The organism is Streptomyces sp. NPDC059989, assembly GCF_042736975.1.
GTDB lineage: Bacteria > Actinomycetota > Actinomycetes > Streptomycetales > Streptomycetaceae > Streptomyces.
In genome coordinates this window covers 1-57,671 of the sequence record NZ_JBHWUO010000008.1, presented here as the reverse complement: position 1 = coordinate 57,671, position 57,671 = coordinate 1, and the positions used below count along the sequence as shown (strand labels likewise).

General features: G+C 72.7%; 46 protein-coding genes (1 of these 46 running past the window's edge). 11 read left to right on the top strand and 35 right to left on the bottom strand.

What is annotated here, in order from left to right:
* Nucleotides 1-477, top strand: the final stretch of a protein-coding gene (locus tag ACFWBN_RS09675) for an ATP-binding protein (RefSeq protein WP_385173231.1). The gene continues 1,149 nt to the left of window position 1, outside the view; 477 of the gene's 1,626 nt are visible here — the last part of the coding sequence; its start codon lies off the left edge, out of view; the stop codon is at nt 475-477.
* A complete protein-coding gene (locus ACFWBN_RS09670; RefSeq protein ID WP_385173228.1) occupies nt 474-1,172 on the top strand; it encodes a response regulator in 699 nt (232 codons plus the stop codon). The genes ACFWBN_RS09675 and ACFWBN_RS09670 overlap by 4 nt, the downstream gene beginning before the upstream one ends.
* A 4-nt stretch (nt 1,173-1,176) precedes the next feature.
* On the opposite strand, the gene ACFWBN_RS09665 is transcribed toward ACFWBN_RS09670, so the two are convergent.
* The 3 genes from ACFWBN_RS09665 to ACFWBN_RS09655 form a co-directional block, all read right to left on the bottom strand.
* Nucleotides 1,177-2,769 carry a cation acetate symporter gene (locus ACFWBN_RS09665; protein WP_385173225.1) on the bottom strand — a complete coding sequence of 531 codons (1,593 nt, stop codon included), beginning with the start codon at nt 2,767-2,769 and terminating at the stop codon, nt 1,177-1,179.
* Nucleotides 2,766-3,251 (bottom strand): DUF485 domain-containing protein, encoded by a 486-nt coding sequence (locus ACFWBN_RS09660; RefSeq protein WP_385173222.1) that lies wholly within the window; start codon nt 3,249-3,251, stop codon nt 2,766-2,768. Before ACFWBN_RS09660 ends, ACFWBN_RS09665 begins: the two co-directional genes overlap by 4 nt.
* Nucleotides 3,252-3,389: 138 nt before the next feature.
* Nucleotides 3,390-5,510, bottom strand: coding sequence for a type IIA DNA topoisomerase subunit B (locus tag ACFWBN_RS09655; protein ID WP_385173220.1), 2,121 nt, complete (start codon nt 5,508-5,510; stop codon nt 3,390-3,392).
* A 446-nt stretch (nt 5,511-5,956) separates the two neighbouring features.
* Here ACFWBN_RS09655 and ACFWBN_RS09650 point away from each other — a divergent pair, with 446 nt between their 5' ends.
* The gene (locus ACFWBN_RS09650) at nt 5,957-6,193 is read left to right on the top strand and encodes a hypothetical protein (RefSeq protein ID WP_215019552.1); all 237 of its coding nucleotides are present in this window, start codon (nt 5,957-5,959) and stop codon (nt 6,191-6,193) included.
* A gap of 172 nt (nt 6,194-6,365) precedes the next feature.
* On the opposite strand, the gene ACFWBN_RS09645 is transcribed toward ACFWBN_RS09650, so the two are convergent.
* From ACFWBN_RS09645 to ACFWBN_RS09615, 7 genes are all read right to left on the bottom strand, one after another.
* Nucleotides 6,366-7,292 (bottom strand): serine protease, encoded by a 927-nt coding sequence (locus tag ACFWBN_RS09645; RefSeq protein ID WP_385173216.1) that lies wholly within the window; start codon nt 7,290-7,292, stop codon nt 6,366-6,368.
* A gap of 98 nt (nt 7,293-7,390) precedes the next feature.
* Nucleotides 7,391-8,965: an RNA polymerase sigma factor gene (locus tag ACFWBN_RS09640; RefSeq protein ID WP_385173213.1), complete on the bottom strand. Its 1,575-nt coding sequence runs from the start codon at nt 8,963-8,965 to the stop codon at nt 7,391-7,393.
* 365 nt (nt 8,966-9,330) lie between these two features.
* Nucleotides 9,331-10,272 (bottom strand): FadR/GntR family transcriptional regulator, encoded by a 942-nt coding sequence (locus ACFWBN_RS09635; RefSeq protein ID WP_385173210.1) that lies wholly within the window; start codon nt 10,270-10,272, stop codon nt 9,331-9,333.
* 137 nt (nt 10,273-10,409) lie between these two features.
* Nucleotides 10,410-12,194, bottom strand: coding sequence for an ATP-binding cassette domain-containing protein (locus ACFWBN_RS09630; RefSeq protein ID WP_385173207.1), 1,785 nt, complete (start codon nt 12,192-12,194; stop codon nt 10,410-10,412).
* A 155-nt stretch (nt 12,195-12,349) separates the two neighbouring features.
* Nucleotides 12,350-13,096, bottom strand: a complete 747-nt coding sequence (locus tag ACFWBN_RS09625; RefSeq protein ID WP_385173204.1) for an NUDIX domain-containing protein — start codon at nt 13,094-13,096, stop codon at nt 12,350-12,352.
* A gap of 87 nt (nt 13,097-13,183) precedes the next feature.
* On the bottom strand, nt 13,184-15,172 hold the full coding sequence (locus ACFWBN_RS09620; protein WP_385173201.1) for a glycogen debranching N-terminal domain-containing protein: 1,989 nt from the start codon (nt 15,170-15,172) through the stop codon (nt 13,184-13,186).
* Nucleotides 15,173-15,495: 323 nt separating this feature from the next.
* On the bottom strand, nt 15,496-16,758 hold the full coding sequence (locus ACFWBN_RS09615; protein ID WP_385173197.1) for a DUF4192 domain-containing protein: 1,263 nt from the start codon (nt 16,756-16,758) through the stop codon (nt 15,496-15,498).
* A 153-nt stretch (nt 16,759-16,911) separates the two neighbouring features.
* Between ACFWBN_RS09615 and ACFWBN_RS09610 the strand changes: the two genes are divergently transcribed.
* The gene (locus ACFWBN_RS09610; protein WP_385173194.1) at nt 16,912-19,071 is read left to right on the top strand and encodes a RecQ family ATP-dependent DNA helicase; all 2,160 of its coding nucleotides are present in this window, start codon (nt 16,912-16,914) and stop codon (nt 19,069-19,071) included.
* Nucleotides 19,072-19,286: 215 nt separating this feature from the next.
* Nucleotides 19,287-19,916: a hypothetical protein gene (locus tag ACFWBN_RS09605; RefSeq protein WP_385173191.1), complete on the top strand. Its 630-nt coding sequence runs from the start codon at nt 19,287-19,289 to the stop codon at nt 19,914-19,916.
* Between the two features lie 249 nt (nt 19,917-20,165).
* On the opposite strand, the gene ACFWBN_RS09600 is transcribed toward ACFWBN_RS09605, so the two are convergent.
* The 3 genes from ACFWBN_RS09600 to ACFWBN_RS09590 form a co-directional block, all read right to left on the bottom strand.
* Nucleotides 20,166-20,840, bottom strand: a complete 675-nt coding sequence (locus tag ACFWBN_RS09600) for a hypothetical protein (RefSeq protein ID WP_385173485.1) — start codon at nt 20,838-20,840, stop codon at nt 20,166-20,168.
* Nucleotides 20,841-20,916: 76 nt separating this feature from the next.
* The gene (locus ACFWBN_RS09595; RefSeq protein WP_385173188.1) at nt 20,917-21,627 is read right to left on the bottom strand and encodes a ribonuclease HII; all 711 of its coding nucleotides are present in this window, start codon (nt 21,625-21,627) and stop codon (nt 20,917-20,919) included.
* Nucleotides 21,628-21,696: 69 nt separating this feature from the next.
* Entirely contained in the window at nt 21,697-22,299 is a 603-nt protein-coding gene (locus tag ACFWBN_RS09590; RefSeq protein ID WP_385173186.1) for a TetR/AcrR family transcriptional regulator, read from the bottom strand.
* A gap of 142 nt (nt 22,300-22,441) precedes the next feature.
* Between ACFWBN_RS09590 and ACFWBN_RS09585 the strand changes: the two genes are divergently transcribed.
* Nucleotides 22,442-23,995, top strand: a complete 1,554-nt coding sequence (locus ACFWBN_RS09585; RefSeq protein WP_385173183.1) for an MFS transporter — start codon at nt 22,442-22,444, stop codon at nt 23,993-23,995.
* 96 nt (nt 23,996-24,091) lie between these two features.
* Here ACFWBN_RS09585 and ACFWBN_RS09580 read toward each other — a convergent pair whose 3' ends face one another.
* The 8 genes from ACFWBN_RS09580 to nrdR all read right to left on the bottom strand — a co-directional run bounded on the left by ACFWBN_RS09580 (nt 24,092) and on the right by nrdR (nt 33,185).
* On the bottom strand, nt 24,092-25,858 hold the full coding sequence (locus ACFWBN_RS09580) for a DUF4173 domain-containing protein (protein WP_385173180.1): 1,767 nt from the start codon (nt 25,856-25,858) through the stop codon (nt 24,092-24,094).
* A 171-nt stretch (nt 25,859-26,029) separates the two neighbouring features.
* Nucleotides 26,030-26,944, bottom strand: coding sequence for an ADP-ribosylglycohydrolase family protein (locus ACFWBN_RS09575; protein WP_385173177.1), 915 nt, complete (start codon nt 26,942-26,944; stop codon nt 26,030-26,032).
* 11 nt (nt 26,945-26,955) lie between these two features.
* On the bottom strand, nt 26,956-27,615 hold the full coding sequence (locus tag ACFWBN_RS09570; protein WP_385173174.1) for a histidine phosphatase family protein: 660 nt from the start codon (nt 27,613-27,615) through the stop codon (nt 26,956-26,958).
* Between the two features lie 73 nt (nt 27,616-27,688).
* Nucleotides 27,689-28,294, bottom strand: a complete 606-nt coding sequence (locus ACFWBN_RS09565) for a YdbC family protein (RefSeq protein WP_385173171.1) — start codon at nt 28,292-28,294, stop codon at nt 27,689-27,691.
* Between the two features lie 136 nt (nt 28,295-28,430).
* Nucleotides 28,431-29,177: a DUF2071 domain-containing protein gene (locus ACFWBN_RS09560; RefSeq protein ID WP_385173168.1), complete on the bottom strand. Its 747-nt coding sequence runs from the start codon at nt 29,175-29,177 to the stop codon at nt 28,431-28,433.
* Nucleotides 29,174-29,515 carry a metalloregulator ArsR/SmtB family transcription factor gene (locus ACFWBN_RS09555; RefSeq protein WP_385173165.1) on the bottom strand — a complete coding sequence of 114 codons (342 nt, stop codon included), beginning with the start codon at nt 29,513-29,515 and terminating at the stop codon, nt 29,174-29,176. Before ACFWBN_RS09555 ends, ACFWBN_RS09560 begins: the two co-directional genes overlap by 4 nt.
* A gap of 124 nt (nt 29,516-29,639) precedes the next feature.
* The gene (locus ACFWBN_RS09550) at nt 29,640-32,528 is read right to left on the bottom strand and encodes a vitamin B12-dependent ribonucleotide reductase (protein ID WP_385173162.1); all 2,889 of its coding nucleotides are present in this window, start codon (nt 32,526-32,528) and stop codon (nt 29,640-29,642) included.
* Between the two features lie 144 nt (nt 32,529-32,672).
* Nucleotides 32,673-33,185: a transcriptional regulator NrdR gene (gene nrdR, locus ACFWBN_RS09545; RefSeq protein ID WP_385173159.1), complete on the bottom strand. Its 513-nt coding sequence runs from the start codon at nt 33,183-33,185 to the stop codon at nt 32,673-32,675.
* Nucleotides 33,186-33,654: 469 nt separating this feature from the next.
* On the opposite strand from nrdR, the gene lexA reads away from it, so the two are divergent.
* On the top strand, nt 33,655-34,446 hold the full coding sequence (gene lexA / locus ACFWBN_RS09540; protein ID WP_031142326.1) for a transcriptional repressor LexA: 792 nt from the start codon (nt 33,655-33,657) through the stop codon (nt 34,444-34,446).
* Between the two features lie 78 nt (nt 34,447-34,524).
* Here lexA and ACFWBN_RS09535 read toward each other — a convergent pair whose 3' ends face one another.
* The 5 genes from ACFWBN_RS09535 to ACFWBN_RS09515 all read right to left on the bottom strand — a co-directional run bounded on the left by ACFWBN_RS09535 (nt 34,525) and on the right by ACFWBN_RS09515 (nt 43,187).
* Entirely contained in the window at nt 34,525-36,495 is a 1,971-nt protein-coding gene (locus ACFWBN_RS09535) for an ATP-dependent DNA helicase (protein WP_385173156.1), read from the bottom strand.
* Nucleotides 36,496-36,547: 52 nt separating this feature from the next.
* Nucleotides 36,548-38,404 carry an IucA/IucC family protein gene (locus tag ACFWBN_RS09530; RefSeq protein ID WP_385173153.1) on the bottom strand — a complete coding sequence of 619 codons (1,857 nt, stop codon included), beginning with the start codon at nt 38,402-38,404 and terminating at the stop codon, nt 36,548-36,550.
* Between the two features lie 119 nt (nt 38,405-38,523).
* Nucleotides 38,524-39,222 (bottom strand): GNAT family N-acetyltransferase, encoded by a 699-nt coding sequence (locus tag ACFWBN_RS09525; protein ID WP_385173150.1) that lies wholly within the window; start codon nt 39,220-39,222, stop codon nt 38,524-38,526.
* Nucleotides 39,223-39,253: 31 nt separating this feature from the next.
* Nucleotides 39,254-41,305, bottom strand: coding sequence for an IucA/IucC family protein (locus ACFWBN_RS09520; protein WP_385173482.1), 2,052 nt, complete (start codon nt 41,303-41,305; stop codon nt 39,254-39,256).
* Nucleotides 41,306-41,909: 604 nt separating this feature from the next.
* Nucleotides 41,910-43,187: a diaminobutyrate--2-oxoglutarate transaminase family protein gene (locus tag ACFWBN_RS09515; RefSeq protein WP_385173479.1), complete on the bottom strand. Its 1,278-nt coding sequence runs from the start codon at nt 43,185-43,187 to the stop codon at nt 41,910-41,912.
* A gap of 377 nt (nt 43,188-43,564) precedes the next feature.
* Between ACFWBN_RS09515 and ACFWBN_RS09510 the strand changes: the two genes are divergently transcribed.
* On the top strand, nt 43,565-44,734 hold the full coding sequence (locus ACFWBN_RS09510; RefSeq protein WP_385173147.1) for a trypsin-like serine peptidase: 1,170 nt from the start codon (nt 43,565-43,567) through the stop codon (nt 44,732-44,734).
* Nucleotides 44,735-44,824: 90 nt separating this feature from the next.
* On the opposite strand, the gene hflX is transcribed toward ACFWBN_RS09510, so the two are convergent.
* From hflX to miaA, 6 genes are all read right to left on the bottom strand, one after another.
* Nucleotides 44,825-46,336 (bottom strand): GTPase HflX, encoded by a 1,512-nt coding sequence (hflX, locus tag ACFWBN_RS09505; RefSeq protein ID WP_385173145.1) that lies wholly within the window; start codon nt 46,334-46,336, stop codon nt 44,825-44,827.
* Nucleotides 46,337-46,478: 142 nt separating this feature from the next.
* Entirely contained in the window at nt 46,479-47,918 is a 1,440-nt protein-coding gene (locus ACFWBN_RS09500) for a M1 family metallopeptidase (RefSeq protein ID WP_385173142.1), read from the bottom strand.
* 204 nt (nt 47,919-48,122) lie between these two features.
* Nucleotides 48,123-50,213 (bottom strand): RelA/SpoT family protein, encoded by a 2,091-nt coding sequence (locus tag ACFWBN_RS09495; RefSeq protein WP_385173139.1) that lies wholly within the window; start codon nt 50,211-50,213, stop codon nt 48,123-48,125.
* 140 nt (nt 50,214-50,353) lie between these two features.
* Nucleotides 50,354-51,229 (bottom strand): diaminopimelate epimerase, encoded by an 876-nt coding sequence (dapF, locus tag ACFWBN_RS09490; RefSeq protein ID WP_385173136.1) that lies wholly within the window; start codon nt 51,227-51,229, stop codon nt 50,354-50,356.
* A 76-nt stretch (nt 51,230-51,305) separates the two neighbouring features.
* Nucleotides 51,306-51,851 carry a hypothetical protein gene (locus tag ACFWBN_RS09485; protein ID WP_385173133.1) on the bottom strand — a complete coding sequence of 182 codons (546 nt, stop codon included), beginning with the start codon at nt 51,849-51,851 and terminating at the stop codon, nt 51,306-51,308.
* 126 nt (nt 51,852-51,977) lie between these two features.
* Nucleotides 51,978-52,916, bottom strand: coding sequence for a tRNA (adenosine(37)-N6)-dimethylallyltransferase MiaA (miaA, locus tag ACFWBN_RS09480; RefSeq protein ID WP_385173131.1), 939 nt, complete (start codon nt 52,914-52,916; stop codon nt 51,978-51,980).
* 186 nt (nt 52,917-53,102) lie between these two features.
* Between miaA and ACFWBN_RS09475 the strand changes: the two genes are divergently transcribed.
* Both ACFWBN_RS09475 and ACFWBN_RS09470 read left to right on the top strand, forming a co-directional pair.
* The gene (locus ACFWBN_RS09475) at nt 53,103-53,318 is read left to right on the top strand and encodes a gliding motility protein (RefSeq protein WP_385173127.1); all 216 of its coding nucleotides are present in this window, start codon (nt 53,103-53,105) and stop codon (nt 53,316-53,318) included.
* A 25-nt stretch (nt 53,319-53,343) separates the two neighbouring features.
* Nucleotides 53,344-53,589 carry an antitoxin gene (locus ACFWBN_RS09470; RefSeq protein ID WP_385173125.1) on the top strand — a complete coding sequence of 82 codons (246 nt, stop codon included), beginning with the start codon at nt 53,344-53,346 and terminating at the stop codon, nt 53,587-53,589.
* Between the two features lie 86 nt (nt 53,590-53,675).
* On the opposite strand, the gene ACFWBN_RS09465 is transcribed toward ACFWBN_RS09470, so the two are convergent.
* Both ACFWBN_RS09465 and miaB read right to left on the bottom strand, forming a co-directional pair.
* A complete protein-coding gene (locus ACFWBN_RS09465; protein ID WP_385173122.1) occupies nt 53,676-54,395 on the bottom strand; it encodes a hypothetical protein in 720 nt (239 codons plus the stop codon).
* Nucleotides 54,396-54,675: 280 nt separating this feature from the next.
* Entirely contained in the window at nt 54,676-56,211 is a 1,536-nt protein-coding gene (gene miaB, locus ACFWBN_RS09460) for a tRNA (N6-isopentenyl adenosine(37)-C2)-methylthiotransferase MiaB (RefSeq protein ID WP_385173119.1), read from the bottom strand.
* Between the two features lie 127 nt (nt 56,212-56,338).
* Here miaB and ACFWBN_RS09455 point away from each other — a divergent pair, with 127 nt between their 5' ends.
* Entirely contained in the window at nt 56,339-57,334 is a 996-nt protein-coding gene (locus tag ACFWBN_RS09455; RefSeq protein ID WP_385173117.1) for a TAXI family TRAP transporter solute-binding subunit, read from the top strand.
* On the opposite strand, the gene ACFWBN_RS09450 is transcribed toward ACFWBN_RS09455, so the two are convergent.
* A partial coding sequence (locus ACFWBN_RS09450; protein WP_385173115.1) for an ROK family protein occupies nt 57,324-57,671 on the bottom strand: 348 nt, incomplete at its 5' end. The two genes, ACFWBN_RS09455 and ACFWBN_RS09450, sit on opposite strands and share 11 nt — an antisense overlap.

The window sequence follows — 57,671 nt, the reverse complement described above, 5'->3', positions numbered from 1 at the left end:
ACCGCCGAACAGGTCACGGAGAAGGTCCACGACCCGCTGCTGGCCGCCCTCCTGGTGGGCAAGGCGACCGTCGCGGCAGAGCGCGGCGTCCCGCTGCGGCTCGCCGAGGCCACCCTCCTCCCGGACCGACTGGTGGACCCGGGCGACCTCGTCACGATCGTCGGCAACCTGGTGGACAACGCCCTGGACGCCGCGGTCGGCTCGGCGGCACCCCTGGTGGAGGTGGAGCTGCGCGCCGAAGGCCGGACCGCCGTGCTCCGCGTGCGCGACAGCGGACCCGGCGTCCCCGTGGCGCGCCGCGAGGAGATCTTCACGGAGGGCTGGTCGACCAAGCTGGCCAAGGCCCACCGCGAGCGCGGGCTGGGCCTCGCCCTCGTACGCCGCCTCGCGGAGCGGCAGGGCGGCAGCGCCCGGGCCGGCGAGACAGCGGACGGAGGGGCGGAGTTCTCCGTCGTACTCCCGGAGGCCCTGCGATGAACGAGACCCCGATGCGCGTATTGGTCGTCGACGACGACATGCGCGTTGCCCGGATCAACGCGGCCTACGTGGCGAAGGTTCCCGGTTTCCGGGTGGTCGCGCAGACCCACTCCGCGGCCGAGGCCCTCGACTTCCTCACCACCCACCCCGTGGACCTGATCCTCCTCGACCACTACCTTCCGGACGAGAACGGCCTCGACCTGGTGCGCCGCCTGCGCCAGCTCGGCCACAGCACCGACGTGATCATGGTCACCGCGGCCCGTGACCTGGCCACCGTGCAGACCGCCATGCGCCTCGGCGCCCTCCAGTACCTGGTCAAGCCCTTCACCTTCGCGGGCCTGCGCTCGAAGCTGGAGGCGTACGGGGCACTGCGCCGCACCCTGGACACCGGCGGCGAGGCCGAACAGGCCGAGGTGGACCGGATCTTCGGCGCCCTCGCCGCCGCCGGATCCCCGAACGACCTCCCCAAGGGCCACTCCCCCACCACCGCGGAACTGGTCCGCCAGGTCCTGCGCTCCGCCGGAGGCGCCCTGTCCACCCAGCAGATCGCCGACCGCGCGGGCATCAGCCGCCAGACCGCCCAGCGCTACCTGAAGCTCCTCGAACGCTCGGGCCGCGTCACCCTGGCCCTCCGCTACGGCGAGACGGGCCGCCCGGAGCACCGCTACACCTGGCTCCCCTCGGAAGGGCCCTGACGGCTCACACCGCCCCGGCCCCCGTCAGCGAGCGGACCTCGGTCTCTGCGTGCTTGCGCTCGTCCGCCTCCTCGCCCGAGGTGACCGTGCCCAGCCAGCCCGCCAGGAAGCCCAGCGGGATGGAGATGATCCCCGGGTTCTGGAGCGGGAAGTACTGGAAGTCCACGCCGGGGAAGAGCGATTCGGCGCTCCCGGAGACCACGGGCGAGAGCACGACCAGCAGCACCGCCGGGATCAGGCCGCCGTACACCGCCCAGACGGCACCGCGCGTGGTGAACCCGCGCCAGAAGAGCGAGTACAGCAGCACCGGCAGGTTCGCCGACGCCGCCACCGCGAAGGCCAGTCCCACCAGAAAGGCCACGTTGAGGTTCTGGGCGAGCAGCCCGAGAGCGATCGCGACCGCCCCGATGCCGACGGCCGCGATCCGGGCCACGGAGACCTCGCTGCGCTGCCTGGCGTGCCGCCGCTTGAGGGAGGCGTACAGGTCGTGCGCGACGGAGGCCGACGAGGCCAGGGTGATCCCGGCGACCACGGCGAGGATGGTGGCGAAGGCGATGGCGGCCACGAAGGCGAAGAGCACCGCGCCCCCGGTGGTCTCGGCGCCCCCGCCGAGGTGGGCGGCGAGCAGCGGAACCGCCGTGTTCCCCGAGGCGTTGGAGGCCCGCACCGCGTCCGGGCCGACCAGGGCCGCCGCCCCGAAGCCGAGCACGATGGTCATCAGGTAGAAGCCGCCGATCAGCGCGATCGCCCACACCACCGACCGGCGCGCGGCCCGCGCGGTGGGGACCGTGTAGAAGCGCGACAGGATGTGCGGCAGCCCGGCGGTCCCCAGGACCAGCGCGAGGCCGAGGCTCATGAAGTCGACGCGGGCGGTCCAGTCGCCGCCGTATTTGAGGCCGGGGCTCAGGAACCGGAGCCCGTGCCCGCTGCGGTCGGCGGCGCTGGTGAGCAGCTGGTCGAAGTTCCCGTGGAAGCGCAGCAGCACGAGCACGGTCAGGGTGATCGCCCCGCCCATCAGCAGCACGGCCTTCACGATCTGGATCCAGGTGGTGGCCCGCATTCCGCCGAAGGACACGTAGACCACCATCAGCGCTCCCACGCCGATCACGGTGAGCGTCCGTGCCGCGGTGCCCGAGCTCCCGAGCAGCAGGCCGACCAGACTGCCCGCGCCGACCATCTGCGCGACGAGGTAGAGCACGGAGACGACGACCGAGGAGGTGCCGGCCGCGATCCGCACCGGCCGCTCGCTCATCCGGGCGGCCACCACGTCGGCGAGGGTGAAGCGCCCGCAGTTGCGGACCAGCTCGGCGACCAGGAACAGCACCACCAGCCAGGCGACCAGGAAGCCCACCGAGTACAGCAGGCCGTCGTAGCCGAAGAGGGCGATCAGCCCGGAGATGCCGAGGAAGGAGGCGGCGGACATGTAGTCGCCCGCGATGGCGAAACCGTTCTCCAGAGGCGAGAACAGCCGCCCTCCGGCGTAGAACTCCTCGGCCGACCCGTGCCGGTTGCGGCTGACCCAGGTGGTGATGCCCAGGGTCACCGCGATGAAGACGCTGAACAGGATCAGCGCGAGGGTCTGGTGCTCGGTGGTCACCGGCCGGTCCCCCTCGCCCGGTTCCGCTCCTGGCCGCGCTCCTGCTCGAATACGGTCCAGCGCAGGTCGAGCGCGGCGCGGTCCCGGCGCAGTCGCGCGTGCCGGGCGTACGCCCAGGTCAGCAGGAAGGTGCTGAGGAACTGCCCGAGCCCCGCCAGCATGGCCACGTTGACGGCGCCGGCCACGGGCCGGGCCATGACGCCGGGGGCGGCGGTGGCGGCGACCACGTAGGCGACGTACCAGAGGAAGAAGCCGGCGGTCGCGGGGACGACGAACCTGCGGTAGCGGCTGCGGACCTCCTGGAACGCGGCGCTGCGCTGCACTTCGAGGTAGATCTCGGATGCGCCGGGCGCGGGGCGGCCGTCGGGGACCGGGGGCGGCGGGGACGCTTCCCCGCCCTCGCCCCAGCCGACGGCCAGCGCGTCGTACCAGGGGTCGTCCAGCCGGATCGTTCCGGCATCACGACCTTCGTGCTTGTCCACCGAACTCTCCTTGTCCGCTGCCGCATTGGCCGCGTGCCCACAAGGATGTGCGGAATGGACCCTTTCCGGACTGGTGTCCCGGAACTGTTCACCCCTTCAGGTGATGGAGCGAACAGCCCGGGTGTGCCGGTCGCGGGGTCAGGCGTCGATGCGCGAGCGGTCCAGGGTGGCCGCGGAGCTCGTGATGAACTCCTTGCGCGGGGCGACCTCGTTGCCCATGAGGAGGTCGAAGACCGTCTCGGCCGAGTCCAGGTCGCCGATGTTGATCCTGCGCAGGGTGCGGAAGCGGGGGTCCATGGTGGTCTCCGCCAGCTGGTCCGCGTCCATCTCGCCGAGGCCCTTGTAGCGCTGGATCGAATCCTTGTACCGGATGTTCTTGCGCTGGTACTCCAGGAGGGTCTGGCGCAGTTCGTTGTCCGAGTACGTGTAGACGTACTTGTCCTGGCCCTTCTTCGGCTGGACCAGCTCGATCCGGTGCAGCGGCGGCACGGCAGCGAAGACCCGGCCCGCCTCGACCATCGGCCGCATGTACCGCTGGAAGAGCGTGAGCAGCAGGCAGCGGATGTGCGCGCCGTCGACGTCGGCGTCGACGAGCAGGACGATCTTCCCGTAGCGGGCGGCGTCGAGGTCGAAGGTCCGGCCCGAGCCGGCTCCTATGACCTGGATGATCGCCCCGCACTCGGCGTTCTTGAGCATGTCCGAGACGGACGACTTCTGGACATTGAGGATCTTGCCGCGGATCGGCAGCAGCGCCTGGAATTCGGAGTTCCGGGCGAGCTTCGCCGTACCGAGGGCCGAGTCGCCCTCGACGATGAAGAGCTCGCTGCGCTCCACGTCGTCGCTGCGGCAGTCGGCCAGCTTCGCGGGCAGCGAGGAGGTCTCCAGCGCGGTCTTGCGGCGCTGCGCCTCCTTGTGCTGGCGGGCCGCGATCCTGGTCCGGGCGGCCGCGACGATCTTCTCCATCACGGCGCGGGCCTGCTGCTTGTCGTCGCGCTTGGTGGAGGTGAGGAAGGCCTTGAGCTCCTTGGCCACCACGGCGGCGACGATCCGGGTGGCTGCCGAGGTGCCGAGCACCTCTTTGGTCTGGCCCTCGAACTGCGGCTCGGCGAGGCGGACGGTGACGACGGCCGTCATGCCCTCCATCGCGTCGTCCTTGACCACGTCGTCCTCGGCCACGCGCAGCAGCTTCGCGGAGCGCAGGACCTCGTTGACGGTCTTGGCGACCGAGCGCTCGAAGCCGGAGACGTGGGTGCCGCCCTTGGGGGTGGCGATGATGTTCACGAAGGACTTGACGTTGGTCTCGTACCCCGTGCCCCAGCGCAGGGCGATGTCCACGCCGAGCTCGCGGGTGACCTCGGTGGGGGTCATGTGGCCGCGGTCGTCGAGGACCGGGACGGTCTCCTTGAACGTGCCCGTGCCGGTCAGGCGCAGGACGTCGCAGACGGCCTTGTCCTGGGCGAGGTACTCGCAGAATTCGCTGATGCCGCCGTCGAAGCGGAAGGTCTCCTCGGTCTTGCCGGCTCCGTCGATGCCGCGCTCGTCGCGGACGACCAGGGTCAGGCCGGGGACGAGGAAGGCGGTCTGGCGGGCGCGCTGGTAGAGCGTCTCCAGGTTGAGCCGCGCGTCCTTGAGGAAGATCTGGCGGTCGGCCCAGTAGCGGACCCGGGTGCCCGTCTTGCCCTTGGCGACCCGCTTGACCTTGCGCAGGCCGTTGGCGGGGTCGAAGGGGCTGTCGGGGCCCTGCTCGGTGAACATTCCGGGGACGCCGCGGCGGAAGCTGATGGCGTGGGTGGAGCTGTTGCGGTCGACCTCGACGTCCAGGCGGGCGGAGAGGGCGTTGACCACGGAGGCGCCGACGCCGTGCAGGCCGCCGGAGGCCGCGTACGAGCCGCCGCCGAACTTTCCGCCGGCGTGCAGCTTGGTCATGACGACCTCGATGCCGGAGAGGCCGGTCTTGGGCTCGACGTCGACGGGAATGCCCCGGCCGTTGTCGCGGACCTCGACGGAGGCGTCCTCGTGGAGGATCACCTCGATGTGGTCGCAGTAGCCGCCCAGGGCCTCATCGACGGAATTGTCGATGATCTCCCAGAGGCAGTGCATGAGGCCCCGGCTGTCGGTCGAGCCGATATACATGCCGGGGCGCTTGCGGACGGCCTCCAGCCCTTCGAGGACGAGCAGGTGCCGCGCGGTGTAGTTGGAACCGTCCCGGTCTGCTCCGGACAGCAGCGCGCTGGAAGGCACGGACGTGTCGGCGGTCACGCAGTTCGCTCCTCGCTGAATTTCTTTTCTGGCCCGGTGGGGCGCAGGGGTGGCTCGGGTGCCGGTCGAAGGGTACCGAGGCCAGGTAGAGCCGATGCAACGCCACCCTCGCCCGTTCCTCAGCCTAGTCCAGATCCGCACGGGTGTTCGATCCCCCGTGCGGGTGACGGAAACATCACGTTCCCTTCCAGGCATGAACCATTTAGGGTTCGGGCACGTCCTCATGAACAACCTGGCACTCACGCCGGGGAGGATGGAACTGCAACAGCGAACGACTGACAACGCGAAACCGTAAAGCAACGCAATACGGCTCCTTCGCCGCCAACCGGCAGCAGCCGGCCAGCTTCGGAAGGAAGTTTCGAGGAAAAGCCGCGAGCGGGAACGTTTTCGGCCTGGTTGGATGTTGACCCTGGTACGACAGCTCGTCGAGCTAGAGAAGAGGCGACGTGACTACTGTTCTGACACCCGCGACCCCGCTGACGGCCGCTGACCGATGCGACCGTTGCGGCGCCCAGGCATATCTGCGCGTCGTCCTGCTGAGCGGCGGTGAACTGCTCTTCTGCGCCCACCACGGTCGCAAGTTCGAGCCGGAACTCAAGAAGATCGCCGCGGAAATACAGGATGAGACCGAGCGGCTTACGTCCGCTCCGGCTGCCAATGCCGCCGAACCCGAGGACCGCTGACACAGGCCTGTACCTCGCATCCGACGAGCCAGGACCGGCGATGCCGGTCGACGGGCGGCACCCCTGAGACCCGGGGGTGCCGCCCGTCCTCACTTCCGGGACCGCCCGCCCCCTCGGGGACGGGCGGTTTCCCGTGTGCGCCGGCGCCGTCCGCTGCCGCCGGCCTCGGGCACTAGTCCGTACGATGCCCCCATACGGGCCCTGCGGCCGGTCCGGAGCCCCTACTGGCCCCCGGCGCGGTGCCTTGGACCCCGGCGGGCTGTGCGCCCTTCTCCGGGGCCGTCACGAAGCCGGCGAGCGGGGCGACCCGCGTGTACACCCCCGGGCTGTCGGCCCGCCCGCAGCCGCGGCCCCACGACACCAGCCCGATGAGCCGCCCCTGGGCCACCAGCGGGCCCCCGCTGTCGCCCTGGCAGGCGTCCTTGCCTCCCCCGCCGTCCCCCGCGCACACCATCGACTCGGCCCGGTACTGCCCATCCGCGTCCCCGGGGTAGGCGCGCCCGCACACCTCGTCCGACAGGACGGTCACCGGGGCGGCGCGCAGCGCGTACGCGTAGTCACCAAAGCCGCTCGTGTCGCCCCAGCCGTATACGGCCGCCTCGGTCCCGGGCGCGTAGGCCGGATGGCCCGCACCGGCCAGGGGGAGGACGTAGTGGGCGGGCACGGATTCGGCGAGTTCCAGCACGGCGAGGTCCCCGGAATTGCTCCTCGGGTCGTAGTCCGGGTTCACCCGGGCCCCGCGCACGGCGATCTCACGGCCGTCGCTCGCCCGTAGCTCCGTACGCCCGGCGATCACGCGGAAGTCGGGGACCGCCTCGACCGGGCCGCCCAGCACCTCGCGGCCCAGGCAGTGGGCCGCGGTCAGCACCCGGGTCGGGGACACGATGACGCCCCCGCAGAACTGGCCGCCCCTCGTACCCCCGAACCGGTCACGGCTGGCGAGGGCCACGACCCACGGACTGTCGGCCACCTTGACCGGCTTCCCGCCGATCACCACGCTGTCCGCGGCCGCCTGCGGCATCTGGGCCAGCGGCGCAGCGGCCGCTCCCGCCGCCAGGGTCAGCGCTCCCGCCAGAGCACGGGCAAAGGGACGACGCATGAGGCCTCCTGACTCCGAGTGTGCATGACTCCACCCAGAGTGGGATGACCGGTGGCCGTGCGCACCCGCGCGGCCACCCGCCGTCGCCCCCGTACCGGTCAGTCCAGGTAGTCGCGCAGCACCTGGGAGCGGGACGGGTGACGCAGCTTCGACATCGTCTTCGACTCGATCTGGCGGATCCGCTCACGCGTGACGCCGTAGACCTTGCCGATCTCGTCGAGGGTCTTGGGCTGGCCGTCCGTGAGGCCGAAGCGCATGGAGACCACGCCGGCCTCGCGCTCGCTCAGGGTGTCGAGCACCGAGTGCAGCTGCTCCTGGAGGAGCGTGAAGCTCACGGCGTCGGCCGGGACGACCGCCTCGGAGTCCTCGATCAGGTCGCCGAACTCGCTGTCGCCGTCCTCGCCGAGCGGCGTGTGCAGGGAGATCGGCTCGCGGCCGTACTTCTGGACCTCGATGACCTTCTCGGGGGTCATGTCGAGTTCCTTGGCCAGCTCCTCCGGGGTGGGCTCGCGGCCCAGGTCCTGGAGCATCTGGCGCTGCACGCGGGCGAGCTTGTTGATGACCTCGACCATGTGCACCGGGATGCGGATGGTGCGGGCCTGGTCGGCCATGGCGCGGGTGATCGCCTGCCGGATCCACCACGTCGCGTAGGTGGAGAACTTGTAGCCCTTGGTGTAATCGAACTTCTCGACCGCGCGGATCAGACCCAGGTTCCCCTCCTGGATCAGGTCGAGGAAGAGCATGCCGCGGCCCGTGTAGCGCTTGGCGAGGGAGACCACGAGGCGGAGGTTGGCCTCCAGCAGGTGGTTCTTGGCGCGGCGGCCGTCCTCGGCGATGATCTCCAGCTCGCGCTTGAGCTTGGGCGCCAGCTTGTCGGAGTTCGCCAGCTTGTCCTCGGCGAACAGGCCCGCCTCGATGCGCTTGGCGAGCTCGACCTCCTGCTCGGCGTTGAGGAGGGGGACCTTGCCGATCTGCTTGAGGTAGTCCTTGACGGGGTCGGCGGTGGCGCCGGCCACGACGACCTGCTGGGCGGGGGCGTCGTCCTCGTCGTCGGAGATGACGAAGCCCTTGCTCTCGCCGCCCTCCTCTTCCTCGTCGGCCTCGGCCTTGGCGGCGTCGGGACCCTCCTCCGGGGTCTCCTCGTCACCGGCCTCGTCGGCGTCCTTCTTGGAGGCGGTCTTCTTCGCCGCCGTCTTCTTGGCGGCGGTCTTCTTCGCGGGTGCGGCCTTCTTGGCCGCCGTCTTCTTCGCCGCCGTCTTCTTCGCGGGGGGCTCGGCTCCGAGCTCCTCCACGAGAGCGTCCGTGGTCTCCGGGTCCGCCGTCTCGGCCGCCGGGGCCGCGGCGGCCACGGTCTGCGCAGCCGTCGTCTTCGCCGCGACCGTCTTGGTGGCCGTCCGCTTGGCCGGGCTCTTCGCTGCGACGCTCTTGCGGGTGGTGCGCTTGGGCGACTCCGCGGCACTGACCATCAGCGTCACACCCTCTTCCTCGAGGATCTGGTTGAGGCTGCGCAGAACATTCTTCCACTGGGTCGCTGGAATCTGGTCAGCCTCGAAGGCCCGACGCACGTCATCGCCGGCGATCTGCCCCTCGGCCTTGCCCCGCTCGATGAGCGCCATCACAGACTCGGAATCGGCGATCTCCGGCGGGAGCGTACGGGATGTGCTGGCCGACACGAACAACCTCTCGGAACGATGGGAACGGCTTCCGACCCCGGGCCTCGTGGTGCTGGACCGGAGCCGACGACCACCGACTGGGGATGGGCCGGGGGCGCGGGCAGGGGCCGGGGAGCTGCACAGCACCCGCAAGGGCGGCTGTCTTCCCTCCGTCGGCCATCACCTCTTAGGTCATCGCGTGACCTCGCTGAGTGTTACGCCCAATCTTCGTGGCCCGAGTCACACCCCGTATGCACCAATGCCGGTCATAGGGCCATACGCGCGGGTACGGCGGCACCGAAACGCCGGGAATCGACCCCGCACGCGGGTGTCGCCGGACCCGACCGGGCCCGGCGACATGTCGTACACCCCCGCGCGTCCGCCCGTCAGTGCTCGCGCGGGGCGGGAACCACGCGCTCGACCTCCGGATGCACCGTCAGGAGCTGGCGCATGGCGTTTTCGGCGCCGGTCGCGTCGCCGGCGGCGAGGGCCTCGACCATGCGGGCGTGGTGCGCGACGCAGGCCTCGCTCGGGCGGTCGCAGGCGGTGATCGGGCTGCCGGAGACCTGGAGCGCGGCGGAGACGATGCCGGAGAGGTGCTCCAGCATACGGTTGCCCGCGACCTGGATGAGGAGGGCGTGGAACTCGTTGTCGGCGCGCGTGAAGGTGATCGAGTCACCCTGGCCGAGGGCGTGTCCCATGATCTCGACCATGTCGGCGAGGCGCTGCTGGATGTCCGGGCGGCCGTGGCCGGCGGCGAGGCGGGCGGCGAGCGGTTCGATGGTCCAGCGGAGCTCGCCCAGCTCGCGGCGCTGGTCGTCGCGCTGGGGGCCGAAGGCCCGCCATTCGATGATGTCGGGGTCGAGCAGGTTCCAGTCGGCGACGGGGCGGACCCGGGTGCCGACGTTCGGGCGGGCGCTGACGAGGCCCTTGGCCTCCAGGACCCGCAGGGATTCGCGGACGACGGTACGGGAGACCTCGAAGCGCTGGCCGATCTCCTCGGGGACCAGCGGGCGGTCCGCTCCGAGGTCACCCGAAACGATCATCTGGCCGAGCTGCTGGACGAGTTGGCCGTGCAGTCCGCGGCCCCGGCTGCCGGCGGCGCGGCGGCCGACCCGGCTCAACTCGACGTCGGCGCCGTCCCAGTGGGGCGCTCCGACGCGGTCGGACCCGGGGGCCTCCGCGTAGGGGTAGCGGTCGAGTTCGCCCGGGCCGGCGAGGCCGGAGTCGGCGTGGCGGGCGGCGGTCATCATGGTGTGCGCAAGGGTACTCACGAATCCTTTGTCGGCCGTGTCTCCACCACCCTTGAGGTCTTTGGTGAAAAGCACACGAAAGGGTGATCGGTGCCACCTGCGCAATTGACGACTTATCGTAAAGAACCGGGCCATTTACGGGGAGTTGCGATCTGCTTCACGCGAGGTGGACCGCAACGGTCGCCTGCGGGACTTCTCCGGCACCGGAACGATCACCAACGGACCCGGCTGCGCAGTCCGGTGAACCCATAGGCGCACAACAGGACCATCAGCGACAACACCAGCGCCGTTCCGACGGGTTGGGCCATCACCCGCAAGGCCCCCAGGACCAGGCGGTCCGCCTCCGGGGGCCACTGCACCCAGGTCAGGCCGCGCAGCCGGGGGGCGAGTCCGGTCACCGGGTACGCCGACGGGCCCTCCAGCACCTTGCGCACCAGCGGAACCACCATCACCGGAACGGCGAGCACGGCGGCCAGGCCCGCGGTGGCGGAGCGGAAGACGCCCGAGGCCAGGACACCGGCCCAGGCGCAGCCGATGAGCAGACCGGCCCAACTCACGGCCGGAGAGAGCCACTCCGCGGGGATGCGCAGCGGGCCGCTGTCGAAGACGAGCGCCAGGGTCGCGGCGTCGGCCACCACCACCAAGGCGCCGATCAGCAGGGCGAGGACGGCGCAGACTCCGAGCTTGGCGGTGAGCAGCCCCATCCGGCGGGGCACGGTCCCGCGATCGGCGGCGAGCGCGGGGTAGCGGTACTCCTCGCCGAAGGCCAGGGCGCCGAGCAGTCCCGCGCCGAGGGCGGCGGGCGGCAGCGGCAGCAGTTCGGGCCAGGCGGCGAGCAGCCGGTTCTGCGGGGTGTGCCCCGCCTTGGCCAGCACCAGCGCGGTGAGGACGGAGACGGCCACGACGAGCGCGGCGGTGAGGAGGGGTGTGGCGGTGCCGAAGACCCGCAGCAGTTCGTAGCGCAGCGGCCGCAGCGGGCCGCCGACGCGCCGCACCGCGGAGGCGGGCCGCCGCGAGCGGCCGCGCCGGGACCGCCCGCCGGCGGCGCCTTCGGACACGGTGGCGGCAGCGCCGGAGGCCGTCGCGGTCGCGGCGCGGGCGTGCGGGACCGGTGACGCCGGGGCGCCGGCATCACCCGTCTCGTCGGCGAGCTGGTGGACCAGCACCCCGTGCCGGAACGCCGCCTCGCCGACCTCGGCGCAGTTGCTGCCGTACACCGACAGGCGGCTGCCGCTCTCCTCGACGATCTCCACCGCGCGCTGGGCGGCCCGGGCCTCCCGGCCCAGTACGTCGGCCAGGCGGGCCGCGTGCGGGGTGCGCACGGCGACCCGCGGGCGCAGCCGGGTCCGGGCGAACTCGGCCGCGTCCTGGTCGGCGACGAGCCGGCCCGCCTCGATGCTGACGACGCGGTCGGCGCTGCGGGCGGCCTCCTTGGCGTCGTCGGTGGTGAAGAGCACCGCCCCGCCGAGGGAGGCGTGTCCGCGCAGGAGCCCGTGCAGCCATCCGCGTTCCCGGGGGGAGAGCCCGGCGCCGGGCTCGTCCAGGACGAGGGTGCAGGGGTCGGCGAGCAGCGCCGCCGCCAGCGCGACCCTGCGCTCCATGCCCAGAGAGAGCGAGCCGAGCCGGTGATCCCGCAGACCCGCGATGCCGACGACGTCGAGCATGGTGTCGGCTCGCGAGGTGGGCACCCCGGCGGCGGCGCAGAGCATCCGCAGCTGGTTGCGGACGGTCCGCGACGGGTTGCCCGGGACGTCGCCGAGCACCACGCCCACCTCACGGGCGGGGTGTGGGATCCGGTGCAGGGGGCGACCGCGGAAGTAGGTGACACCGCGGCCCGGTTCGAGTTCGAGCATGAGCCGCAGTGCGGTGGTCTTGCCCGATCCCGGCTCGCCGAGCAGGGCGGTCACGCTCCCGGGGCGGGCCTCGAAGGTGAGGTCGTCCACGAGGGGCGGGGCGTTGTGGCGGGGGGTGCTGGTGAGTCCGATGACCTGGAGCATCGCTTCTCTCGCGGGGGGTGAGACCGCTCTGCGGCAGGGTGAGTACCGCAAGCAAGATAACGCGATATGTCCGATTTACTGCGCAACCGGTCCGATGGGATGCCGATATTGTCGCCGATCCCGCCACGATGGGCGGCGGGACCGGGCTCGGAGCGTCAGACTTCCGGGCGCAGCATCGGCGGGTTGAGCAGCGTGGCCCCGCCCGCTCGGAACAGCTGGGCCGGGCGGCCGCCCTGACGGGTCGTCGTGCCGCCGGCGGGTACCAGGAACCCGGGGGTCCCGGTGACCTTGCGGTGGAAGTTCCGCGGGTCCAGGGCCACCCCCCAGACGGCCTCGTAGACCCGGCGGAGCTCCCCGACCGTGAACTCGGGCGGACAGAAGGCGGTGGCCAGCGAGGAGTACTCGATCTTCGAGCGGGCCCGCTCGACACCGTCGGCGAGGATCCGGGCGTGGTCGAAGGCCAGCCCCGCGGACGCCTGATCGGCGACTGCCAGCAGCTCGTCGACCGGGGCCCAGCGCGCGCTGTTGGCGTCCCCGCCCGCCCGGGGCGCAGGCAGGTCCGGAGCCAGCACCAGGTGCGCCACGCTGACCACGCGCATCCGCGGATCCCGCTTGGGGTCGCCGTAGGTCGCCAGCTGTTCGAGATGCGCCCCGTTGCCCACGCCGGGGACGGCGGGATCGTGCGCACACAGCCCGGTCTCCTCGGAGAGCTCGCGGGCCGCGGCGCCCGCCAGATCCTCGTCGCCGCGCACGAATCCGCCGGGCAGCGCCCAGCGCCCCTGGAACGGCTGCTCACCCCGGCGGACGACCAGCGCGCAGAGCGCGTGGCGCCGTACGGTGAGCACGACCAGGTCGACGGTGACGGCGAAGGGCGGAAAGGCCGACGGGTCGTAGGGCGACATGACGCGATCATAGTCGTCTCCCTGACGATAAACAGCGCTTTGGTGACCTTGAAGGCATCGATCTGGAGGCCGGCGGGTGTCGTCGCCCTAACCCCCCAGCTGGAGCGCATCGGCGGCCTCCTCCACCATGCCGAGGCCGAGCCGGCTGACCCGGACGGCGAAGGGCTCCCCCGACACCCGCAGGCCCGAGAGCCGCACTGCGCCGAGGGGTGCACCGGGGAGCGGACTGAGCGCGACCGTGCCGGCCGGGGCGTCGGGACGGATCCCGGCGAGGGCGGTCAGGACGTGGACCCCGGCGGCCGCGGCCACCGCGGCCGGGCGGCAGGCCGCCGGGTGCGGGAGCGGGGCGCTGCCGGAGGTCCGCTGTTCGGCCGCGAACATCTCCGGCAACCGGTAGCCGAAGCTCTCCGCCGCATCCAGCAGGCCCCGCAGCAGGCCGGCGGCCTCCTTCTCGAAGCCCGCCTGGGCCAGGCCGGCCACGGCCACGGCCGTCTCGTACGCCCGTACCGCGCCCGATCGGTGGCCGAACGGATTGTGCCCCGGCTCCCGCGCGGCCATGCTCCGCAGCCCCCAGCCGGAGTCCATCGCGGGGGCCCCGAGCAGCCGGGCCAGCTGCTCGGTGCGGACCGGGTCCAGGAGCCCCGGAGCGAGCCGGCCACCGCCGAGCAGCCCGGTGTCGAGCAGGTGCGCGGCGGCCCCGGTCAGGCGGGGCAGCGGCCTGCCGTCGGGGTGCAGGGCAGCCGCGGGCCGGCCGCCGTCGGGGCCGTCGATCCAGAACCCGGTCCGGAACCGCTCGCGCAGCGCGGCCGCCCGGTCCCGCCACTCCTCGGCGCCGGGGCGCCCGCATCCGGCCAGGAGGTCGGCTCCGAGGAGGGCGGCCCGGTGGGCGTGGGTTTGTGTCTCGCAGCGCCGCGGCCCCGGTTCCGGGTCGGCGACGAACCCGTCCTTCCCGAACGCGCCGCGCAGCCAGTCCAGACACCGCTCGGCGGCGGGAAGCAGCCGGGCCACCTCCTCCTCCGGCATCCCCCACAGCCGGGCTTCGGCGAGCACCGCCGGGAAGGCCAGGGTCGCCTCCGTGCCGGTGCAGCCCGGCGGGAGTTGCGGGCCCGCCCCGCGCAGCGGCCCCGGGATCTTCCCCGCGCCGGGGTCCCGCCCGCCGGTCTGGCTCCGCGCCAGGATCCGCAGGGTGGCCGCGGCGAGCCCGGTCCCGAGCGGCAGCGCCATCCTGGCGGCCCAGAGCGACTCCGCCGGGGCCAGTCCCAGCCGCCACGGCACCCCCGCGGCCGCGAAGGCGTCGCCCGGCTCCCCGGGATCCCTCAGCAGCAGCGCGCCCAGGTCCTCGACGCTGGTCCGGAACCAGGCATCGACCCGCGGGTCGTCCCCTTCGGCCCGGGCTTCCGCCAACGGGTTCGCGACCTGTCCGGCGGGAGCCCGCCCGACGCGGTCCTGCGTGGTCCGCAGTTCGATGGTGCGGGACTCGCCGGGGCCCAGTTCGAGCTGCCAGCGCAGCAGCCCGGAGGAGGCCAGGGCATCGTCCGGCGGCGGCTCGGCGACGGTGACGGCCTGGGCTTCGCCGGTGCTCCAGCGCAGTCCGGCGGCATGCACCCCGGCGGGCAGCTCGGGACCGGCCCTGCCGGCCGCCACCGCGGCCAGCTCCGCCAGGTCGGTGCCGAGCAGGACCTCCACGGGGAGGCGTACCGGCCGGGCCGTGAAGCTGCGCAGGGTGATCCGCTCGGTGCCGTCGGCGTGCCGCACCCGTTCCACACCGATGTCCGGGTCGGGGCCGGGGTCCGCTCCGGTGCGCACCGTCGCGGTGAAGGCGGCCCGGTCCGCGCCGAGGCTGCGTCCCTGGACGGCCACCGGGTCCCGGCCGGCCACCCGCAGCACGCAGCGGGAGAGCAGTCGGCGCCCGGAGCGGTAGATCCCGTCGATCCCCCGCCCGGTGAGCTGGCCGTGCTCCGGCGAGATGGCCAGGCAGGGCGCGGCCACGCAGATGACGGCGCCGTGCACGGGCGGCAGTTCCGGCCTGCGGGCGGCAGGCACGCCGGGTGGTCGGGTAGGTGCGGGGTGAGACATGTGTCGCCTTGTCTGCGCTCCGGTCGGTTCAGCTGGGCGGCGGCGCGGCCGGGCCCCCACCACCCCCCAGCTGAACGCCCCCGCCCCCGCCCGGGTCACGGGCCCGGGCCCCGGCCGCGCCCGTCCGGGGTGAAGCCGGCGCCGAAGCGCCGCGCCCACGGCACACCACAGCCGTCGCGCCGGAGCACCACAGCGGGCCGGGCGCGAGCTCGGACTCGGGCTCGGACTCAGGCGGGGACCCGGGCTCCGGCGCGAGCCAGGGCTCGGACGGAGACCCGAGCTCCGCCTCGGACTTGGACGGAGACCCTCGCTCCGGCGCCGGCTCACTGTCCGCTCCCCGTGGTGCGGCGGGACTCGCGGCGGGTGGTCGTCCTGCCGGGGCGGCCCGGGGGACGGGTGCCCGCCTTCGGGCGCCCCCGCCGGGGCTCCCGGCGCCGCCGCTCCTCCCGCAGGCACTGCCGCAGCCCCTCGGGGTCGATGCCCTCGTTGCAGGCATGGTGCAGCAGCTGCGCGAAGCGGTACTCGGCGTCGGCCCGCAGGGCCAGGCCCAGCGCGATCCGGGCCGTCGGCTCGTCACCGGTGGACCAGGAGACCCAGCCCGCCAGGGTGAGCGGTGCCGCGGCGTGCTCGCCGTAGGCCCCGACGCAGCGGCGGGCGAGCGCCCGCCACAACCGCAGGGCGGGGGCCGCCTCCTCGTCCTCCATCCATTCGGCGGCGATGTCCCGGATCTCCCGGTCCTGGAGGCCGAGGATCAGCGAGGCGGCCTCGTCGTGGCCGAGCAGCGCGTCGTCCCAGTCGTCGGCGTGCGGGCCGCCCTCGGCGGGCGGGGCGAGGGTCATCCGCGTCATCAGGGACCGGGCCAGGGTGAGGGTCTCGGCGCCGACCTCCTCGCGGGTGGCCCCGTCGAGGATCTTCGGCACGAGCGCGGCGGCCGCCCGGTCCAGGGCGCGTTCCATCTCGGCGGCCACCTCACCTCCCAGCGGTGCCAGCCGGCTCTCGATCTCCTTGAGGGAGCCCCGGACCTGGAGGCCGGCGAAGGTGGCCGCGGCGGCCATCACCGAGGTCCCGACGGCGGCCAGCGGGCTGCCCTCGGCCGGGCAGCAGCGCTCGTCGGGGCAGACGTAGGACCAGAAGCGGCCCGAGGAGAGGCACAGGGCCTCCAGTACCGGCACGTCCAGGGCGCCGCAGGCGAGACGGATCCGCTGGGCGAGCGGCCGCAGCCGGGTCATCACCCGCTGGCCGCTCTCTCCGCCGCGCGGCTCCTGGCAGAGGAAGACGACGATGCCGTCGGGCTTGCCGCCGCGCCGCTCGCTGCCGCGGATCAGGCAGTCGGCGACCTGCCGGGCGGTGTCCTCCCATTCCGAGGGGGTGGCCGGGATGCCGACGCGGAGCCGGCCGCCGAAGCGCCCGCCCTCGCCGTGGACGGCGACCATGACCAGGGAGTCGCTCGGGTGGAAGCCGAGCATGTAGGGCAGCGCGTCGGCCAGTTCGGCCGGGCTGCGCAGGGTGATCTGGGGGCCGGTGGATCCGGCCGGGCTGATGGAGGGCCGGTCGGACGGGGTGCGTGACTCGTGGTTGTTCGTCATGCCACGAAGGTCCCGTGCATGATCCGATCCGGAAACCCCTGTGGATAACTCGGCGAACGCGGACAGCCGGCGGACAAGCATGTGACGGTTCAACATCCACAGGCTCAGAGCGGCATTGGCGCGATGTCAGAGGCATCGGGTTGCATGGGGGGCATGAACCCAGACCTGAGGTCCTCGGCCGACTCCGTACTGGCCCGTCTCGTGGGCGACCCGACGGGCACTGCTCGGCTGCGCGAGGACCAGTGGCGGGCGATCGAGGCCCTCGTCGCGCACAAGCGGAGGGCCCTGGTCGTGCAGCGCACGGGCTGGGGCAAGTCCGCGGTGTACTTCGTCGCCACCTCGCTGCTGCGGGCGAGCGGCGCCGGCCCCACCGTGATCGTCTCCCCGCTCCTCGCGCTCATGCGCAACCAGGTCGAGGCCGCGGCCCGGGCCGGGATCCGCGCCCGCACCATCAACTCCGCCAATCCCGAGGAGTGGGAGGGCATCCAGGCCGAGGTCGCGGCTGGCGAGGTGGACGTCCTGCTGGTGAGCCCGGAGCGGCTCAACAACCCGGACTTCCGCGACCAGGTCCTGCCGAAGCTCTCCGCGGCGACCGGCCTGCTCGTCGTGGACGAGGCCCACTGCATCTCCGACTGGGGGCACGACTTCCGGCCCGACTACCGCCGGCTGCGCACCATGCTGGCCGACCTCCCGCCGGGCGTCCCGGTGCTCGCCACCACCGCCACGGCCAACGCCCGCGTGACGGCCGACGTCGCCGAACAGCTGGGCACCGGAGCCGGCACGGACGCGCTGGTCCTGCGCGGCGCCCTCGACCGCGAGAGCCTGAGCCTGGCGGTGCTGACCCTGCCCGACGCGGCGCACCGGCTGGCCTGGCTCGCCGACCACCTCGGGGAGCTGCCCGGTTCCGGGATCATCTACACGCTGACCGTGGCGGCGGCCGAGGAGGTCACCGCCTACCTGCGTCACCGCGGGCACACGGTCTCCTCGTACACGGGCAAGACCGAGAACGCCGACCGCCAGCAGGCCGAGGACGACCTCCAGGCCAACCGGGTCAAGGCCCTGGTGGCGACGTCCGCCCTCGGGATGGGCTTCGACAAGCCCGACCTCGGCTTCGTCGTGCACCTGGGCTCGCCCTCCTCCCCCATCGCCTACTACCAGCAGGTCGGCCGCGCCGGCCGCGGAGTGGAGCACGCGGAGGTGCTGCTTCTCCCGGGCCGCGAGGACGAGGCGATCTGGCAGTACTTCGCGTCGGTGGCCTTCCCCCCGGAGGAGCAGGTGCGGCGCACCCTCGACGTCCTGGCCCAGGCGGGCAGGCCGATGTCGCTGCCCGCCCTGGAACCCCTGGTCGACCTTCGCCGCACCCGGCTGGAGACGATGCTCAAGGTCCTCGACGTGGACGGGGCCGTGCACCGGGTCAAGGGCGGCTGGACCTCGACCGGCGAGCCGTGGGTGTACGACGCCGAGCGCTACGCGTGGGTGGCCCGCCAGCGGGCCACCGAGCAGCAGGCCATGCGCGACTACGCGGCGGCCACCGGATGCCGGATGGAGTTCCTGCGCCGCCAGCTCGACGACGAGGAGGCGGCCCCCTGCGGGCGCTGCGACAACTGCGCCGGAGCCCGGTTCACCGCCGATGTCTCCAGCACCGCGCTGGACAGCGCACGGGGCGAGCTCGGCCGCCCGGGTGTGGAGCTGGAGCCGCGCAAGATGTGGCCGACCGGGCTGGCGGCGGTCGGCGTCGACCTCAAGGGCCGCATCCCCGTCGGGGAGCAGTCCTCCACCGGCCGGGCGCTGGGCCGGCTGTCCGACATCGGCTGGGGCAACCGGCTGCGCCCGATGCTCGCTCCGAACGCTCCCGACCAGCCGGTTCCGGACGACGTGGCGCAGGCCGTGGTCGCGGTCCTCGCCGACTGGGCCCGGGGCCCGGGCGGCTGGGCCTCCGGGGCGCCGGACGCCCCGGCCCGGCCGGTGGGCGTGGTCGCGCTGCCCTCGCGCAGCCGCCCCCAGTTGGTCGGTTCGCTGGCCGCCCGGATCGCGGAGGTCGGACGGATGCCACTGCTCGGCACGCTCGCGTACACGGACCAGGTCCCGGAGTACGGACTGCCCTCCTCCAACAGCGCCCAGCGGATCAGGGGGCTCCACCAGGCCTTGACCGTGCCCCCTGCCCTGGCGGCGACACTGGCGGAGGCGGCGGGGCCGGTGCTCCTCGTGGACGACCGTGCGGAGAGCGGATGGACCCTCGCGGTGGCCGCCCGGCTGCTGCGGCGGGCGGGGGCGAAGGGGGTGTTCCCGCTGGTGTTGGCGCTCCAGCCGTAGCGGAATGCGTCATCTTCGGCGTGGCGGGGCAAGGATATGAACGGCATACCGGCGAATTCCGGTCGGCGGCTTCAATTGCTCGTTGCCGCATGCTCGGAGGCCACGCGAGAATCGGAGTGCTCCCGCTCGGCTCCCCGGCACTCTCCTGGGCCGCGCCGCGGCGTGCCCGCACTCCAGCCGTGCCCGTCCGCGGGCGTGTACCCGAAGGGAGGACCGTGACCTTCGGATTCGCCCCGCCCTCGACCACGTCCCTGACAACGGCCACCGGCGGCGCCAGCCGGCACGGCCGACTGCTGGAACCGTCCGAATGGACGGCGGCGGGCATTCCGCTGCTGCGCAACCCGCGCGAGGTCGTCAGCGGGCTGCACTCCCGGCACGGCCCGGTTCCGTCGACGGCGATCATCGCCGTCCTCGGCCCGGAGGAACAGCTCGTCGCGAGCGCCTCGTTCGTGCAGCGGTCCGTCTCGGCCGACGGCTGGGAGTACCGCAACGCCCTGCTGTCCCGGCTGCGCCGGGTCCTGCCGCACGACCTGCGGCGCCGGACCCCGGTGCGGACGGCGGTGCTGCTCTACTGCCGCGAGGGCGACGAGCGGTGGACCGAGGAGGACGGGGCGTGGATGTGGGGCCTGCGGGACGCCTGCACCCTGCACGGCCTGCGCTGCGGCGCGTACATCACGCTGACCCGCGGCGGCTGGCAGGTGCTGGGCGAAGGCCGGGGCGGCCGGCAGCCCAGTTCGGAATCACGGCCCCAGCGGCTCGGCGACGCCGTGGCCGAGTTCGCCCCGCTCGCACTGCACACCGGGGGCGGCGCGGCCGAGGCCCTGCGCCGGACCGCCGCCCGCTGACCCTCGTACCGCCGCCCGCTGACCCTCGTACCGCCGCTCGCTCACCCTCGTACCGCCGCGCGCTGACGTCCGTACCGCGGGCGGCCCGGACACGCCGGTGCGTACGAGAAGCGTGCGCCGGCGGACCGCTTCCGGGCAGGCCTCACGGCCGTACACCCTGGAGCGGGCGTACGGCGGATCAGCCTTCGGGCTTCAGCGGGGCCGGCCCGAGGCCCGCCCCGCCCCTCGCCCGTGCCGGGGTACGGGGCGTCAGACGCCCGCACCCAGCACGGAGTTGATCTGCTCCGCGTCACCGCACACGATCAGCAGCGCACCGGCCCGCGCGAGCGCGACCGGCAGGGCGGCGGCGACGGACTCGACCGGTCCGCCGTTGACCGCGAAGACCACGACGGGACGGCCGGCGGCGCGCTGGACCTGCGCCGCGTCCGCGTAGAAGACGTCGTCCCCGGCGTCGTGCAGGGCCCAGTACGCGGCCTCGCCGAAGGACAGCTCGTGCGCGGCCCACGGGTGCGGGTCGCCGCTGGTGATCACCAGGACGTCACCGGGCGCGCGCCCGGTGTCGAGCAGCAGGTCGACGGCCTCTTCGGCCGCGTCCAGGGCACCCTCGGCCGAGGCCGGGATCAGCTGGATCTGCGGCACCGCCGCCGACACGGACGGTGCGGTGGGGGCAGCGGGCGCTGCCGGGGCGACGGAGGCTGCAGGAACGGGTCCGGGGGTGGCCTGCGGCGCCCGCTGCGCGGGCGGTGCGGGCCTGGGGTCACCGCCCGCGCGGCTCGCCGCTGCGGGGGAGGGACCGGGGCGTCCGGGCCGCGGTACGGCTACGGGACGCGGACCAGGTACGGGACGGGGGGTCTGCGCGGTGCGGCTCGCGGCCGGCGTGACGCGGGGACCCTGGGCACTCTCGTAAATCTGAGGCTCCTCGATGGCGGGGTGAGAGGCGTGACGTGATGTCTATCAAACACCGGTACGAAACGTACCGGCCGGGGGCACATGGGTGCGATCAGAAATCGAAGCCGAGTTGGCCTCCGTTTTCCAGCTCCACCGCCTCCTCGCTGCGGCGCACCTTCTTGAGATGGCGCCACCGGGGCAGCGCGTCAAGGTACGACCACGAGAGCCGGTGGTAGGGCGTGGGCCCCAGTTCCTCCAGCGCCGCCCGGTGTACGGGCGAGGGATATCCGGCGTTGGCAGCGAAGGCGAAGTCCTCGATTCCGCCGCCCTGTTCACCGAGCGCGGCCATCATGCGGTCGCGCCGGACCTTGGCGATGACCGAGGCCGCGGCGACGGCGACGCACGACTGGTCGCCCTTGATCACCGTACGGACCCGCCAGGGCGGGCCGAGATAGTCGTGCTTGCCGTCGAGGATCACCGCATCGGGGCGGACCGGCAGGTCCCCCAGGGCGCGCTCCGCCGCGAGGCGCAGTGCGGCGGTCATCCCCAGCTCGTCGATCTCCTCCGGGGAGGCATGCCCGAGGGCGTAGGCGGTGACCCAGTCCTCCAGGACGTCGACGAGAACGTCGCGCCGCTTGGGGGTGAGCAATTTGGAGTCGGTGAGTCCGGCGGGCGGCCGGCGCAGACCGGTGATCGCCGCGCACACGGTGACGGGACCGGCCCAGGCCCCTCGTCCGACTTCGTCGACCCCGGCGATGACCTTGGCGCCGGTGGTTGCACGGAGGGAGCGTTCGACGGTGTGGGTGGGTGCTTCGTACGGCATGGCGCCAGCAAGGTTACGCCGCCCCGCGCCGCCTGCACACCCCGCCCCGGTACGACAGGGACCCGCGTCTCACCTCCTGAGCAGCGGGACCATCACCTCGTCGATCAGCTCTCCGATGTCCGGATCCCCCCATTCGCTCCCGCACACCTTCGCGCGGTACATGAGCATCGCGGGAATGACATCCACGACAAACGGACCATTAGCATCCGCTCGCACGTCACCCCGCTCGATTCCCCGGCGCACAAGCTCCCTGATCAGCAGCTGCGCAGGCTCGTGCAGGCCGGACCAGATGACCCCGTGGAAGCGGTCGGCATGCTCGTGGTCGCATTCGTGAAGGACGGACCGCAGGGCCTGCCCGGCGCGCGAATGCATGACGTCCCGCATCCGCACACACAGCAGGTAGAGGTCCTCGCGGATCGATCCGCGGTCGGGGATCTCCCCGATCTCGGGCAGGCCGGTCCGCAGCGCTTCGGCCACCAGGTCCGCCTTCGAGGGCCAGCGCCGGTAGAGCGCCGCCTTGCCGGTGTGCGCACCGGCCGCGACGCCCTCCATGGTGAGCGCGTTCCAGCCGACCGTGCTCAGCTGCTCCAACGCGGCGTCGAGAATCGCCCGTTCGAGTTCGGGGCCCCGCCTGCGCCCCGGTGACGCCGCCGACCAGGGCGAACCCACCATGTCCCCATCCTCCGACCGATCCGCGCGTCCCCCGCACATATTTTTCAGCCTTAGTGAACGCTTGCGTTCACTAAGGCTCCGCTTCTACCGTGGACCCACAGTGAACGGATGCGTTCACTATTTCACTTTGGGGGGATCCTCAGTGACAAGCTCTCAACTCGCCACACCCCGGACACCGGGCGCGGCCCGCCGGGAGGGGCGCCCCGGAGTGGCGCTCGCCGTCATCGCCGCCTGTCAGCTCATGGTCGTCCTCGACGCGACGATCGTGAACATCGCCCTTCCGCACATCCAGACCGCGCTCGACTTCTCCACCACCGACCTCTCCTGGGTGCTCAGCGCCTACACCCTCACCTTCGGCGGCCTGCTCCTCCTCGGCGGCCGAGCCGGCGACATCCTGGGCCGCCGCCGCGTGTTCATGGCCGGAATCCTGCTCTTCACGCTCGCCTCCCTCCTCGGCGGCTTCGCCCAGGAGCCCTGGCAGCTGCTCGCCGCCCGTGCGCTGCAAGGGGTCGGCGGCGCGATCGCCTCCCCGACCTCCCTCGCCCTCATCACCACGACCTTCGCCGAAGGCCCCGAACGCAACCGGGCCTTCGGGGTGTTCGCCGCCGTCTCCGCGGGCGGTGGCGCGATCGGCCTGCTGGCCGGCGGCATGCTGACCGAGTGGCTCGACTGGCGCTGGGTCCTCTTCGTCAACGTGCCGATCGGCGTGCTGATCGCGGTCCTCGCCCCGCTCTACATCACCGAGTCCGAACGCCACCCCGGCCGCTTCGACATCGCCGGAGCCGTCACGTCCACCGGAGGCATGGCCTCCCTCGTCTACGGGTTCATCCGCGCCTCCGAGGACGGCTGGCGCGACGCCCTCGCCCTCGGCTCGTTCGCCGCGGCCGTCGTCCTGCTCGCGCTCTTCGTGGCCATCGAGTCCCGGGCCCGCGAACCGATCATCCCGCTGCGGATGTTCGCCGACCGCAACCGCGCCGGCACCTACCTGATCATGCTCGGCCTGGCCGCCGCGATGTTCGGCATGTTCTTCTTCATCGTCCAGTTCGTGCAGAACGTGCTCGGCTTCTCCCCGATCCAGTCCGGCCTCGGATTCCTGCCCGTGACCGTCGCCATCGTCACGGCCGCCGGCCTCTCGCAGCGCTTCCTGCCGCGCTTCGGCCCCAAGCCGTTCATGGTCATCGGAACCGCCCTCGTGGGCACCGGCCTGACCTGGCTGTCCTTCATCCGGACCGACAGCTCGTACGCGTCCGGGGTGCTCGGGCCGATGCTCCTCTTCGGCTTCGGCATGGGCCTCAACTTCGTGACCCTCACGCTCACCGCCGTCTCCGGGGTGGCGCCGAAGGAGGCGGGCGCGGCCTCCGGGCTGCTCAACGCCAGCCAGCAGGTCGGCGGTTCACTCGGCCTGTCCATCCTGGTCACCGTGTTCGGAACGGCCGCCCGCGACGAAGCCGAGAAGCAGGTCCCGGCCTTCGCGGCCCAGGCCGACCCGGGCGCACTGGCCGCCTTCAAGCAGAGCGGACAGCTGCCCGACCCCTGGGGGGACCTCGTGCTCACCCAGGGCATCTCGACCGCCTTCGCCGCCGCCGTGGCGATGGCGGGCCTCGCCCTGGCCACCGCGCTGCTGGTGATCCGGGTGCGCAAGAGTGACCTGGCGGCCCTCAACGGCGCCGCCGAGAAGGCCGGTCCGGCGGCCTGAGCCCGGCCGCCGGCGGGGCCGACGGCACGGCCGACGTACGAGGGGCCCTGGCGCGGGAAGCGATCCCGCGCCCGGGCCCCCGTACGGCGGCACCCCTCAGAGCTCGGTGCGGTCGGCGAAGATGCCCAGCCGGGAGCAGACCTCGTACGAGGCCGTCACCGGGCGCTCGCGCAGGATCTGCCGGGCCCGGTACTCGCCCAGGCTCATGGCGTACCAGGGGACCTCGCCGGCCTTGGACATCTCGTCGTTGATCCCGCGCAGGGCGCACGACCTGCGGGGCTCGGGGAGCTTGTCCAGGGCGGGCACGGCGTCCGCCGACAGGGACTGGAAGTAGGCCAGGTCGATCTTGCCGTTCTCCTCGAAACGCGCCACGTTCCGCTCGGCGACCATCCCGTCCGGGGACAGCAGGCCGAAGGCCAGGACTGCGGCCGCCGCACTGCCCGCGACCGCGCGCGGCAGCCAGCGGGCGCCGAACACCCCGGCCGCCATGATCAGTACGATGACCAGCCCGAGCCACAGCTCCATGGCGGCCACCGACACGCGCAGCCTGGTCAGCCCGTACGCGTCCACGTAGAGGTCCATCCGGCGCAGCGCGGAGGCGACGACGACCAGCGTCAGCGCGCACAGCACCCCGAGCACGATGCGGACGAAGCGGCGGTCGCCGGCTCCGGAGCGCGGGGCCCAGCGCAGGGCGAGCGCGATCACGACGAGGGTGAGCAGGGTGGCCCAGAGCAGCTGCCAGAAGCCCTGCTTGGCGTACTCGGCGTAGTTGAGGCCGGTGCTCGCCTTGACCTTGTCGTACCCGCCGAACAGGACCGCCAGCTGTACGGCGTTGAAGCCGGCGAAGAGCAGGTTGAGCACGACGAGCGGAAGGGCCCATTCGACGCGGGACCTCGGCTTGCCGGGGGCCACCTCGATACGGTCCCAGCGCAACGGGGCCGCGGCGGCGCGGGCGGCGGCCAGCGCGAGCAGGGTGCCGAGGAGGAAGAGCAGGAACCGGACGGGCCCGTCCCCGACGGAGACGTCGGGGGTCAGGCCGCTCAGCAGATCGGCGAAGGCGGCGTCGGCGGACGCGAACAGCGCGCCGAAGAGCACCAGGAGGACCACGGCGACGCCGGCCGCCTTGGCCACGGGCAGCCAGCGGTCCTTGCTGACGCCGCCGCGGGAGCGCATCCCGGTCCAGGCCCAGCCGGCCCCGGACACGGCGGCTTCGAGGAAGCCGAGCGGGCTGAGCAGCACCCCGGGCCAGGTGCGGCTGCCGTGCAGGGCCAGCGCGCCGAGCAGGATGGCGGAGAGGATCGCGAGCGTGGCGGGCCAGGCGGAGTCCCGCAGGGCCGGCACGGCGAGGAGGGCGAGGCAGCCGATCGCCCAGACCACGGTCCAGGGCCGGGCCGTACGACGGGCCGCTCGGGCGGCGACGTACGCGGCGACGACGGCGGGCACGACGGCGAGCAGCAGGCCGAGGCCCAGGCCGTCACCGAGGAGCAGGGCGGCCGCGAGCCCGGCCGCGAGGGCTGCGCCGAGGGTCGCGGTCCGGATGGGCGCGGCCTCGGCGGGCCGGACGAGTACGACCCAGGCGGCCGGCTCGGCGGCCTTCGCGCGGGCGGTGGCGTAGCGCCGCTGCTGCTCCTGCCAGGCCTGCCAGGCGACGGCGTCGGCGGGCGTCCCGGGCGCTCCGGGCCGCGCCGCGGGCCCCGGCGCGGCAGCCGCCGGCGCAGCGGCGGCTGCCGCGGCAGGCGCGCCGGAATCCGGCCCGTCCGCCGCCGCGTCACCCCCGGCCGGAGCCGGCCTCCCGGCCGCGGCCTCGCCACGGGCCGCGGCCGCGGCCTCGGCGCCGTCCACCCCGTCGGTGTGCTCTGACATCGGTTCCCCTCCCCTGTCGGCCGCCCCCGGCGTTCCGGTGGAGGCGGCGAAGCGGACAGAGTAGGCCGACGTCAGGCGGTTTTGAACAGGATCAAAAGAGCTCTGTGGCAGGACCGTGACAATCGGAACGGGATACTTCGCGCCGCCACGGGCACCCCCGCCGGCAACCCGCTAACGCGCCACCGACTCCGGCACCCACGCCGGCAGGGCCTCGGTGCGCGCCAGCCAAGCGGCCGGCAGCACCGCCTCCCCGCGCGCGCCCAGCACCCCGCCGACGATCGCGCAGGTCGTGTCGACGTCCCCGCCCACCTGCGCGGTGGTCCAGAACGCCCGCTCGTAGTCGTCCAGCGCCCGCGCCGCCGACCACAGGGCGAACGGCACGGTGTCGTGGGCGCTCGTGCGCCGCCCGCAGCCCAGCACCGCCGCGACCGTGGTCGCGTCGCCGTAGTCCAGCATGTCCCGCGCCCGTCGCAGCCCGGCGCCCACCGCGCTGCGCGGTACCAGCGCGATCACCCCGTCCAGCAGGTCGGCGGCCTTCGGCGGGCCGTCCGTACCCGCCGCGAGCGCGGCCGCCGCGGCGACGGCCATGGCCCCGCACACGGCCTCGCGGTGCTGGTGGGTGGTGTAGGCGGAGATCTCCGCCTGGTGCGTGGCCTGTTCGGGATCGTCGGCGTACCACGCGCCCAGCGGCGCGATCCGCATGGCGGCGCCGTTGCCCCACGAGCCCTGCCCGTTGAAGAGTTCGGCGGCGAGCGTGCGCCAGTCCGCGCCCTCCCGGATCAGGCGGAGCATCCGGTTCACGGCGGGCCCGTAGCCCCGGTCGAAGTCGTGGTGGTGGGCGAAGGAGCTCGCGAGGGCGTCCTGGTCGATGCGTCCGTGCTCGGCGAGCACGGCCACCACCGAGCAGGCCATCTCTGTGTCGTCGGTCCACTGCCAGGTCTCGGCGGCGGGCAGTTCGCGCCGCTTGAGCAGCGGGTAGTTCACGGGGACGAAGTACTGGGAGCCCAGGGCGTCCCCCAGGGCCAGCCCGCGGAGGCTGGCGAGGGCGCGTGCGTAGCGCCGTTCGGGAGTGGAGTCAGGGGTCATCGCGGGCCACTCTAGCCGTCCAGGTCGTAGGGCTCGGGTGTGGTCCACCGCTCAAACGGGCGGTCCATCCGGTACCGGCCGTCCGGGCCCAGCATGAGCACCCGGAATTCGCCGTTGCCCGGGTTGGACAGCGCCTCGAACTCGGCCACCGACCAGTGGAACCAGCGCATGCAGAACAGCCGCATGGTCAGCCCGTGCGTCACCACGAGCACGTTCTGGGGGTGGTCGTCGGCCTCGAAGCTGCGGTAGAGGCTCTCCAGGAAGGCCCCGACCCGGTCGTACACGTCGGCTCCCGACTCGCCCTGCGCGAACCGGTAGAAGAAGTGGCCGTACGCGTCCCGGTACGCCTTCTGCAGCCGTACGTCGTCCCGGTCCTGCCAGTTGCCCCAGTCCTGCTCGCGCAGCCTCGGCTCCTCGCGCATCCGGACCCGTGTCGGGTCCAGGCGCAGCTCCCGGAAGGTCTGGAGGGTCCGGCGGTACGGGGAGACGTACGCGCTGATCGTCTCTTCGCCGAAGAGCTCGCGCAGCCGTACCCCGGTCGCCGCCGCCTGTTCGCGCCCGGTCCGGGTCAGCCGCAGGGCGTGGTCGGGCTCCCGCTCGTACACCGAGTCGTCGGCATTGCCTTCCGATTCCCCGTGCCGGACGAGGACGATGCGCCGTGGTCGAACCATCCCACGACCCTATTCGGCCACCGGAGTGCCCGCGGACCGGGCACGCCGGTTCCGCCCGGCGATCGTCGTACGGTCATACCGTCCAGGAGGGTTCGAGGTCGACGACGTCCCCGGTGAGGGCCTCGACATCGGCCTGGATCTGGGCGCGCAGGGAGAGCCGCTCGACCCGCTCCTGCCGGTACTTGCCGTGCTCGGCGGCCGCGTGCCACATCGACAGTACGAGGAACTCCCGGCCCGGGGCCTCCCCGAAGAGGCCGCGGACCATGCCGGGAGATCCCGCCATGGCCGGGTTCCAGACCTTCTCCTGCATGAGGGCGAAGTGCTCGACCCGGCCCTCCCGGACCCGGGTGTGCGCGACCCGGACCACATCGGCGTCGGTGAACCGCGGCTCGAAGCCGGTCTTCACGTCGAAGCGGTGGTCGAAGAGCGTCACCCGCAGATCGGTGTAGGTGCCGTTCTGCGCGGCGGCCAGCCGGTCGTGCGCGCGGGCCATGAAGGAGTCGTAGAAGGAACGGCTCTCCCAGAAGGTGAAGACATGCGCGACCCCCTGCCGGCCCCGGCTCCAGCCGCCGCCCTGCCCCCGGAATCCCGGCTCGCCTGGCAACCCCGCCCATTTTCGCTGCCCGCGCTCGAACCCGCGTCGGTCCGTCACCGTGCAGCGAATCCACTTGACCAGCACGGCGCCATCGTACGGTCCCCGCGCGGCCCGGGTCAGTCCCCGGCGCGGTCGATCCGCACCAGTTCGGCCGCATCCCGCTCGGTCGGCCGAAACCCGAACTCCCGGTCGCATACGGCGAGCTGCCGCGAGGAAGCGCTCACGCGGCCGGCGCGGCGCATCCCGTACCGGCAGCGGGGTCCAGCGGGTGCCACTCCACGGGTACGTCGCGCATCAGCAGGGCGCAGTCGAGGTGGGCCGTGCCGGGCGGGAAGCGCTCGGGGTCCTCGAAGAAGGAGGACTCGGCGCGGGTGACCTCGGTGGCCTCAACCCGCCAGGCGTCGGTGTGCAGTTGCATCCCGTCGAGCCGGCCGGCGGCGCGCGCGGGCGAGTAGCCCCGGGCGCCCTGGCGGAAGTACTCGGAGGCCTCGGCCAGATCGCCGAAGAGGCGGCTGCCGCGCAGCTCGTCCGCGACCCGGGCCACGACCCGTACGCGCGTGGAGGCGTCCTTCGTCTCGTACGCGACCCCGATCTCGTCGGGCGTCTCGCGTACGTCGAAGACGGCGGAGCCGTGCGCTCCGGGGAACAGCCGACCGCCCGCGAGGACGTTGATGCGGGAGCCGCTGTCGCGGCGCGGGATCCAGACCCCGGTCTCGACCCCGTCGGGACCGTCCCACTCGACGGAGATCCGGTGCGCGGCGTTCTCGCTGCGCACGCCGGTGCCGGCGGGCGCCCAGCGCGGCCGGGTGTCGCCGAGCCGCAGCAGGCAGATCCCGGCGACGGCCCAGCCGCCCGCGAGCTGCGGCCGCATCCCGGCCGGCAGCAGCCGCGCGGCCACCTCCGGCTCCACCCGGTAGTTCACGAGCAGCCTTCGCTCGATGACGCTCGCCATCTTCGGACTGATCATTGCGCGCTCTCCCCCGGTTCGCCCTTGCGCCGCTGGTGCCGGAGCACGATCTGCTCCGGGCACACCATGCTGAGAAACCGTCCGACACAGGCGGCCAGCCGCTCCTCGACGAGCGTGTAGAGGATCCGGTTCCCGTCCCGGCGTTCCCGTACCAGCCCCGCGGACTTCAGCACCCCCAGGTGCCGTGACACGGACGGAGCGCTGATGGGGAACCGGCCGGCGATCTCCCCGGCCGCCATCTCCCCGCCGCGCAGGTCCTCCAGGATCTGGCGCCGCGTGGGATCGGCGAGCGCCCGGAAGACGCCGGCCTCGTCGTCGGCCTCGGTGTTCTCAACCATGAGACCTTTTTAGCACATGAGCTAATTGGCTAAATAGCCGGGAGGGCAAACGGAACGACAAAGGGGAGGCCGCCGAGGGTGGCCTCCCCTTACGGGTGAGGTGTCAGCACCTCACCGCCGGTCGTCAGCTGCAGCCGCTGGTGGAGCCGCAGCCCTCGCAGATGTAGCAGGAGCCGGCGCGCTGCATCTTCGTACCGCAGGAGAAGCAGAGCGGGGCGTCGGCGGAGACACCGAGCTGCATCTCGACCAGTTCGGCGTTGCTGTGCGCCGTCTTCGGGGCCGGGACCGTGATGGCCGCGACCGGCTTCGGCTCGGACGGCACCGCGGCCAGCGGGGCCGACTGCGCCAGCGACTCGGTGTCCAGCTCGTCCTCGAGGGGCTCGTAGGAGCCGGTCTCCAGGTGGCGCTGGCGCTCCTCGGCGGTGTGGATGCCGAGGGCCGAGCGGGTCTCGAAGGGCAGGAAGTCCAGCGCCAGGCGGCGGAAGATGTAGTCGACGATCGACTGCGCCATCCGCACGTCCGGGTCGTCCGTCATGCCGGCCGGCTCGAAGCGCATGTTCGTGAACTTCGAGACGTAGGTCTCCAGCGGAACGCCGTACTGCAGACCGACCGAGACGGCGATCGAGAAGGCGTCCATCATGCCCGCGAGGGTCGAGCCCTGCTTGGACATCTTCAGGAAGACCTCGCCCAGACCGTCGTCCGGGTAGGAGTTCGCCGTCATGTAGCCCTCGGCGCCACCGACCGTGAAGGAAGTGGTGATCCCCGGGCGGCCCTTGGGGAGGCGCTTGCGGACGGGACGGTACTCGATGACCTTCTCGACGGCGGCGCGGATGGTCTCCTCCGTCTTGGCGGTGACCTCCTCCTTCTCCTCTTCCTTCTTCTTCGCGGAGAGGGGCTGGCCGACCTTGCAGTTGTCGCGGTAGATCGCGAGCGCCTTGACGCCCAGCTTCCACGCCTCGAAGTAGATCTCCTCGATCTCCTCGACGGTCGCCGTCTCCGGCATGTTGACCGTCTTCGAGATCGCGCCGGAGATCCAGGGCTGGATCGCGGCCATCATGCGGACGTGGCCCATCGCGGAGATGGAGCGCTCGCCCATGGCGCAGTCGAACACCGAGTAGTGCTCGGTCTTCAGGCCCGGGGCGCCGACGACCACGCCGTGCTCGGCGATGTGGGCGACGATCGCCTCGATCTGCTCTTCCTGGTACCCCATGCGGCGCAGGGCCTGCGGGACGGTGCCGTTGACGATCTGCATCGAGCCGCCGCCGACGAGCTTCTTGAACTTGACCAGGGCCAGGTCCGGCTCGACACCGGTGGTGTCGCAGGACATCGCGAGACCGATGGTGCCGGTCGGCGCGAGGACGGAGGCCTGGGAGTTGCGGAAGCCGTTCTTCTCGCCGAGGCGCAGGACGTCCTGCCAGGCCTCGGTGGCCGCGGCCCAGATCGAGTTGTCGAGGTCCTCGGTGCGCGGCGCGACGGCGTTGGCGTCGGCGTGCTGCTTCATGACGCGCTTGTGGGACTCGGCGTTGCGGGCGTAGCCGTCGTACGGGCCGACGATCGCGGCCAGCTCGGCGGAGCGCTTGTACGCGGTACCGGTCATCAGCGAGGTGATCGACGCGGCGAGGGTGCGGCCGCCGTCGGAGTCGTACGCGTGGCCGGTGGCCATCAGCAGGGCGCCGAGGTTGGCGTAGCCGATGCCCAGCTGGCGGAAGGCGCGGGTGTTCTCGCCGATCTTCTGCGTCGGGAAGTCCGCGAAGCAGATGGAGATGTCCATCGCGGTGATGACGAGCTCGACGACCTTGGCGAAGCGCTCGGCGTCGAAGGACTGGCTGCCCTTGCCGTCGTCGTCGAGGAACTTCATCAGGTTCAGCGAGGCGAGGTTGCAGGACGTGTTGTCCAGGTGCATGTACTCGCTGCAGGGGTTGGACGCGGTGATGCGGCCGGACTCGGGGCAGGTGTGCCAGTTGTTGATCACACCGTCGTACTGGATGCCCGGGTCGGCACAGGCCCACGCGGCCTCGGCCAGCTTGCGGAAGAGCGCCTTGGCGTCGACCTCCTCGATGACCTCGCCGGTCATGCGGGCACGCAGGCCGAACTTGGTGCCGTTCTCGACGGCCGTCATGAACTCGTCGTTCACGCGGACGGAGTTGTTGGCGTTCTGGTACTGGACGGACGTGATGTCGTCGCCGCCCAAGTCCATGTCGAAGCCCGCGTCGCGCAGGGCGCGGATCTTCTCCTCTTCCTTCACCTTGGTCTCGATGAAGGCCTCGACGTCCGGGTGGTCGACGTCCAGGACGACCATCTTGGCCGCGCGGCGGGTGGCGCCGCCCGACTTGATCGTTCCTGCGGACGCGTCGGCGCCGCGCATGAAGGAGACGGGGCCGGAGGCGTTGCCGCCGGAGGAGAGGAGCTCCTTGGAGGAGCGGATGCGGGAGAGGTTCAGGCCGGCGCCGGAGCCGCCCTTGAAGATCATGCCCTCTTCCTTGTACCAGTCGAGGATCGACTCCATGGAGTCGTCGACCGCCAGGATGAAGCAGGCGGAGACCTGCTGCGGCTGGGGGGTGCCGACGTTGAACCACACCGGGGAGTTGAAGCTGAAGATCTGGTGCAGGAGGGCGTAGGTCAGCTCGTGCTCGAAGATCTCCACGTCGGCGGGCGACGAGAAGTAGTCGAAGTCCTCGCCGGCCTTCGTGTACGTCTTCACGATCCGGTCGATCAGCTGCTTCAGACCGGTCTCGCGCTGCGGGGTGCCGACCGCGCCGCGGAAGTACTTGCTGGTGACGATGTTGACCGCGTTCACCGACCAGAAGTCGGGGAACTCGACGCCACGCTGCTCGAAGTTGACCGAGCCGTCGCGCCAGTTGGTCATGACGACGTCACGGCGCTCCCAGCTCACCTCGTCGTACGGGTGCACGCCGGGGGTGGTGTGGATGCGCTCGATACGCAGGCCGCCCTTGGCAGCCTTGGTCCCCTTGGCGCGGGAACCACGTGCCGAGCCGCTCGCCGTCTCTGTCATGCCAGGCCTCCCATATGCGGGCAAAAACGCCCTAAAGTGCCAGCGTTATTCCGCGGCACGATGCTGTGTCTCTGTATCTACGTCTCTTCGCCGGACTGACCGGCCACACCGCTGCGCGCGAGCGCCGCGGGGAGGGCCGTCCGGTCAGTCGGCGGCGGAGGCGGGCACGGGGACCGAACCGGTCGCCCCGGGCTCGCACTCTTCAGGGTGAGGCCGCCGCTCGCGCAGTTCCACGATGGCGGTCTCGAAGTCTTCAAGGGTGTCGAAAGCTTTGTACACGGACGCGAAGCGCAGGTACGCGACGAGGTCGAGCTCCTGCAAGGGGCCGAGGATGGCCAGACCCACGTCATGGGTGGTCAGCTCGGCACTGCCGGTGGCGCGCACCGCCTCCTCGACCCGCTGGCCGAGCTTGGCGAGGGCGTCCTCGGTGACCGGCCGCCCCTGGCACGCCTTGCGCACGCCAGAGATGACCTTGGTACGGCTGAAGGGTTCGGTCACCCCGCTGCGCTTGATCACCATCAGCGAGGCCGTCTCCACCGTCGTGAAGCGACGGGAGCAGTCGGGGCACTGACGGCGCCGGCGGATCGACGTGCCGTCGTCGGTGGTGCGGCTGTCGACGACGCGGCTGTCGGGGTGCCTGCAGAAGGGGCAGTGCATGGTTCCCTCACCCTCCCTCTTGGCACGACTGAATCACCTCACAAGGCCCCGGAACGGCAGAGTCAGGCTCTGTCGGGGGCTCGTGAAGCAGCCACCAGCATATGCGATGCCGGGACCCCCGGCAGACCGGGGGACCACAACTTCTGGGTGGCAGCGCTCATCCAACCACTAGATCTTGGGTTGCGGTGGATTTGCGAGGCTCCGCGTGTCGCGGCGTCCGATAGCCGGATGCGAGGCCTTTCGGTGCCACACTGACCGGAGACCCGGAAGGTGGCGACCCGACCGGGAAGGGTACCGTAAGCAGCGGATGCCGAGCCGAACCCGCGTTCGGCAAACCGATCGTCCATACACCTCTAGATGTGCCCACGCGGGACGATCTGCGATTTTTCACTCGAACGTGTGTTTGGCGCAACCTTTCGAAAGCAACTACCGTTGTCCAGCTAGGGAGAACATTTCGAGAGGGGCCGACGTGACCACCACCGCAGACAGTGCCACCATCACTGCCCAGAACCGCTCCCAGAGCCGACTCGAGCCGGTGCATGCCATGAACGACGCAAACCTGAACCCGGAGGCGGAGCCCGTACGCCCCGCACGCTCGCTGCCAGGTCGACCTCCAGGCATCCGCGCCGACAGCTCCGGGCTCACGGACCGGCAGCGGAGGGTCATCGAGGTCATTCGCGACTCCGTGCAGCGGCGGGGTTACCCGCCGTCGATGCGGGAGATCGGCCAGGCGGTCGGCCTGTCCAGCACGTCCTCCGTCGCGCACCAGCTGATGGCGCTCGAGCGGAAGGGCTTCCTGCGGCGCGATCCGCACCGCCCCCGTGCCTACGAGGTGCGCGGCTCCGACCAGCCCAGCTCGCAGCCCACGGACACCACCGGCAAGCCCGCCGCCTCCTACGTTCCCCTGGTCGGCCGGATCGCGGCCGGCGGCCCGATCCTCGCCGAGGAGTCGGTCGAGGACGTGTTCCCGCTCCCCCGCCAGCTCGTCGGCGACGGCGAGCTCTTCGTCCTCAAGGTCGTCGGCGACTCGATGATCGAGGCCGCCATCTGTGACGGGGACTGGGTCACGGTCCGCCGCCAGCCGGTCGCGGAGAACGGCGACATCGTCGCCGCCATGCTCGACGGCGAGGCCACCGTCAAGCGCTTCAAGCGCGAGGACGGCCACGTCTGGCTCCTCCCGCACAACGCCGCCTACCAGCCGATTCCCGGCGACGAGGCGACCATCCTCGGCAAGGTCGTCGCGGTACTGCGCCGGGTCTGACCGTCTGGCCCTGCCGTCTCCATCCAGCCCTCGGGATCCACTGCGCCGGTCCCGAGGGCTGTTTTGTATCCCCGGGGACTACTTGCCGTCGGCCTTCGCCGCAGCGTCGATCGAGGCCAGCGAGCGGCGGGCCTGGTTGCGGTCCGTGGTGTACCAGAAGTCCGGCAGCGTGGCCCGCAGGAAGCTCCCGTACCGCGCCGTGGCCAGCCGGGGGTCCAGGACCGCGACGACACCCCGGTCGCCCGTGGCCCGTACGAGACGGCCCGCGCCCTGGGCCATCAGCAGGGCGGCGTGCGTGGCCGCGACGGCCATGAAGCCGTTGCCGCCGTGCTCCTCGACCGACTTCTGCCGGGCGCTCATCAGCGGGTCGTCGGGGCGCGGGAAGGGGATCCGGTCCATGACCACGAGCTGGCAGCTGGGGCCGGGAACGTCCACGCCCTGCCACAGCGACAGCGTCCCGAACAGGCAGGTCTTCGGGTCGGCCGCGAACGCCTTGATCAGCTCGCCGAGCGTCTCCTCGCCCTGGAGCAGGATGGGGTTGTCGAGCCGGCCGCGCAGCTCCTCGGCGGCCGCTTTGGCGCCGCGCATGGAGGAGAAGAGCCCGAGGGTACGGCCGCCGGCCGCCTCGATCAGCTCGGCGAGCTCGTCCATCATGTCGCCGCGGGTGCCCTCGCGGCCGGGCGTGGCCAGGTGCTTGGCGACGTAGAGGATGCCCTGCTTCGGGTAGTCGAAGGGCGAGCCGACGTCCAGGCCCTGCCAGACCGGCACGTCGTCCCCTTCGACTCCCTCGGCGGACAGACCCAGGGAGGCGGCGACCCCGTTGAAATCGCCGCCGAGCTTGAGGGTCGCCGAGGTCAGGACTACCGAGCGGTCCTCGAACAGCTTCTCGCGCAGCAGGCCCGACACCGACAGGGGGGCGACCCGGAGGGTGGCGCCGAAGCGGTCGTGGCGCTCGTACCAGACCACGTCGTACTCGGAGCGGTTCGTGATCCGCTCCGCCACCCCGTGGATGCTCTCCACCGCGGCCAGGGCCTGCTTGCGGACCGCGTCCTCGTCGTGGACGGACTTGTCGCGGGTGGCGCCGATCGCGGAGATCACATTGCGCGCGGCGTCCCGCAGCGCCATCAGCGCGTAGCCGAGGTCCTCGGGGATCTCCTCCAGCCGGCCCGGGAGCGCCAGCTCCATGACCCGCTCGAAGGACTCCGAAGCGGTCTGGAGCGAGTCCGCGGTCTTCTCGTCGACCAGCTTGGCAGCACGCTTCACGGCCCGGTTGACCTGCCCAGGAGTGAGCTCGCCCGTGGCCACCCCGGTCACCCGGGAGACCAGCTCGTGGGCCTCGTCGACGATCAGGACCTCGTGCTGCGGCAGTACCGGGGCGCCCTCGATGGCGTCGATGGCGAGGAGGGCGTGGTTGGTGACGACCACGTCCGCGAGCTTGGCCCGCTCGCGGGCGGCCTCGGCGAAGCACTCGGCCCCGTACGCGCACTTCGTGGCGCCCAGGCACTCGCGGGAGGACACGGAGATCTGCGACCAGGCCTTGTCGGAGACGCCCGGGGTCAGGTCGTCGCGGTCGCCGGTCTCCGTCTCGTCCGCCCAGTCGCGCAGGCGCAGCAGGTCCTTGCCCAGCTTGCTCGTGGGGGTGGCCGCCTCGAACTGGTCGAAGAGGCCCTCCTCCTCGTCCTGCGGAGCTCCCTCGTGCAGACGGTGCAGGCACAGGTAGTTCGAGCGGCCCTTGAGCATGGCGAACTGCGGGCGGCGGCGCAGCTGCGGATGCAGCGCCTCCACCGTCCGGGGCAGATCGCGCTCGACGAGCTGGCGCTGGAGGGCCAGGGTCGCGGTGGCCACGACCACGCGCTCGCCGTGGGCGAGGGCCGGCACCAGGTAGCCGAGGGACTTGCCGGTGCCGGTACCGGCCTGGATGAGCCGGTGGGAGTTGTCGTCGATCGCTTCGGCGACGGCTTCGGCCATGGCCACCTGGCCGGGGCGCTCCGTGCCGCCGACGGCGGAGACGGCGGCGTGCAGCAGGTCGGGGAGGGAGGGCTTCGTCATAGCACTGCCAACCCTACGGGGCTCCACCGACAGTGACCGCACCGGCGAGGATTCACGGCCGGTACAAGGGGTTGGGCACGGTGCCGTGCTGCACGGCGTGCGGGCGGTCGGGGCGGTCGCGGTAGCCGTCCTCGTAGAGCCGGTTCCGGTTGAGGCAGAGCCGTCCGAGGCGTTCGCCGAGCAGGTCGAAGAGCTCGTAGCGGTCCTTGAGCTCGGGGAAGCGGGCCTGGTGGCGGAGGATCTCCGCCCGTACGAGGCTCCAGAACTCGCTCTCCGGGACGCCGAGGCGGTCCTCGCACAGGGCGGAGAGGTAGCGGAAGACGCCTACGAAGAGCCCGGAGTGGATGAACTGGGGCAGGAAGTCGGCGGGCTCGGCGAGCAGGACCGCGCGGACCTCGTCGGGGAGGGCGTCCAGCTCGGGCAGCGGTTCGGCGCTGATGTTGATGTCGTCCACGAAGTCCTTGACCGCGAGCCGGACCGGTACCTCGTGCTCGTCGAAGATCACGATGGCGTTCTCGCCGTGCGGGGAGAAGACGGTGCCGTAGCGGTAGAGGAAGTGGAGGAGCGGGGGCAGCAGCGCGGCGAAGAGGTGGTGCAGCCAGACGGTGGGGGCGAGTCCGGACCGGGCGACGAGTTCGGCGGTGAAGGAGCGGCCGCGGGGGTCGGTGTGGAGGAGGGAGGCGAGCGTACGGGCGCGCTCGCCGGGGGCGAGGCGGCCGGTCAGGGGCTCGCGCCAGATCGCGCCGAGGAGCTCCTTGTACTGGTAGGGGACCTCGGGGAGCTGGTCGTAGACGGGGTGGCGGATGGTGACGGAGGCGACCTCGCCGAGCAGGATGACCCGGCACTCGTCGCGGAGGAAGGGGTCGCTGTCGCGCAGGGAGTGGATCCAGGCGGTGACGGCGGGGGCGGCGAGGGCGAGGTCGCTGGGCAGGCCGCGCCACACCATGGTGTTGAAGATGGAGAGCGGCAGCTTGACGCTGTGGCGGTCGGGGCGGGTGAGGTTGAGGAAGGTGCGGATCGACTGCTGGGGCAGGCGCAGATCGGGATCGGCGGGGAGCGGGACGAGGGCGCCGGAGGCGAGGGCCGGGGCGAAGAGCGGGAGGACGACCTCGTCCCACTGCCAGGGATGGACCGGCAGATAGAGGTAGCCGAGCGGGTCGAGGCCCCGGTCGCGCAGGGCCTGGTCGAAGGCCGCGCGGGTGACGGGGTCGAGCTCGGCGGAGTAGAGGCGGGCGGGATCCTCCAGGCCGGCGGTGCCGCGGTAGCTCGCGAGCGAGGTGTGGGCGGCGAGCCAGGGCAGCCGCTGGCGGGTACGGGCCTCGGGGGCCCAGGCCGCGGTGTCGGAGGCGGAGAGTCCGATGCGGCCCTTGTTGAGGACGAGCCAGGGGTGCCCGGTCTGGTGGCCTTCGAGGGCGGCGTAGTCGAGGTCGGCCAGGACGTCGGCGGTGAGCGCGGTGTGGTCGATCCGGGCATCGGAGGCGAGGGTGGCGCTGAGCTCGCGGACGAGGTGGCCGAGGGTGGCTCCGTCGAGGCGCAGCAGGCCGCGGGAGCGGATGAGGAAGTCGTACGGGTCCCCGAAGGCGGTCGGCGGTTCGGTGGCGGGCGGCGGCGGGGTGAGGGTGATGGTGTCCGGGGCGACGTGCCAGCTGCCGTAGGCGCGGCGGCGGGCCCGGAAGCCGAGGCTGCTGCCGTCGTCGAGGGTCAGGGTCCATGCGTCGCCCGCGGCGGCCGGGGCGGGTACGGGTTCGACGATCTCCTCGTAGGCGAACTCGGCCAGCATCTTGGCGAGCAGCCGGCGGGCGGCGAAGTCCCAGGTCGCACGGGTCAGCTCGGGCGGTGTGCAGGGGTGCTGGGGCGACGGGGGCACGACGGGGTCTGCGGAGTCGGGGGCTGCTGGGAAATTCTGCACGGGACTCCTCGGAGATCGGGAACTTTGCTGCGTGACGCAGAGTTTTCGAAGGGAGAGGTGCGAAGCGACAACTCGGAGGAAGCCTCCGAAGGGGACGGTCGGGGCCCGCGGGGCGGCAATCAGAGGAGATTGCGCAGCGCCCGCTCCCGGATCATCAGGGCGGCGCGCTTCTCGGGAAGGTCGATTTCCGTGTGACAGCGGAAACCGGAGCTGAGGAAGGCCGATACGGAGGGGGTGTTGCGGATGTCCGGTTCCGCGATGACGCGTGTGCAGCGAGGGCGGTTGTCGAGGACCAGGTCGGCGACGGCGCGCAGCAGAGTGGTGCCCAGGCCCCGGCCCCGGTTCGTGCCGTCTCCGATGAGCAGGTGGATACCCGTGTCGTGGGGGCGCGCCGGGTAGTGGCGGGAGAGCGGGTCGAGGTCGGCCCGGTAGATCTCCCAGTAGCTCATCGGTGTGCCGTCGAGGAGGCCGAGGCAGGGGATGCTGCGGCCGTCACCGTCGAGCTGTGTCCGCAGGTGGGCGGCGGTCACGGCGGCGGGGCCTGCGAGCTCCCAGTAGGCGGCCACCTCGGGGTCGTTCATCCAGCCGGTCAGGAGCTCCAGGTCGCGTCCCGGGCGTACGGGTTCGAGGCGGAAGGCTCCGGCGGGGGTGTCGGTGCTGCCCCAGTTGGCCGGGGAGTCGAGGAGGTCGGCCTCGGCGAGGAGGGGCAACAGCTCGGCGGTGAGAGGCCGTTCAACGGTGTCGTGGAGGGCGTGGATCGCGCCGGTGGCGTCGGTGGCGGAGCCGGCGGCATCGGCAGGGGCGTCTGTGGTGGGCATGGGGGCTCGTCTCCGTGTCGGTGCCGACGCGTCAATCGTGAAGGGGGTTGGTGATGGTGACGTAGACGGACTGGGTGTCGACGGGGCCGACGAGTTCGTCGAGGCCTCCCAGGCGGGTGAGCAGGTTCGCCTTGCAGCGCAGGGTGGGCGAATCGAGCAGCTTCGCGGGGAGCGGGCCGAGGGCCGAGGCCTTGCCGAGGAAACGGCGGAAGGCGGCGAGGAGGACGCGTTCGTCGGCGAGCCGCTGGGATCCGAAGGCGCCGATGAGGCCGAACACGTTGTTGATGCCGAGGTAGTAGGCGAAGCGTTCGTCGGTGACGGCGTCGGAGACGAAGGTGTCGCTGGCGCTGCCGATGCCGGGGAGCCGGTGCTCCAGTTCCGCGCGGCGGGATTCGCGGAAGTAGTAGCCCTGGTTGTCGCGGTAGCGGCCGCCGATCGGCCAGCCGGCCGGGTCGAGGAGGACCAGGGTGTTCTGCTGGTGCGATTCGAGGGCGATGCCGGCGAGCGCGTCGAAGGCGAGGACCGGCAGGACCACGTGGTCGAGGTAGCGCAGGAACCACTCGGCGGCGACCGCCGAGGTGGTGCGCCCGGTGGCGGCGGCGAGGGCGGAGACGATCTCGGCGAGCCGGGAGCTCATGGCGGTCCGGCCGGGCCATGGGCGGGGCGCGGTGAGTGCGGCGATGCAGACGGCGTCGTCGCCCGAGCGGAAGGGGTTGTGGCGCAGCAGGGCGTCGAGTCCGGGGACGGGGGTGCCGTCCGGGGAGTCCACGGCGACCCAGGCGGGGTCGCGGACGATGTCGAAGCCGGGGTGGGCTGCCTGCCACTGCTCGGCGAGGCCGGTGCGGAGGAGCCGGTGCACTTCCACTCCGCGGTGGAGCTCCTTGCGGAGGTTCTCGCGGCGGGAGTTGGTGATGCGCAGGCCCAGGGAGAGCTTGAGCATCGCGGGCGCGCCCGGGCGGTGGACCGTGCGGACGGAGGAGGTGGGGTACCAGGGGACGCCGTACGGGCCCAGGTCGTGCAGGAGTCCCGCGTCGCGGAGGGCCGTGACGGCGGGGCGCTGGAGCAGGTCGCGGGCCTGCCAGGGGTGAAGGGGAAGGGGGGTGGTGCCGTCGCGTCCCTCGGGGAGCGGGATGCCGGGGGCGAGTCGGCCGAGGAGCTGGGTGGCGGAGACGGGGCGGCCGCGCTCGGTCCAGGCGGAGTCGGTGGCGAGGACGGACGGATCGACGGCGAACCAGTGCAGGAGGAAGGAGCCGTGCAGTTCGGGTGAGCAGAGGCGTGCCTCGGCTTCGGAGAGTCCCTCGCGGCTCTTCGGGTCGGGCTGGAGCGGGTGACCGAGGAGGAGGGACTGTTCTGCGGTCAGGAAGCGGTCCACACCGATGAGGGCGGGGGCGGCGGGGCGTTGGCGCCGGTCGGCGATGAACTCGGCGGTGCGGCGGGCCGAGTCGGCGACCCGGGCGACGAGATCGGCGCTGCCGTGGCCGTTGGCGGGGGCCGTGCCGGTGCCCTCGCGGGCGAGCAGGGCGGCGAGGGTGACGGCGTCCAGGGCCGGGGCGGTGGCGGGTGCGCCGGCCAGCCGGGCGGGACCGAAGCGGTGCCAGCCGGCCAGGGACCAGTGGCGGACGGCGACAAGCAGGGCGGCGCCGGATGCGGGGAGGGGGATGCGCAGCAGGGTCCCGGCGGGCCCGTCGGGACGGCCGATGCCGGCTTCGCGGACCCAGCACCGCAGCAGGTTCTCCACCGCCGCCGCATCGGCGGCGACGGCCGCGTCGGGGTGGTCCAGGAGGTCGGGCAGCGCGTCCGGTACCGGCCTGGCGACACCGCCCCACGCCGACCGGGGTGGCGTGCCGTCCTTCTGCCGCGGCACCGTGGCCGCCGCCCCGACCCCGGCGGGGGCGGCGACGTGCGGCTGCGCACGTTCCGGCGCGCCGGGGCGGGGCTCGGCGACCGGGGCCCGGTCGACGGGTTCGTCACGGGGCCCGCCGACACCTGCCCCCGGGGCGGGTTCCGTCCCCCGGGGGAGACCGGAGGGTGCCGCGGGCGTCCGGGGCGGGGGCGGGGTGCCGGGGACGGGCTCGGCGGGCACCGCGGCTGCGGCTGCGCCGGCTTCCGGGTCGGGGGCGGGGGGCCGGAGGTCGGCCTCGGTGTCGCGGCCGAGGGCGGGGGGCCGGGGGCTGGCCTCCGGCTCACGGCCAGGGGCGGAAGGCTGGGGACTGGCCTCCGGCTCACGGCCGAGGGTGGCGGGGCGGGGGCTGGCCTCCGGGTCACGGCCGAGGGTCGCGGGCTGGGGGTCGGCCGCGGTGTTCCGGAGCGGCTGAAGGGCGGGCGGGGTCGCCGGGTGGGGCCGGGGGTCGAGGCGGCCGGCCGGAGGGGTTGCCGGGTCGCCGGCCGGGGTGGGCGGGCGGTGCTCGGCCCGCGTGTCCGGGTGGGGCCGGTGGTCAAGTGGGTCCGCCGGGCGCGTTGCCGGGTCGCTTCCAGGGGTGGGCGGGCGGGGGTCGGACCGGACGTCCGGGAGGGGGTGGTGGGGCGAGGGCGCCTGGTGGGGGCGGGGGGCGAGTCGGTCGGCCGGAGGGGGTGCCGGGTCGCCGGCCGGGGTGGGCGGGCGGGGGTCGGGCCGGGTGTCCGGGAGGGGGTGGTGGGGTGGGGTGGACTGGTGCGGGTCGGGCATCGCGGGTCCTCGGGGTGGCGGGTCAGCGGGGCCGGTGGGCGGCGGCCGCGATGGCGTCGGCCAGGCGGTCGAGGACCGCTGCGGCCTGCTCGTCGGTCAGGGTCAGTGGGGGGAGCAGCCGGACGACGGCGGAGTGGCGGCCGCCGAGTTCGACGATCAGGCCGCGGTCCAGGCACTCCTGGCGGACGGCCGCGGCGAGGGCCGGTGCGGCGCCCCCGGTGTCGGGGTCGACGAGTTCGATGCCGATCATCAGGCCGCGGCCCCGGACGTCCCCGATGCAGGGCTGGGCGGAGGCCAGGCCGCGCAGGGCGCTCAGCATGCGCTCGCCCAGGACGCCGGCGCGCTCGGCGAGCCGGTTCTCGCGGACGAAGGCGAGCGTGGCGGTGCCGGCGGCCATGGCCAGCTGGTTGCCGCGGAAGGTGCCGGCGTGGGCGCCGGGGGCCCAGACGTCCAGGCCCGCCCGGTAGACGATCACCGCGAGCGGCAGGCTGCCGCCGATCGCCTTGGACAGGACCATCACGTCGGGCACCACCCCGGCGTGGTCGACCCCCCAGAAGGCGCCGGTCCGGCCGACGCCCGTCTGCACCTCGTCCGCGATCAGCGGGATGCCCCGTGCCGCGGTGATCTCGCGCATCCGGCGGAGCCAGGCGTCGGGGGCCGGGATGACCCCGCCCTCGCCCTGCAGCGGTTCGACGATCATGGCGGCGGGGGCGGGTACACCGCCCTTGGGGTCGTCCAGGAGGTTCTCCGCCCAGCGGGCGCCGAGTTCGGCTCCCTCGGGGCCGCCGACTCCGAAGGGGCAGCGGTAGTCCTGCGGGTACGGCAGCCGGGTCACCCGTACGTCCGGGGCGCCGCCGGAGGCGTCCAGGGCTCCGGCGGTCATCCCGTGGTAGGCCCCGGTGAAGGCCAGCAGCCCGGAGCGCCCGGTCGCGGTGCGGACCAGCTTGAGGGCGGCCTCCACGGCGTCCGTCCCGGCCGGCCCGCAGAACTGGATGCGGGCGTCGGCGGCCAGTTCCGGCGGCAGGTTGGCGAACAGCTCCGTGGTGAAGGCGTCCTTGACCGGGGTCGCCAGGTCCAGCACGTGCAGCGGGGCACCGGAGTCGAGGACTCCCCTGATGGCTTCGAGCACGACCGGGTGGTTGTGGCCGAGGGCGAGGGTGCCGGCGCCGGAGAGGCAGTCGAGGTAGCGCCGCCCGTCGGCCCCCTCGATGGTCAGTCCGCGGGCGCGCACCGGGACGATGGGAAGGGAGCGCGCGTACGTCCGCGCGGCGGACTCCCGTTGCGCCTGCCGCCGCAGAATGCCGTCCGGGCCGGCGGGCCCAACCGGAGCACCCGGCGCACCCGGCGCACCCGGCCATGGTCCACGGCCTCCCTGCGCCGGTACCTGGAGGGGGATCTGCGCCGCGGCTGCGGCCGCGGCCGGCTCGGTCAAAGCCACGAGTGTCGTCCTCCCGCACGGATTTCTCTTCCGGATTGCGCCTCGAACACCAACGCTGCTCCCCCATCCCCCGTACGTACCAACGACGGTGACGGCGCGGGATCACGGGTGGGCCCAAGATCCTTGCCCGCCAAGGGCCGAGACCCAGGAACCACAGCCCGGGCTGTGCCGTCCCCAACCTCAGCGGCATAGTGGGGGGCTGCACTCCACGCCTCGAATCCACCAGGGGGACGAACGACATGCGACCGAACCGACCGGTCACCGCGATCCTGTGCGCGGCCGCGCTCGCGCTGACCGCCGCGGCCTGCGGCCCCGGCGACGGGGAGGCCGGCGGCGACGCCAAGCCCACCGTGGCGGCGAGCCTTCCGGGCACGGACGGGGTCAAGATCCCGGACCAGCTCAAGGAAAAGCTGAAGCAGCACGGCTTCGACCTGGAGAAGTGGAAGGGGGGTGAGTGGAAGAACTGGAAGAAGGAGGACTGGCTCCGCGAGGCGGGCGACTACATCAACCCGATCATCGAGGGCCTGTGGGACCCGGACCGCATGCGCGACGCCGAGCAGCCCCAGCGCCCGTCCGTCGACCCGGACGCGGGCAAGGACCAGGGCGTCACCGACCCGACCCCGGCTCCGGTGAGCGCGAAGGCCGCGAACGCGCCCTACCACCAGAGCGTTCCGGAGTCCGGCAAGGTCTTCTTCGACGGGCCCGAGGGCTCGATGGTGTGCTCGGCGACCGTGGTCAAGGACCCGGCCCACCCGGGCAAGTCCAACATGGTCTGGACGGCGGGCCACTGCGTGCACGCGGGCAAGTCCGGCGGCTGGTACCGCAACATCGCCTTCGTGCCGTCCTACAACAACGCGGGCAAGCCGGCGGCGCAGCTCAAGGGCGCGCCGCGCGAGCAGGTGGCCCCGTACGGCGTGTGGTGGAGCGACTGGGCGCAGACCTCCAACCAGTGGATCGCGACCGGCGGTCCGACCGGCGGCGCGGGTGCCCCGTACGACTTCGCGGTGCTGCACGTGACGCCCGAGAAGGGCAGCGGCAAGTCCCTGGAGGAGACGGTCGGTTCGGCGCTCCCGGTGGAGTTCAACGCTCCGGCCGTGCCGAAGGTCGCGGGCATCACGGCGACCGGCTACCCGGCGGCGGCCCCGTTCGACGGGCAGAAGGCCTACCAGTGCACGGACAAGCCGGGCCGGCTGTCGCTGAACGCGAGTGACCCGGTGATGTACCGCATCGGCTGCACCATGACCGGCGGTTCCTCCGGCGGCGGCTGGGTGGCCGCGGGCGCGGACGGCAAGCCGGCGCTGGTGTCGAACACCTCGATCGGCCCCGCCAAGGCGGGCTGGCTGGCCGGTCCGCGGCTCGGCCCGGAGGCGAAGGGCATCTTCGACGCCGTGAGCGGCAAGTTCAAGTAACCCACGTCGGTTGACGACCGAGGGCCCCCTGCGTCGCAGGGGGCCCTCGGTCGTTCATGTCCTTGCCGACCAGCGGCTACCCGCTACCGGCTACTGCTTCGCCAGCGCGTACGGAGCCAGGTCCGCCGCCAGTTCCTGGTGGACCCGCACCTTGAGCAGGGTGCCCTCCGCGGTGTGCTCCTCGGAGATCACCTCGCCCTCGGCGTGCGCCTTGGCGACCAGCGAGCCGCGGGTGTACGGCACGAGGGCCTCCACCTCGACCTCGGGACGCGGCAGCTCGGTGTCGATGAGCGCGAGGAGTTCCTCGATGCCCAGGCCCGTGCGCGCCGAGACGGCGATGGAGTGCCGCTCGATCCGCAGCAGGCGCTGGAGGACGAGGGGGTCCGCCGCGTCCGCCTTGTTGATCACCACGATCTCGGGCACGTTCACCGCGCCGACCTCGCGGATGACCTCGCGCACGGCCGCCAGCTGCTCCTCCGGCGCCGGGTGCGAGCCGTCCACGATGTGCAGGATGAGGTCGGAGTCGCCGACCTCCTCCATCGTGGAGCGGAACGCCTCGACGAGGTGGTGGGGCAGGTGCCGGACGAAGCCGACCGTGTCGGCCAGGGTGTAGATCCGGCCGCTGGGCGTCTCGGCCCGGCGCACGGTCGGGTCGAGGGTGGCGAACAGCGCGTTCTCCACCAGCACGCCCGCGCCCGTGAGGCGGTTGAGCAGCGAGGACTTTCCGGCGTTGGTGTAGCCGGCGATGGCGACCGAGGGCACCTTGTTGCGGCGTCGTTCCTGCCGCTTGATGTCGCGGCCGGTCTTCATCTCCGCGATCTCCCGGCGCATCTTCGCCATCTTCTCGCGGATCCGGCGCCGGTCGGTCTCGATCTTGGTCTCACCGGGACCTCGGGTGGCCATGCCGCCACCGCCGCCGCCACCCATCTGCCGGGACAGCGAGGCACCCCAGCCACGCAGGCGCGGCAGCATGTACTGCATCTGCGCGAGCGCGACCTGTGCCTTGCCCTCTCGGGACTTGGCGTGCTGGGCGAAGATGTCCAGGATGAGGGCGGTCCGGTCGACCACCTTCACCTTGACGACGTCTTCGAGGGCGATGAGCTGGCCGGGGCTGAGCTCGCCGTCGCAGACGACGGTGTCGGCGCCGCTCTCCATGACGATGTCGCGCAGTTCCCGGGCCTTGCCCGAGCCGATGAAGGTGGCCGGGTCCGGCTTGTCGCGGCGCTGGATCACGCCGTCGAGTACGAGGGCACCTGCCGTCTCGGCGAGGGCGGCGAGCTCCGCGAGGGAGTTCTCGGCGTCGTTCACCGTGCCGGAGGTCCAGACACCGACGAGCACGACACGCTCCAGGCGGAGCTGTCGGTACTCGACCTCGGTGACGTCTTCGAGCTCGGTGGAGAGGCCGACCACGCGGCGCAGGGCCGCGCGCTCGGAGCGTTCGAACTGCTCGCCGTCGCGGTCTCCGTCGATGTCGTGGCTCCAGGCGACGTCCTCTTCCATCAGGGCATCGGCCCGAAGGCTCTCGGTGAAGCTCTGCGAGTCGCGCACGTCCTGTGCGTCCTGTGCGTCCCGCGCGTCCTGGGAGGAAGAAGAGGAGGTCATTGGATCCTTACGTCGATTCGAATAGCACGGACACGTTAACCGGCCCATTGACCGGCACGTTAGCTGTCACGTCCAACGTGTCACACCGCCCGGGGATTCCCCGAGCGGCCCCGTCGATGGTGACATGCCCGTTCCCCGGCGGTCACACCCTTTTCCCGCTCCACTCCGGGTGCCCGGGCATCGCCGGGGTGGTCTTCCCGTACAGCCAGGGCTCCAGGAAGGGCCCGAGGTCCCGTCCCGCCTCCTCCGAGGCCAGCCGGACGAAGTCGGCCGTGCCCGCGATCCCGTCCCGGTTGTCCGCCACCCAGCGCCGCTCGACGCGGTCGAAGGCCTGGACGCCGATCTCCTGCCGCAGCGCGTAGAGGATCAGCGCGGCCCCGTCGTAGACCACCGGCCGGAACAGCCCGATCTTCTCGCCGGGGGCGGCGGCCTTCGGGGCGGCCGGGGGGCCGCCCGCCGCCCGCCACTGGTCGGAGCGCTGGTACGCCTCGCGCATGCGCCGCTCCAGGGAGTACTTGCCGAGCCCGTCCGCGTACAGGGCCTCGTACCAGGTGGCGTGCCCCTCGTTGAGCCACAGGTCGGACCAGGTCCGCGGGGTGACGCTGTCGCCGAACCACTGGTGGGCGAGCTCGTGGACCATCACGGACTCGACGTACCACTCGGGGTAGCCCTCGCCGGAGAACAGGCTGTGCTCGAAGAGGGAGAGGGTCTGCGTCTCCAGCTCGAAGCCGGTCGACGCCCGCGCGATCAGCACGCCGTAGTTCTCGAAGGGGTAGCGGCCGACCCGCTCCTCCATCCACGCGATGTGCCCGGCGGTCTTCTTCAGCCAGGGGTCCAGCCGCTGCCGGTCGGCGGCGGGCACCACGTCGCGCAGTGGCAGCCCGTGCGGTCCGGTGCCGTGGACGACGGCGGAGCGGCCGACCGAGACCTGGGCCAGCTCGGTGGCCATGGGGTGCCGGGTCTTGTACGTCCACGTGGTCGAGCCGCCCATGCGCAGGGCGGGGAGGGCCGGCACCCCGTTGGCGACGACCGTCAGCCCCTCCGGGGCGGTGACCCGGAAGGTGAAGTACGCCTTGTCGGCGGGGTGGTCGTTGCAGGGGAAGACGCGGTGGGCGGCATCGGCCTGGTTGGCCATGGCCAGGCCGTCCTCGGTGGGCACCCAGCCGCCGTCCCCGCGGCCGCGCGGGTCGCTGGTGTGCCGGACGGTGATGTGCAGCGGCACGTTGGCCGTGACCGGCCGCGCCGGGGTCAGGATGAGGTCCTCCCCCGCGCTCTCGAACCGCGCCGGCTCGCCGTTGACCTCGGCGGACGCCACCTTTCCGTGGGCGAAGTCGAGGTTGATCCGCTCCAGCGGCTGGAGGGCGCGGGCGTCGATGACGGTGACCGTGTCGAGGGGGCTCAGGTTGTCCTTGTACGCGAGGGACAGGTCGTACGAGAGCACGTCGTACCCGGGGTTCCCCAGCTCGGGGAAGAGCCGGTCGCCGATGCCCAGCGGCTTCGGCGGGGGCAGCACGGCGGCGACGAGGGTGAGGGAGGCCGCGGCGAGCAGGGAGGCGCGCAGGCGCGGGGAGGTGAGCTGCATCCACCACCGCTTACCAGGGGCCGCCGCACGGCCGCGCACGGCGCGCGACGGGTCCACCCGAACGGGGCCTTCCGGAGCCGACCGGGCCTACGCGCGGCTGACGCCGGCGGACCGCACACGGGCCGCCCGCCGGATCCCCGGGGGCCGCGCCGGTGGGGCTGCGGGCCCGTGGCCCTCCCGCGGAACGCCGGGGCCCGGCGGCGGCTACGCCCGCTTCACGTCGTACACGCCCGGCACGTCCCGCATCGCCCGCATCAGGGCCGGCAGCCCGCCCGCGTCCGGGAGCTGGAGGGTGTAGGTGTGCCGGACCCGCTGCTCGACCGGGGGTTCCACGGTCGCGGAGACGACCTCGACGCCCTCGCGGGCGATGGCCTCGGTCAGGTCGGCCAGCAGATGGGGGCGGCCGAACGATTCGGCTACCAGCGTGACCCGGCAGTCCGCCGTCGCCCGCCAGTGCACGGCGACGGAGGTGCGCCCCACCGCGCGCATCTGCGCCACCGCGGCGCAGTGGATGCGGTGCACGGTGACGGCCCCGCCCCGGACCACGAACCCGGCGACCGCGTCCGGCGGCACGGGGGTGCAGCATCCGGCGAGCCGCACGGTGGCGTCCGGCAGGTCGGCGACGGCGTTGCCCCCGCCACCGCGGGCCCCGATCACCGACAGCGGTGCCCGGGCGGCGCTGGTGGTGGCCATCGCGCGGTCGGGATGGGATTCGAGCCAGCTGCTGATGGCGATCCGGGCGGCCGGCGTCCGCGCGTGGTCCAGCCACTCGGCGGCCGGCCCCGAGGAGGCGTCCTGCGCGAGCAGCAGCTGCACGGTGTCCCCGTCGGACAGCGGGGAGGAGAGGGAGGTGAGGCGCCCGTTGACCCGGGCGCCGATACAGCCGTGGGCCGCCTCGCCGTGCTGCGCGTAGGCGGCGTCGATACAGCTGGCCCCGGCGGGCAGACTGATCGTGCCGGTGGCGCTGCCGTCGTCCCGGAACACGGTGATCTCCCGGTCCTGGGCCAGCTCGGCGCGCAGGACGCTCCAGAAGGTGTCGGGGTCGGGCGCGGACTGCTGCCAGTCGAGCAGCCGGGACAGCCAGCCGGGCCGGGTCGGGTCCACCCGCTCCTCGTCGGGGTCGGCGGCGGCGTCCGCCGTCCCGGTGGCGTACGGGTTGCCCAGCGCCACCACGCCCGCCTCGGCGACGCGGTGCATCTGCCGGGTCCGGACGATGACCTCGGCGACGTAGCCCTCGGGCGTGGCGACGGCGGTGTGCAGCGACTGGTAGAGGTTGAACTTCGGGACGGCGATGAAGTCCTTGAACTCCGATACGACGGGGGTGAAGCAGGTGTGGAGCTCGCCGAGCACGGCGTAGCAGTCGGCGTTCTCGCCGACGAGGACGAGGACGCGGCCGAAGTCGGAGCCGCGCAGTTCGCCGCGTTTGAGGGAGGTGCGGTGTACGGAGACGAAGTGCCGGGGCCGGATCTGCACCTCGGCGGCGATGCCGGCCTCGCGCAGGACGGTCCGTACGGAGTCGGAGATGGCGGGCAGCGGGTCGCGTTCCCCGGCGTGGGCCGCGATGAGCGCGCGCGTCTGCTCGTACTCCTCGGGGTGCAGGATGGCGAAGACGAGGTCTTCCAGCTCGGTCTTGAGGGCCTGGACACCGAGCCGTTCGGCGAGCGGGATGAGGACGTCGCGGGTGACTTTGGCGATGCGGGCCTGTTTCTCGGGGCGCATCACGCCGAGGGTGCGCATGTTGTGCAGCCGGTCGGCGAGTTTGATGGACATGACGCGGACGTCGTTGCCGGTGGCGACGAGCATCTTGCGGAAGGTCTCGGGTTCGGCGGCGGCGCCGTAGTCGATCTTCTCGACCTTGGTGACGCCGTCGACGATGAAGCAGACCTCGTCGCCGAACTCCTCGCGGACCTGATCGAGGGTCACGTCGGTGTCCTCGACGGTGTCGTGGAGGAGAGAGGCCGTCAAGGTGGTGGTCTCGGCGCCGAGTTCGGCGAGGATCAGGGTGACGGCGAGCGGATGTGTGATGTACGGCTCACCGCTTTTTCGCATCTGGCCGCGGTGCGAGGTCTCCGCGAGCAGATAGGCCCGCCGCAAAATGGACAGATCGGCGTCCGGATGATGGGCGCGGTGGGCCTCTGCGACGTGGCCGATGGCGTCCGGAAGCCGGTCTCGGGACGTGGGCCCGAGCAGCGCCGCGCGGCCGAGCCGGCGCAGATCGAGCCTGGTCCGGCCCCGTCTGCGGAGCTCAGGGCGCGCTTCGGGGTGTGCTTCGGGGTTCGTGGCCTCTGCACTCATGGGCACCTCCGGCGGCTTCGACCGGCGGTGGCGGGCATGGGGTGAGCCCTCAGGGCCGGTGCCTGATGTTACCGACCCCACCACGTGGCGCAGTCCACCTCTCGCTCAGCGTGAAACGGATCACCCATTAGAGGGAAGCTTCACGCGAAAGCCGTTTCGGTGAGCCAGGACGGCTCGAACTCGCCCGCGGCCACGATCACGGCCGGTCCGGTCATGTCGATCTGCCCGTCGGGGTGTTCGGTGATGACGAGGGTGCCGCCGGGGAGGTCGACGGTGTACGTGACCGGTTCGCCGGTGGTGGCCGGGTCCGCTCCGTCGCGGCGGATGGCCGCCACGGCGACGGCGCAGGCGCCGGTGCCGCAGGAGCGGGTCTCGCCGGAGCCGCGCTCGTGGACGCGCATGGCGACGTGCCGGGGGCCGCGGTCGACGACGAACTCGACGTTGACACCCGTCGGGTAGGCGGACGCCGGGCTGAACGGCGGGGCGGTGTACAGGTTTCCGGCGTCGTCGAGGCTTTCAACGAACGCCACGGCGTGCGGGTTCCCCATGTTCACGTTGCGTGCGGGCCAGCTCCGGGACCCGACGCTGACGGTGACCTCGCCCTCGGGGAACGCGGCGCGGCCCATGGAGACGGTGACGTTCCCGCTCTTGTCGAGGTGGACGCGCTTGACCCCGCCGCGGGTGGCGACCGCGAGGTCACCCGGCTCGACGTGGCCGGCGTGCTGGAGGTAGCGGGCGAAGACGCGCACGCCGTTGCCGCACATCTCGGCGACGGAGCCGTCGCTGTTGCGGTAGTCCATGAACCACTCCGCCTCACCGGCCAGGTGCGCGGCATCGGGGTGTGCGGCGGACCGGACGACGTGCAGGACGCCGTCCGCGCCGATCCCGGCGCGCCGGTCGCACAGCTTCGCCACGGCGGACGCGGGCAGCTCGATGGCGTTGTCCGGGTCCGGGACGATCACGAAGTCGTTCTCGGTGCCGTGGCCCTTGAGGAAGGAGAGGCTGGTGTGCGTCACCCGCCCATGGTATCGAGCCCCTGCTCAGAGGCGCCGATCGGTCCGGTGGCCGGACATCGTGCCCGTCAGGGCCGGCTCAGCGCAGCCGGGCGACCCGGTACACGGCGAGTGCTACGACGGCCAGCGCGACCACGGCGTACAGCGCGGCCATGCGCCAGTCGGGGCGGCGGCCGCTGCCCCGGGCCGGGAGCCCGGGCCAGGTGTAGCCCACCCGGCGGGCGGCCATCATCCCCCAGCCGCCGGCGCAGCAGCTGATCAGGAAGCCGAGCATGGCGACCACGGCTCCGCCGTCGCCGAACTCGAAGGCGAGCGGGAAGGCGAACATCAGCGAGCCGGCGGCGGCGAGCAGCACGATGGGGGCGATCTGCCACAGGCGCAGGCGGCGCTGCGGACGCAGTTCGACCTCGAACTCCGGTCCGGCGGCGGCCTCGGCCTCCGCGGAGTCCGGTGTGTCCGGTCCGTCGGGGGTCAGGCGCGCCGGGTCGGCGGGCAGCCCGAGACCCGCGGGACCGTCGGGGCCGCCGGAAGCTTCGGGACCTTCCGGCCGGTCGAGAAGCTTCGGGTCCGCTTCCCGCCGGGTGTCGTCCCGCCCGGTGTCACGAGGGCCGGCCTCCATCGCCACGCGCCCTCCCCACTCGGACTCAGTACGCCGCCATTCACTGCCGGTGACCGCACCCGCAGGAGTTTGATGATGGCACGCCGCCGACCCCCGAACGGGCGCCCGGGGCGTCCCGATGCCATCACGTGATCAGGCTGTAACCGCTCGTTCGACCAACGACAGCGCGAGTCCGGGGAGTTCCCCGCGGTCGGCGACGCCCCCGCTGAGCCAGTGCACCCGGGGGTCGCGCCGGAACCACGAGTCCTGGCGGCGGGCGAACCGCTTGGTGGCCCGGACGGTTTCGGCCCTGGCCTCCTCTTCGGTGCACTCGCCGGCGAGCGCGGCCAGCACCTGCTGGTAGCCGAGCGCCCTGGAAGCGGTGATTCCGTCGCGCAGCCCCCGGGCCTCCAGCGCGCGGACCTCGTCCACCAGCCCGTCGTCCCACATGCGGTCCACGCGCAGCGCGATCCGCTCGTCGAGCTCCGGCCGGGCCACGTCGACGCCGATCTGCACGGTGTCGTAGACGGACTCGTGGCCGGGCAGGTTGGCCGTGTAGGGGCGGCCGGTGATCTCGATGACCTCCAGCGCGCGGACGATGCGGCGGCCGTTGCTGGGCAGGATCGCCCGGGCGGCGGCCGGGTCGGCGGCGGCGAGGCGGGCGTGCAGGGCGCCGGGGCCGCGCAGGGTGGCCTCTTCCTCCAGGCGGGCGCGGACCTCGGGGTCGGTGCCGGGGAACTCCATGGCGTCGAGGGCGCCCCGTACGTACAGGCCGGATCCGCCGACGAGGACGGGCGTACGGCCCTCGGCGAGCAGTTTGTCGATCTCGATCCGGGCCAGGCGCTGGTACTCGGCGACGCTCGCGGTCTCGGTGACGTCCCAGATGTCGAGGAGGTGGTGCGGGACCCCTCCGCGCTCCTCGGTCGTCAGCTTGGCGGTGCCGATGTCCATCCCCCGGTACAGCTGCATGGAGTCGGCGTTGACGACTTCGCCGTCGAAATGACGGGCCAGGTGGACGCCCAGATCGGACTTTCCGGCCGCGGTGGGACCCACGACTGCGATGACCCGCGGTGCGGGGGCTGCTTTGCTCACCGCCCCAGTCTCGCAAACCACACGGCATGTACCCGATCGAGTTACGTGACGGGGCGGGGGCGGGGTCGTTGCCCTGGCGAGGTTCCGGCCCGGCGTGTGCCCGGCGTACGCCCGGCCCGTATCCGGCGGAGGCCGGTCCGGCCAAGGCGGAACTTCACTCACACGAGTAACGTTATGGGAGTAGACATGGGCGTTTTTGATCGGTTTTTTCGTCGTAAGGACGAGGTTGCGACCGAGGAGGTCGCGGCCGAGCCCCTGACGGCGGAGTCCGCTCCGGCCGAAGAGGCCGAGGCCGCGCCTGCTGTCGCGGAGGCTCCGGCGGTGGAAGCCGTGGAGATTCCGAAGCAGCAGTCGGCCGAGGTGGCCGCGGACAGCGAAGCCGGCGAGGGCGCCCGTACGTAGCTACCCCGCCAATGGAAGGTGACCCATGGGCCTGCTGGACAATCTGAAGGCCAAGCTCGCTCCGGCGAAGGACAAGGTCGGCGACCTCGCCCAACAGCACGAGGGCAGGATCGGCGAAGGTCTGGACAAGGTCGCCAAGGTCGTGGACACCAAGACCAAGGGCAAGTACAGCGACCGGATCACCAGCGTCGAGGGCAAGGCGAAGGACGCCCTGGGCAAGATCGCGCACAAGGACACTCCCGGCGGGCCGACGCCGCCGGCGGCTTCCTGACACGGTCTCCGAAGGGGCGCGGAACCGGCACCGGCCGGTTACGCGCCCCTTCGGCGTTCCCGGACGCCCGGGGGGTGGCCGCGGTCCTACGACCAGGCGGCGACGAAGTACCCCACGCCGTACGGGGCGTCCTCGTACAGCAGCCGCCCGTCGAGGCCCGCGCCCTCGGCCGCGCCGGCCAGCACCTGCCAGGGGGCCCGGCCGGCGGCCTGGAGTTCGGCCGCGAGTTCGGCGTCGAGGGCGGCGAGCGCGGCCACGTCGGCGGCGCCCAGCGCGCGGGCGGCGGCCGCGTCGAAGGCGGCGGCCCGCTCGTCGAGGTAGCCGGGGGCCTTCAGGGTCCGGCAGGCGCTTCCGTCACCCAGGACCAGCATCGCCACCCGCTCGGCGGAACGGGCGAGGTCGGTTCCGAGGACGGCGCAGGCAGCCGGTTCGAGCCGGTCGGCGACGGCGACCCCGGCCAGCGGCGAGGCGCCCCAGCGGGCGTGCTCCAGCAGCCAGGCGCCGACCGCCAGGGAGGTCGGCAGCGGTCCCCCGGCGGCGTCGGGGGCGGGCTCCTGGGGGAGGGGTCCGAGTGACACGCTCAGGTCCACGCCGAAGCCGGCGAAGGACCCGGGGGTGCCCTGGTCGTACCCGCCGCCCCGGGGCGCCGCCCCGACGACGACCAGCAGGTCGGGCCGGGAGGCGGCGAGCACGGCGAGCGCGTCCGAGCAGGCGGTGCGGGCATCGCCCAGCTCGGCGGCGGCGCCGGCGGCGACCTCCGGCACGAGGAGGGGTGGGGCGGGGCAGACGGCGGCGGCTACGAGCATGATCCGCAGCCTAACGCCAGCGCGGCTCGGGCGGGTCTGGGCCGCTGCGCTGTGCCTTCGTGGGCGCTGCCCCACACCCGCGCCTCAAACGCCGGCGGGGCTGGATGTGGCTCGCCCGGTGGTCCGGTGCGGGTTCACCCCCCTGGGGCTCCGCCCCAGACCCCGCGCCTCAAACGCCGGCGGGGCTGGATTGGCTCGCCCCAGTAGCCCCGTGCGGCTCCAAGCCTGGGGCTCCGCCCCAAACCCTCCCCCAGACTCCGTCCGGGGGGACCCCCGCGCCTCAAACGCCGGCGGGGCTGGAGTCGGGCACCGCGCAGCCCGACGTCGTGACGGGGAGGGGTGCCGGGACGCCGAGGGTCGGGATGCCGAGCATGACGCCCGCGGGCTGGGCCGGGGCGGCGTTGCGCTTCTCCCAGGCGTCGCCGGCGCGGGTGCGACGCACCGTCAGGGTCGGACCCTCGGCCAGGAGGTGGTGCGGGGCCGCGTAGGTGATGTCGACGGTGACCACGTCGCCCGGGCGGACCTCCTGGTCCGGCTTCGTGAAGTGCACCAGGCGGTTGTCGGCGGCGCGGCCGGACAGGCGGTGCGTGGCGCCGTCCTTGCGGCCCTCGCCCTCCGCGACCATGACCTCCAGCGTGCGCCCGACCTGCTTCTTGTTCTCCTCCCAGGAGATCTCCTCCTGGAGGGCGACCAGGCGCATGTAGCGGTCCTGCACGACCTCCTTGGGGATCTGCCCGTCCATGTCGGCCGCGGGGGTACCGGGCCGCTTGGAGTACTGGAAGGTGAAGGCGTTCGCGAAGCGGGCCTCGCGCACCACGTGCATCGTCTGCTGGAAGTCCTCCTCCGTCTCACCGGGGAAGCCGATGATGATGTCGGTGGAGATCGCGGCGTGCGGGATCGCGGCGCGGACCTTCTCGATGATCCCGAGGAATCGGTCCTGCCGGTACGAGCGGCGCATCGCCTTCAGGATCGGGTCCGATCCGGACTGCAGCGGCATGTGCAGCTGCGGCATCACGTTCGGGGTCTCCGCCATCGCCGCGATCACGTCGTCCGTGAAGTCGCGCGGGTGCGGGGAGGTGAAGCGGACCCGCTCCAGGCCCTCGATCTGGCCGCAGGCGCGCAGCAGCTTGCTGAAGGCCTCGCGGTCGCCCAGGTCGGAGCCGTAGGCGTTGACGTTCTGGCCGAGCAGGGTGATCTCCGAGACGCCCTCGGCGACCAGGGCCTCCACCTCGGCGAGGATGTCGCCGGGACGGCGGTCCTCCTCCTTGCCGCGCAGCGCCGGGACGATGCAGAAGGTGCAGGTGTTGTTGCAGCCGACGGAGATCGAGACCCAGGCGGCGTACGCGGACTCGCGGCGGGTCGGCAGCGTGGAGGGGAAGGCCTCCAGCGACTCGGCGATCTCGACCTGCGCCTCTTCCTGGATGCGGGCGCGCTCCAGCAGGACGGGGAGCTTGCCGATGTTGTGCGTACCGAAGACGACGTCGACCCAGGGGGCCTTCTTGACGATCGTGTCGCGGTCCTTCTGCGCGAGGCAGCCGCCGACGGCGATCTGCATGCCGGGGCGCTTCGTCTTCATCGGGGCCAGCCGGCCGAGGTTGCCGTACAGCTTGTTGTCGGCGTTCTCGCGGACCGCGCAGGTGTTGAAGACGACGACGTCGGCGTCACCGTCGGAGCCCTCGGGCGCGCGGACGTAGCCGGCGTCCTCCAGCAGACCGGAGAGCCGCTCCGAGTCGTGCACGTTCATCTGGCACCCGTAGGTGCGCACCTCGTAGCTTCGCTTCACGTCCACTGCCTGGCTCCGGTCGCTGCTGGTCATGCAACAAGGGTAGGCGGTACCCGGAAGCCCTCCGGCCCTGCGGGCCGCTCCGGGTTCCGCAGGGCCGCGCCGGGTTCCGCAGGGCCGCGCCGTGACAGGACGGCGGTCGGGTGGCAGGATCGCGGCCATGCCTCTCGTACCGCCCCGGATCAGCAGGCGCCATGCCCTGCGGGCCCTGGTGGCCGTACTCGCCGTGCTCGCCGCCCTGGTGTGGTGGCTCAAGCCCTTCGGGGAACCGGAGCTCGAGGGCGAGCTGACCTTCAGCACGGGCGTGCGCACGGGCGTCTACCACCGCTACGGGCAGCTGCTGGAGCAGGAGCTGCGGCAGGACATGCCCGGGGTGAAGGTGCGGCTGGAGACCAGCGAGGGCTCGCAGCAGAACCTCCAGCGGGTGGCCGCAGGGGAGGCCGACTTCACGGTGGCGACGGCGGACGCCGTGGCCAAGTACCGGCAGGACGGCAAGCCGGGCGCGACCACGCTGCGCGGGTGCGCGCGGCTCTACGACGACTACGTGCAGCTGGTGGTCCCCGCCGGCTCCCCGGTGCAGTCGGCGCGCGACCTGCGCGGCAAGCGGGTGGCGGTCGGCCAGGCCGGATCCGGGGTGCGGCTCATCTCGGAGCGGCTGCTGACGGCGGCCACGCTGGATCCGGCGAAGGACATCACCCCGGTGTCCATCGGCATCGACACCATGCCGCAGGAGCTGGAGGCGGGCCGGATCGACGCGTTCTTCTGGTCCGGGGGCCTGCCCACGAACGCGGTGCGCGAGCTGTCGGAGCGGTTCGAGATCCGGCTCGTGCAGCTCGGCGATCTGGTGGAGCAGTTGCAGGGGACGGGAAGCCCGGCGCGCTACTACCGGGCGGCGGTGATGCCGCAGGACGCGTACGCGCGGGCGCGCAACACCAGCTCGGTGGCGACCCTGGCGGTGCCGAACCTGCTGGTGACCACGGAGAAGACGGACCCCGAGCTGACCGAGCAGTTCACCCGGACCGTGATCCACAGCCGCGACGGCATCGGGCACGTGGTGCACGCGGCGCAGCTGGTGGACCTGCGGACGGCGATCTACACCGATCCCCTCGCCCTGCACGAGGGGGCGCGGCGCTACTACCGCTCGGTCAAGCCGTAGCCTCCTGCGGCAGCAGCATGGTGGCCGCCGCGGCCGCGCCGATCAGGCCCGCGTGCGTGCCCAGGGTGGCCGGAACCACCCGGAGCTCCTGCACGAAGGAGAGGGTGGCGTAGGCGGCGAGGTGCTTGCGGATCGGGCCGAAGAGCGTGTCGCCGGAGGCGGCGACGCCCCCGCCGATGACCGCGATGTCCGTCTCCACGAGGGTGGCGGTGGCCGCGATGGCCGCGGCCAGGGCCCGGCCCGCGCGGTCGAAGGCGGCCAGGGCGATCGGGACGCCGGCCGCGGCGGCCGCGGCCACGCCCGCCGCCGAGGCGTCGCCCGCGACGCCGCCGGTGCC

Coding starts and splice junctions, on each gene's coding strand:
- ACFWBN_RS09525 (WP_385173150.1), bottom strand. CDS start 39,222: ATGCCCACCACAGACGCCCCTGCCGATGCCGCCGGCTCCGCCACCGAC.
- ACFWBN_RS09465 (WP_385173122.1), bottom strand. CDS start 54,395: ATGCTCGTAGCCGCCGCCGTCTGCCCCGCCCCACCCCTCCTCGTGCCG.
- ACFWBN_RS09590 (WP_385173186.1), bottom strand. CDS start 22,299: ATGGTGGGTTCGCCCTGGTCGGCGGCGTCACCGGGGCGCAGGCGGGGC.
- ACFWBN_RS09495 (WP_385173139.1), bottom strand. CDS start 50,213: ATGAGTGCAGAGGCCACGAACCCCGAAGCACACCCCGAAGCGCGCCCT.
- ACFWBN_RS09575 (WP_385173177.1), bottom strand. CDS start 26,944: ATGACCCCTGACTCCACTCCCGAACGGCGCTACGCACGCGCCCTCGCC.
- ACFWBN_RS09455 (WP_385173117.1), top strand. CDS start 56,339: ATGCCTCTCGTACCGCCCCGGATCAGCAGGCGCCATGCCCTGCGGGCC.
- ACFWBN_RS09670 (WP_385173228.1), top strand. CDS start 474: ATGAACGAGACCCCGATGCGCGTATTGGTCGTCGACGACGACATGCGC.
- ACFWBN_RS09645 (WP_385173216.1), bottom strand. CDS start 7,292: ATGCGTCGTCCCTTTGCCCGTGCTCTGGCGGGAGCGCTGACCCTGGCG.
- ACFWBN_RS09470 (WP_385173125.1), top strand. CDS start 53,344: ATGGGCCTGCTGGACAATCTGAAGGCCAAGCTCGCTCCGGCGAAGGAC.
- ACFWBN_RS09615 (WP_385173197.1), bottom strand. CDS start 16,758: ATGACGAACAACCACGAGTCACGCACCCCGTCCGACCGGCCCTCCATC.
- ACFWBN_RS09570 (WP_385173174.1), bottom strand. CDS start 27,615: ATGGTTCGACCACGGCGCATCGTCCTCGTCCGGCACGGGGAATCGGAA.
- ACFWBN_RS09510 (WP_385173147.1), top strand. CDS start 43,565: ATGCGACCGAACCGACCGGTCACCGCGATCCTGTGCGCGGCCGCGCTC.
- ACFWBN_RS09475 (WP_385173127.1), top strand. CDS start 53,103: ATGGGCGTTTTTGATCGGTTTTTTCGTCGTAAGGACGAGGTTGCGACC.
- ACFWBN_RS09560 (WP_385173168.1), bottom strand. CDS start 29,177: ATGATCAGTCCGAAGATGGCGAGCGTCATCGAGCGAAGGCTGCTCGTG.
- ACFWBN_RS09500 (WP_385173142.1), bottom strand. CDS start 47,918: ATGCAGCTCACCTCCCCGCGCCTGCGCGCCTCCCTGCTCGCCGCGGCC.
- ACFWBN_RS09580 (WP_385173180.1), bottom strand. CDS start 25,858: ATGTCAGAGCACACCGACGGGGTGGACGGCGCCGAGGCCGCGGCCGCG.
- ACFWBN_RS09595 (WP_385173188.1), bottom strand. CDS start 21,627: ATGCCGTACGAAGCACCCACCCACACCGTCGAACGCTCCCTCCGTGCA.
- ACFWBN_RS09625 (WP_385173204.1), bottom strand. CDS start 13,096: ATGTCGCCCTACGACCCGTCGGCCTTTCCGCCCTTCGCCGTCACCGTC.
- nrdR (WP_385173159.1), bottom strand. CDS start 33,185: ATGCACTGCCCCTTCTGCAGGCACCCCGACAGCCGCGTCGTCGACAGC.
- ACFWBN_RS09630 (WP_385173207.1), bottom strand. CDS start 12,194: ATGCTCCAGGTCATCGGACTCACCAGCACCCCCCGCCACAACGCCCCG.
- ACFWBN_RS09610 (WP_385173194.1), top strand. CDS start 16,912: ATGAACCCAGACCTGAGGTCCTCGGCCGACTCCGTACTGGCCCGTCTC.
- miaB (WP_385173119.1), bottom strand. CDS start 56,211: ATGACCAGCAGCGACCGGAGCCAGGCAGTGGACGTGAAGCGAAGCTAC.
- hflX (WP_385173145.1), bottom strand. CDS start 46,336: ATGACCTCCTCTTCTTCCTCCCAGGACGCGCGGGACGCACAGGACGCA.
- ACFWBN_RS09550 (WP_385173162.1), bottom strand. CDS start 32,528: ATGACAGAGACGGCGAGCGGCTCGGCACGTGGTTCCCGCGCCAAGGGG.
- ACFWBN_RS09620 (WP_385173201.1), bottom strand. CDS start 15,172: ATGTCTCACCCCGCACCTACCCGACCACCCGGCGTGCCTGCCGCCCGC.
- ACFWBN_RS09535 (WP_385173156.1), bottom strand. CDS start 36,495: ATGACGAAGCCCTCCCTCCCCGACCTGCTGCACGCCGCCGTCTCCGCC.
- ACFWBN_RS09555 (WP_385173165.1), bottom strand. CDS start 29,515: ATGGTTGAGAACACCGAGGCCGACGACGAGGCCGGCGTCTTCCGGGCG.